The organism is Methanococcus maripaludis, assembly GCF_002945325.1.
Lineage (GTDB): Archaea > AGJL01 > Methanococci > Methanococcales > Methanococcaceae > Methanococcus > Methanococcus maripaludis.
In genome coordinates, this window is sequence record NZ_CP026606.1 from 115,343 (window position 1) to 173,013 (window position 57,671).

A 57,671-nucleotide genomic window follows, 5' to 3' on the forward strand; every position below is an offset into this window, starting at 1 on the left:
TTGTATTGTTTTCTGCACCGAGTGCTTTTAAAATTCCAATATCCTTTCTCCGTTCTAAAATACTCATGTGCATTGTGTTTGAAATTCCAACAGCCCCAACAAGAAGAGAAATTCCTGCAACACCGACTAAAAATATTGTTAAAACTTCAAATATGCTGTTAATGGATTCTGCAAGCTGTTCTGCAGTTAAAACCGAGAAATTTTCATCCCCTCTTGAATCTTCAAGTTCGTCTTCAATATCTTCTGAAACTTTGTTTACATCTTCGCCAGATCGGACTGAAACAATCATCATGTTGTATTCGTCATTGATTTCAAAAAGTTCTTCACCAACGTCTTTTGATAGAATAACTGAATCTTCAGTTCTCGGATTTCCCGTTTCTTCGAGTATCCCGATAACTTTGTATTTTTTATCATTTATGGTTATTTTATCCCCAATATCAATTTCACGATCAAATGAATTAGTTGCAAGTGCATATCCAATCATACACGAGTACTTATCATTATCCTCAATCCATCGACCTTTGTAGGGTTCGTAACCCCATGTTTTTGAGTATACGTGAGTAAATTTTGAAGGCTCGATTACTAAAACATTGCCGTAATGAGTTTGATCTCGATATTCAAGCCCATAACTTCCAAACCATGCGGCAACAACTTCTTCAACGCCCCTAACATTTCTTACAGCGCTAACGTCGTTGTCATTAAAATTTTTAGAAACAGCAGGGCCTCCAAAATTTTGTGAAGGCAGAATTGAGATAACGTTTGCACCTATCGTTGTAATTTCACCGGTTATGTAATTTTGAACCCCAAACCCGAGAGAAATTAAACTAACTATTGCTAAAATACCAATAACAACACCGATTATAGTTAAAAAACTCTGCGTCTTTTTTTGAGTTATGTTTCTCCCTGCAAAACTTACAACGTCAGTTAGCCTCATAAAAAATCTCCCGACTTAAAAAATTAAACTTAAGGAAATATTATTTATTTACAACATTTATAGGATTTCCATCGATAAAAGACTTCACGTTATTTATCGTTACAGCCATTAGTCTTTTTCTCGCTTCATAGGATGCCCATGCAACGTGCGGTGTTATATATGTATTTTTAGCGTTAAGTAGTGGATTATCTTTTTTTGGAGGTTCTGTTGAAAGAACATCGAGCCCTGCTCCTGCAATTTTTCCCAAATTTAATGCATCTGCAAGATCTTTTTCATTGATAAGCCCGCCTCTTCCAGTATTTATTAAAATTGCAGAATTTTTCATTAAATTTAATGTTTTTTCATTTGCAATTTTATCTGTTTCGTCATTTAATGGACAGTGCAGTGTTAAAAAGTCAGAATTTTTAAAAATTTCTTCTTTGGATACAAAATTAACATCCAGCTTTGTTTTTGAAACATTTCTCGTGTTTACAAGCACATTCATTCCAAAAGCATTTCCAATTTCTGCAACTTTTTTTCCAATTGCTCCAAATCCAATTATTCCAAGATTTTTACCTGCAAGTTCAATAATTGGGAATTTTTGATATGAAAAATCTTTTGAATTTACCCAATCTCCAGATTTTACGCTTTTTGCATATTTAGACACATTCTGGCTGTGTTCAAGGATAAATGAAAATACAAGTTGAGCCACTGAGTCGGTTGAATATGCTGGAACATTTGTTACAATTACCCCGAGTTCTTTGGCCAAATTAGTATCTACGACATTATAGCCTGTTGCAGTAACTCCAACATATTTTATGTTTTTACATTTTTCAAAAACTTCTTTTCCAATTACCACTTTATTCGTAATTACAATTTCTGAATCTGAAATCCTTTCAACTACTTTTGATTCAGGAGTTCTATCATAAATGGAAAGTTCACCGAGTTTTTTTAGATCTTCCCACGATAAATCTCCCGAATTCATGGCGTATCCATCAAGTACAACTATTTTCATAAAATATCACATTTTTTAGGGCTATTTTAAATTATTCTCCAATATCTTCATTCCATAATTTTGGATTATTTCCTATAAATTCTTCCATCATTTTTACGCATCTTTCATCATTTAAAACTTCGACAGCAACCCCATTATTCATTAAAAGATCTTCTGCACCCAAAAAAGTTTTATTTTCCCCAATTACCACTTTCTTAATTTTATAAAGTAAAACTGCACCACTGCACATGATGCATGGAGAAAGGGTTGTGTAAAGTTCGCAATTTTTATAAATGTTTGACGTTAACCTTCCTGCATTTTCAAGCGCATCCATTTCCGCATGCAAAATCGAACTGTTATTTTGAACTCTCCTGTTATGCCCTCGACCGATAATCTTATTTTCATAAACTAAAACTGCGCCGATCGGAATTCCGCCTTCTTTAAGTCCTAAGTTAGCTTCTTTTATTGCTTCATCCATAAAATCAGTCAATTTTCCACCATTAATTCTAGATAATTAAATAAATTCGTTTAAGTTAATTAAATTCTTTTAAAAACTATATATATATAATTTCTGAAAAGAATAAATTTAAAAAAAGAAAAATTATGTTTAAGTAGTTATTCAACTAAGACTGGACCGTTTTCTGTCCCTTCGATCACAATTGGCCCTTCAGGTAATTTATCCAAAGTTTTAAAGTATTCCATTGCAGCAAGCGTTCCTAACCTGTCAGAACCTGCAATATATACAATAGTGTAGCTTTGAATTATGCTTCCAGAATTATCCTGAACTGTCATAACCTGAATAACTCCCCTATTTTCTCCAGGAACATCGTTTGAAATTGGAATTTCAAACTGGTCGTTATATTTTTTAGCGAGTTTGTTTACGGTTGGTCCGCCCACAATTATCATGTTTCCAGAGTATGCATAGTTATCGTTATATGCATGTACTCTTTCCCTCAACTGTTTTGCGTAAGTTTCATCGATATCGTTTCCGTAGATAACTGTTGCGCTTGAAACGAAACTTTTAATTAATCTTGACTGAATGCCATCAGAAACATCTGAATCGTAGCTACTTCCACCGCCTCTTGATGAACTTGATGGGGTGGTTGTTGTCGTTACTGGTGCATCAGTAATTACGTAGTTTTCAAATCTGCTGTCTAATGCAAAAATATCTGCAATTAATGCAGGTATTTGGCCGATTTCTTCATCATATACTTCAGGATACAAAATTTGAAGAACTTCGTAGTTTTCAGGTGTTTCGATTAATGGATAAGGGTCGTATACCCTAAATTCTTCGAATTCACCATATATTTCATAAACTCCAGAGTAAACTCCTTCATCTTCAGTTTCGTCTCCAACATACCCTTCGTAGTAGTTTCCAAGCCGGTATGTGTATTCAGTTCCGTTGTACTTGTAAACTAATTTTGGCGATGTTAATGGGGAATTTGACCTAACATACTGGTTTTCATGAATTGTATTTAAATAAAAATACTGTTCGACTGCATTTGAACCTATAACAAATACGTTATCTTCAAATTCACAATTCATTATTGTTATATTTTTTACAGACCCGCGGGTCAAATCTGCCCCAGCAAACCAGTTTGAAATTACAAAATTTTTAATTGTGATATTTTCAATTATTCCATCACTGGAAACTTGTATTCCACAGTAAAAATCTTCAGAAGAAGTATTTCCAATTAACTGGTGGTTTTGCCCATCTAAAACTACATTGCTTGCATTAATTAATATACCGCTTTGATTAACTAATGCTAAAATGTCTTCTGATAGAACGTACGTTCCGGATTCATTTATTGTCATGTTGGCATCAGGCATATCAATTGCATTTACTGAAACAAGCATGCTCAATGCAATTATTGCTAAAATCAAGAATTTTTTCATTTTTTACCACCCCGTTAAACTTCCCTTCCCCAATAGCTTATTCCATATGGTTTATCAAATATTCCTGCAATTGAAGTTTCGAGATCTTCTTCAGCGTAGTAGTTTCCAAGTCTTCCTTCGTAGACTTTTCCGTTGTATTCATATTTTACAACTGGGGAGTGGAAGTAGTTGCTAAATACTGCTTCAAAATTAACGTTTTCCAGATTACCTTCAAAGTTATTCATATATATCTCGTTGTTTTCACCAAAAATATTTACTGCACGAGTATTTCCTACAAAATTATTTTTTGATAATACATTGTTTGAAGACCCATCTAAGAAAATACCATTATTTCCGTTTTCATTTGCGGTATTGCCTGTTATGGTGTTGTTTGAGGACTCATATGCGTAAATACCACCCATATTTCCAGTTAACGTACTGCTTGTTATGGTGTTGTTTGAGGATTCCTCTAAGTAAATACCTCGCGTATTATTGTTTGCAGTATTGCCCATCAAAACGTTATTTGAAGAATAGCCTATGTATATACCTTTATTCATGTTTTCATTTGCATTATTGCTTGTTATGGTGTTGTTTGAAGACCCATCTAAGTAAATACCTGCCGTATTATTGTTTGCAGTATTGTTTGTAAGCAGGTTATTGTTTGAAGATCCATCTAAGTAAATACCTCGTTTATTATAATTTGCGGTATTGCCTGTTATGGTGTTGTTTGAAGAATAGCCTAAACTAATACCTCGCTTATTATCGTATGCAGTATTGCCTGTTATGGTGTTGTTTGAGGACTCAACTAAGTAAATACCGTATTCGTTGTTTTCATTTGCATTATTGCTTGTTATGGTGTTGTTTGAGGAATAATCTAAGTAAATACCGTATTCGTTGTTTTCATTTGTATTGTTTGTAATGACGTTATTGTTTGAAGAAGTCACTAAACTAATACCAGTTCCCCTTTCAATATATCCATTATTGTTTGCAGTATTGTTTGTAATCGTATTTTTTGAAGACTCTTCTAATGAAATACCTTCATACCCATTTCCTGTTGCATTATTGTTTGTTATGGTGTTGTTTGAGGATTCAACTAAGTAAATACCGTATTCGTTGTTTTCATTTGCGGTATTGCCTGTTATGGTGTTGTTTGAAGAACCCCCTAAGAAAATACCATCATAAAGGTTTCCTGTTGCATTATTGCTTGTTATGGTGTTGTTTGAGGAATAATCTAAAGAAATACCATTATTATTATCGTATGCAGTATTGTTTGTTACGGTGTTGTTTGAGGACTCAATTAAGTAAATACCCTCATTATTTCCTGTTGCATTATTGTTTGTAATGACGTTATTGTTTGAAGAAGTCACTAAACTAATACCATTTCCCCCTTCAATATATCCATTATTGTTTACTGTATTGTATGTAATGACGTTATTGTTTGAAGACTTTTCTAATAAAATACCATCATTCTCATTTCCATTTGCAGTATTGTTTGTTACGGTGTTGTCTGAAGAACTCCATAAATAAATACCCCACATATTTCCATTTGCAGTATTGTTTGTTACGGTGTTGTTTGAGGAATCAGCTAAGTAAATACCTGGAAATTCATTTTCATATGCAGTGTTGTTTTCAATTCTGCTATCTGTAGTATTAATTAAAAAAATACCGCATTCAAAACCCGTTACTGTAACGTTTTCGATTGTGATATTTGTAACTCCTGTAGCATTGATACCGAAATATATACTACCACTTCCATTCAAGACATATCCATTTCCATTAAGTACGACATCGTCACAAGTAATGGTTATAACATCTCCACTGCCGTATGTAATATTATTGTTTAGATAATATGTTCCGGACTCGTTGATTTCATACACGGTCGTTATCGGAGTACCTGTCTGAGCAGATACTGCGGAAATAACTGCCAAAAATACAATTAACGATAAAACAACAGTTTTAAAGTCTAATTTTTTCATAATTTCCCCCGTTTTTTTTGAATATATCATTATAAATAACTTTAAAATGATTATCTACAAGATTTTGGAAAAAGCCCATAAAAAACTAAAAATTGATTTTTGTAGATATTATAAAGAATAAATTTTATTATTTATTAACCTATCTAAAACGTTTTTTTTTAGATGGGATACCCATTCACGTACATTAATTTTCAAAAGAACGCTATTATTCGGAGGATACGAAGAGTTTTCATTTAAAACCCTAGCTATACCAGAACCACTTAGAATACGATAGCAGAAAAAATGAAAAATATTGACATTGAAAATTACTAAAACTTAATTTTAAAAAAGAACAAATTTAAAAAATCATTTTTTATCGGATCAAAATCGATATTTGAATATTAGTTTTAAAGTTACGTTGTTTTTTAGGGGTATCCCATATCCATTTTTAAAAAAACCCTGTAATCGAATATATTTACTAAATTGACAGTTTCCGTGTCTTTTTTGATATTTAATATAAATACTTAACTCAATAAGTATATAAAGTATGGTTTAGAAATTTAAGGTATAAATTATAGGCACTATTAAATTCGAATTTGGAAATATTTTTAAAATTATTCTGCTTTTAAGACTTATTTTTAAAAAAACAGTCTTTTAAAATTCATAATTCATATTTGATAAAGTATTGTCGACTTAAGAGGGATTATATGGATGAACCTATTATCCAAGTAACAGAATTATACAAAATTTTTGGTAAAAAGCCAGAAAAAGCCTATCCTTTAATTAAAGAAGGTTTTTCTAGACAAGAAATAAAAGAAAAAACAAAACAGGTTGTTGGACTTAAAAATATTAATTTCGACGTTAAACGAGGAGAAATCTTTGTAATCATGGGACTTTCTGGAAGTGGAAAATCTACGCTGATAAGGTGTATTAACAGGCTTATCAAACCCACATTTGGAAAAATAGTTCTTGAAACTGGTGCAGATATTTCACAAATGTCTGAAAAAGAACTGCTCGAAATTAGAAGAAAATATTTTGGAATGGTTTTTCAAAAATTTGGACTTTTACCAAACCGTTCAGTTTTAGAAAATGTGGCTCTCGGTCTTGAAATTCAGGGAATGGGCCTTGAAGAAAGAATTGAAAAGTCAGAAAAGGCGCTTTCTCTCGTTGGACTCAAAGGCTGGGAAAAAAGTAAAATTTCAGAATTAAGTGGCGGAATGCAACAGCGTGTTGGGCTTGCAAGAGGTCTTGCAGTAAACCCTGAAATATTATTAATGGATGAACCATTCAGTGCGCTTGATCCTTTAATCAGGCTTGAAATGCAGGAACTTCTTTTAAAAATTCAGAAAAAGATGAAAAAAACAATTATATTCATAACTCACGATCTAAACGAAGCAATCAAACTTGGCGACAGGATTATGATTTTAAATGAAGAAGGAAGTCTTGTTCAGTTGTCACACCCTGAAGAAATTCTTTTAAATCCTCAAAATGATTTTGTCGAGTCTTTTGTAAAAGAAGTGGACAAAACAACAGTAATTCGAGCTGAATCGCTCGTTAAAAAACCGGAATTTACACTGAATAATACTATCGAAAAAGAGAATGCAGTTAAAATTTTAGGCGAGTTAAACCTTGATTTTGCATACGTACTCGACGATTCTGGAAAATACATTGGAGTTGTGAATAACGAGGAACTTCAAAATTCAGAAAAAATTATGGATTGTATTCATAAAATTAAACCTTTAGAAGATGTAAAAACCATTAATCAGGGATTACCTCAATTTATTTCTTCAGATTACCCTGTTCCGATAGTAGATGATGAAAACAACTTTTTAGGATATGTCGAATTTGAAGAAGTAATTAAACTTATAAAAGAATAAGAGCGTGATTTTGTTGGCAGATACGTTTAATCTTGGAATTGGAAAATTTTTAGTAAATTTAATAGACTTTTTAATTGATAACTACTCGGGATTTTTTGATCTCATTTCTTATGTAATTCAAAGCGGTGTTGATTTCTTTCACATCCTGCTTTTTTCAATAAATCCTTATTTGATGATATTGCTGATCGCAGTAATTGTTTGGAAAACAGTTAATCTGAAATCTATGCTGTATTCAGTATTTTTCCTAGTTATTATCGTGATGATGGGCCTTTGGGATACTTCAATGATTACCCTATCACTGATAATCACATCCACATTGATTGCCCTTTTACTTGGAATTCCTTTGGGAATTGTAAAAGCGCGTTCAAAACTAGTAAGTACGCTGCTCGATCCAATGCTCGATGTAATGCAGACACTCCCCTCATTAGCATATTTGATTCCAGCAGTGTTATTCTTTGGAATCGGGGAAGTTCCAGGAGTTATTGCAACAGTAATCTTTGCAATGCCTCCTGCAATAAAACTTACGGCACTTGGCATTGAGCAGGTATCTAACGAACTAATTGAAGTTGGAAGGGCCTTTGGAGGTACTTCTTGGCAGATATTAACAAAAATAGAACTGCCAACAGCAGTTCCTTCAATAATGATGGGCGTAAATCAGGCAATCATGCTATCATTCTCAATGGTAGTTATTGCCGGATTTATCGGCTCGGGCGGGTTAGGTGAGGTTATAATTTCAGGTATCCAGCGATATAGTTTAGCACCTGCTCTCGAAGCAGGTATTGCAGTTACATTTCTTGCGGTAATTTTTGACAGGATTACCCGTAACCTCGTGGGATCTAAAATTTAATAAAAAGGTGAATTTATGAAATATGGAACGTTATTTGCCATTGCCCTTTTGGGTTTGGCAGTCATGTTTTCAGGATGCGTCCAATCTCCCCAAAGTACGGACGACACTGAAAAAGGCACTATAAAATTTGGACTTCCCCCTTGGCCGGGAGTTACAGTTAAATCCAATGTTGTAAAAGTCATTCTTGAAGAGCAAGGATACAATGTTGAACTAAACCAGCTTGATGCAGGAATTACTTACGCAAAACTTGCAGATGGCGACCTTGATGTATCACTTGCAGGATGGCTGCCAACAACTCATGAAGAATACTGGACTCAGTATGGAAACCAGCTTGAAATGGTTCATGTAAATGTTGGAAAAACTGCACTCGGTCTTGCAGTTCCTACCTACACATATGAAGCAGGAATACAGTCAATTACTGACTTAAACGGTAATGAAGAATTATTCGATGGAAAAATTATTGGAATTGAACCCGGTGCTGGAATTATGTCTAACACTGAAAAAGCTATTGATTCATACAGCTTATCAGGTTATGAATTGCAGTCAAGCAGTACCCCTGCAATGATGGCAGAACTTGCACGTGCAATTAATGAAGATGAAAACATTGTAGTTACCGTTTGGGAACCCCACTCAGTTTTCTTTAAATTCGACATAAAAATGTTGGATGACCCTGAAAAAGTATATGGTAATGGTGACAAAGTATACACTATTGCAAGAACTGACTTTAAAGATGATTATCCTGAAGTATACGAATTCTTCCAGAAATTCGAAGTAGATCCAAGCGTTCAGAGCGAATGGATATACAAATACAGTGACGAAGGAATGGATCCAGAAGAAGTTGCAGAAGAATGGGTTGCAAATAACCCTGAACTTGTAGCAAACTGGACTTCACACATGAACTAAATATCATTTATAAAACTTCTTTTTTTTTGAAAATTTTAAAAAAATTATTTTTAAATGTTTTTCAAATTTTTTTTCGAAAAACCTTATATCTGCTAAATTCATATTTTTGAGATAATATTGATAAAAAACTTAAATTGGATTTAAAACAATTTAAAAATCTCTGGTGTTTAAAATGAAATCAGAAAACTATTCAAAAAATGACCTCGAAAAATGGGATAAAGAATATGTTTGGCACCCTTTTACCCAGATGAAGGAGTATAGGGAAGGAAAACCGCTTTTAATTGAAAGTGGAGAAGGAATTTATTTAATTGACGTTGACGGCAAAAAATACATGGATGCGGTTTCATCAGTCTGGTGCAACTTTTTTGGACATTCTGAAAAACGAATAGCTGATGCGATTTCAAAACAAGCACTAAATATCGGACATTCGACACAGCTTGGTTGTGGAAATGTTCCGTCCGCAATTTTGGCAAAAAGATATGTTGATTTTTCACCAGAACAGTTCACAAAAGTATTTTTTTCAGAAGATGGTGCAGAAGCTATTGAAATTGCCGTAAAAATGGCTTTTGAATACTGTAAATTAAAAGGATTTACAAATAAAATAAAATTTGTTTCAGTTAAAGAAGGCTACCATGGGGACACCGTCGGTGCAATGAGTGTTGGAGGAAGCGAACTTTTCCACGGCTGTTTTGAACCTTTGTTATTTGATGGATACCACGCAAGTGCCCCTTACTGCTACAGGTGTAAATACTGCAACTTTAAAGACACTGACGAAAGAAATAAATTAGGATGCGAGATGAAGTGTCTAAAAGAAATGGAAGATTTAATCAGGACTAATAAAGACGAGATATTCTGTGTAATTTTAGAAGCTGGTGTCATGGGCTCAGCAGGTATGATTCCCTATCCTAAAGGATACATCGAAGGAGTTGCAAAGATCTGTAAAGAGCTTGATATTATATTAATACTTGATGAAATTGCAACTTTTGGAAGACTTGGAAGGGCATTTTATTCTGATATGGATGAATTAAAAGAATTGGAAAAACCAGATATTTTATGCCTTGGAAAAGGAATTACTGGCGGATATTTACCCCTTGCACTAACTCTTGCAACCGATGAAATACATGATGCATTTTTGGGAACTTTTGATGAATGTAAACAGCTTTTCCACGGCCACACTTATGCCGGAAACCAGATAATATGTGCATCAGCAATTGAAACCTTAAATATTTTGGAAGAAACAAATATCTGTGAAGAAATAAGACCAAACATTAAATTACTGCATGAAAACCTCGATAAATTAAAAGAATTCCCTTGTGTTGGAGATATTCGAAAATCAGGATACATGATTGGAATTGAACTTGTAAAAGATAAAGAAACAAAAGAACCATACGATTACGGGTACAAAGCAGGGTACAAAGTTGCTGGAAGACTACTCGAAAAAGGAATTTACATCCGTCCGATTGGAAATACGCTGATATTTGTACTTCCATTAATAATTAAACCGGAAGAAATTAAAACGCTTACTGAAAAAATTTATGAATCGATTTCTGAACTTTTAAATGAAAAAGTACTTTAAAAAATAAATTTTATTTTTTTATTTTATTTTTTTAAAATTTTAATGGATTATACTATTCAAAAACTTTTTTTAAGAGCGGTGGCGTTATAACTATCGAAAATGTAACAAATATCAGCGTTGCTGCAATGAATTTTGAGATATTTTCTTCTAAAATTACGCCTGCAGAAACTGCAATCATTAAATTTATCAGCGCTATTTCTGCTCTTGGAACTGATGCTGAAGCAAGTTGTATCGATTTTTTAAGACCCCATTTACCAATTAATTTTGCTCCAAGCCCCCACCCTACAAACTTACTCAAAACCCCTACAATTATTAGAATTGTAGCAAGAATTAAAGCTTCATGGTTTAAAAATGCGGTTAAATTCAGCCGTGCTCCAGTGTAAATAAAAAATAATGGAATTAAAAATGAATTTCCAATTGATTTTATCTCTTTTGCGAGTGATTTACCTTCTGAAGTTTTTGAAAGGATTAATCCTGCCATGAATGCCCCTTCAATTGCAACTTCAAACCAGCTTTCTGATAAAAATGAAAATAAAAACATCAAAGCAAGAGTAAATGAAAGAACGGTTTTTTCGATATGAAACTTTTCTGCAAAAATTAAGTATTTTTTAATCAATTTCCATCCCAAATATCCTGTAATAATAAAAAATACCGTAATTTCTGAAATTAGCCCGAGCAAACTTCCAGATCCGACAGCGAGGATAAGAAGGATAAGTCCTAAAAAATCATCAAGAATACTCGCACTGATTGCAGCGGCCCCCACATCAGTTTTTAAAACTTTTAAATCCATCAAAAGCCTTGCAGTAATTCCAATACTCGTAGCTGTAAGAATTACTCCGCCAACAATAGATTCTTTGGTAGTGTAACCAAAATAAGATAATGAAATATATCCAAAAATTAAAGGAAACACCGCTCCAAGTACCGCTGCAACTATTGAGATATTTTCTGTCTTTTTAAGCCGGTGTATATCTATTTCAAGGCCACTTAAAAAAAGTAAAAACATGATTCCAACGGTGGATAAAAAGTCAAAAATATCGTTTTCGTGGAGTGTTAAGTGAGAGGAATCAACTATTCCAAAAAATAACAGGTTTCCAAATATTATTCCGATTAGTATCTCTCCAAATACACTTGGAAAGCCAAACCGCCACATTATTTCGTTTCCAATTTTTCCAAATATAAGGCATACTCCAACAGTAAACAACACCCATGAAATATCCACGAAAACACCTAAAAGCAGAGATCAAGAAACTTATTTATCAATATCCTGAGGCTAATTTCACCAATTAACCTATTTTCATCATCAACCACAGCTAAAAGTTGCAAATTATAATTTTTCATCTTTTCAAGTGCATCTAAAACAGACTTGTTGTGATTTATTTTAATCGCACTTTTTTCCATTACTTCGCTTGCAATTTCTGCCCCGCCCTGTATTGACATTAAAACCGTTCTAGTTGTTCCAATAAATGTCGAATGCTTTTCAGGAGGCATTATAAAATTAATAACGTCTAAGTAACGAATTACCCCGATAAGTTTTCCATCTTCTTTGCAGTTTATTACCCAGACGTGGTGTCTTGTTCTAAGTATCTCCAAAACATCCATGACTGAAGAATCAGTACATAAAACCGGCAAGCTATCAATTGGTGGAAGAATATCCTTCAATTTCATTGCATGGTACTTGGCAATTGCCGTTTCAAGTTCTTTCATAAAATCCCCCAAAATAACTCTAGTATAATTTATGTTTTTTTAAAATAATTAAACTTTTCATTTTAATTTTGAGAATAAAGATATAATTATCAAAACAGAAAAAATTAAAGTTGATTTAAAAATTAAAAAAATTAACGTGTTGGGATGTTATTCTACGAGTTTGTACCAAAAGTTCATGTCTTCAAATTTACCGCAGATATTTGTATTATTAACTGCTGTTCCACTGTAAATATAGCCCATTTTTTTAAAAGTAATATTCATCCCATACGAGATACTTCTTGCAATCGTGTAAAAAACCCTGTATCCATTGTCTTTCATTATTTTTTCCATTATATATAGTAGATATTTAGAAAGCCCTAATTTTTGATATTCTTCAAGAACTGCAAAATCGGTCATTTCAACGCATTTATTCGTAATATCCATTTCACAAGACGATGCTGCAACGATTTTACCATTATCTTCAATTATAAAGTATTTTACGTTTGTCTGCATTGTCTTTAATATATAATTTGGATCGTCTATTGGAAAAGGATACGTTTTAAAAACTTTTGAATAGTGTTTTGATAGTTTTTCTGCATCGGTTTCATTTGCAATTTTTAAGTGAAAATTTTCATCAAATTTTACGGATGAATCTATATCAACAGTTTTCACATAATTTAAAACATCTTCTGCTTCTTTTGAAAATTTTGATATTTTTCGAGATTCTTCAAAAAATTTAGACATAAAATATGCATCATCATTTGAATAGTAATTTTCAAGTTTTCCTTCACAAATATAACCGTTTTTTTCAAAAAGTTCCTTTTGATTTCCTGAAACTTTTGCAAAAACTTTTGAAAGCTTTTTTTCATTGCATACACTGTCAACATGCGTAATTAATTCGCCCACGTCTTTTCCAAGCTTCATTATGTATATTCTATCATTTAAGTCACTTATTTGAATAATTGAATCATTTATTTCGATTATTGTTTCCATTTAGTCATCCCTCCTGGCAACTCGCTCGTTGTTTTCAGGGATTAATGAAATTGAATTGTCTACATCGGTTATTAATTTTTCAATTCCCGTTTGATTAATTTCAAAGTCCCCAATACACATTCTGTCACACGTATCGCAATTTTTACTGCATCCACCGTAATCTGACGGTTCAACGTATGATGTGATAATTCCTTCATAATTTCTTAAAATTACTCGGTCAGAACCCCATGAAACCACGTAATTTGGCATCACAGGAATTTTTCCACCGCCTCCCGGTGCATCTACAACGTATCTGGGAACTGCAAATCCGGTTGTATGCCCGATTAAACTTTCAATAATTTCCAATCCTTTACTAACTGAAGTTCTAAAATGAGAAATTCCTTTTGATAAATCGCACTGGTAAAGATAGTATGGCCTTACTCTTGACGAAACGAGTTTTTGATTCAATTTTCTCATGACATATGGACAGTCGTTAACTCCTGCTAAAAGTACCGTCTGATTTCCAAGGGGAATTCCAGAATCTGAAAGTTTATCGAGTGCTTTTTTAGATTCTTTAGTAATCTCCACGGGATGGTTGTAGTGGGTATTTATCCAGATTGGATGGTATTTTTTCAAAACATTGACTAAATTATCAGTAATTCTTTGAGGAAGAACCACGGGAACTCTTGATCCGATTCTTATGAGTTCAACGTGTTTTATGCTACTTATTTCTGACAGTATCCAGTCTAAAAATTCATCGGAAAGTAAAAGAGGGTCTCCTCCTGAAAGTAAAACATCTCTTATTTTATCGTTATTTTTAATATAATCGATTGCTTTTTGAATCTCTTCTTTTGAAGGATTACTGCTTTTTTCAGAAACTTTTCTTTTTCTCGTGCAGTGCCTGCAGTACATTGCGCAGTTTGGGTTTATATAAAATAAAACTCTGTCAGGATACCGGTGGGTTATTCCAATAACCGGGGAGTCTTCATCTTCAGATAATGGATCTTCCATTTCAAAATTTTCAAGTATGAGTTCTTTTGAAGATGCCACGCTTTGTTTATAAATTGGATCTTTGTCTAAATTTTTTGTATCAATTAAACTTGCATAGTATGGAGTAATTGACATTGGAAATACATCTATCGCTTTTTGGATTTCTGTTTTCTCTTTTTCATCAAAAGTTATTCCTAAAAAATTTTCTAACGTATCAACATCTTTAATTGAATTTGAAAGCTGCCACTTGTAATCGTTCCAATTATCAATTGTGGCATTTTCTGAAATTTTTTTTGTATATTTTAATATACTTTCGTCACTTAATTCGTTCAAAACTATCACCTAAAAACATAATCGATATATCTAAATTTTTCGAAATTTAACATGGATATATCAACAGAGGGGGTATCCCAAATAGCAAATCGAAAAACCGAAAATATGAGGTTTCAAAATTTAAAAAGGCTTATACATCCTTTTTTTAAAAGATAGTATAAATAATTAATGGGTAACACTATTATAGCATAAGCTAAAATCAAAAAAACTTGAAAAAGTTTGTTGATATATTTTAATTAATTGAAGGTTGTGGGCTCACATAATTATATTAATTAACAATAACAACGATAATATGAAGGTTTAAGATAATTAAACCTCCAGTAAATTCTTTAAAAATAATATCGGTGTGAAGTGGGGATATGAGGGATAATTTCACAAATACACACCAAACTTTTACTTTTTTAACTCTTTTTGGCCTAATAAAAAGAATTCCAAAATAATAATTTTAAAGTGTGCTTTTAGCGAAATTAATAATAAAACCCCAGAATCACCATCCATAATGGATTATTAAGTTCTTAAGTTGGTTAATTGTTTAAAAATCGCATAATAACTAAAATGTGATAATTAATAAATAATTTAGGCGGTTAAAAACTCTTTTAAAGCGTCTTTTAATGTATTTTCTGTCATAACTACTTTCATGCCTTTTCCTTCGAGTACAGATTTAGGATGGTCCCCCATTCTGCTACAAAAGATTGCACCACAGTCTTTTAAAAGTTCGAGTGCATAGTTCCACCTGTCAGTGTGGTCTTTTATATGTTTTGTTGGGTTTTCCCTAAATTCTAAAAATTCTGCTACATTATCTTTTATTTCAAAAATAAGAAAATGTGTGGCAGCTCCGAAGTGCATGTTGACATTTACACCATCAGTTGATGCAATTGCTACTTTCAAACTCTCCATGGTCTACCTCTGTATTTTCGTCTAATGCCCATCCAAACTCGTCAAAGTATCTGTCGAGTATTGTATTGGTTATAGTATCTACAAGTCTAATTCCTGCAGTATAGCCTAAAGAAGTTATTCTTTGAGCGCCAACTCTATCATAGATTGGGAAACCCATCCTAATTAAAGGAATATTTTCGGCACCTGCAATTCTTGAACCGTATGAATTTCCAATTAAAAGATCCACTTTTGATTTTTTAATTTCTTGGTGGAGATCGTAAAGATCCCCTGGAGCTAAGATTACTGGTTTATGTTTGCTATCTTTAGTTACTGCTTTGATGTCTTCAACGAAGGTTTTACTTTCGCTTCCGGTACAGACGATTGAAGGAATCATTCCAAGTTCCAAAACAAATCTCGTAAATCCAACTACGACATCTGGATCGCCGTAGATTGCAACTTTTCTTCCAAAATTATGTTGGTGGGCGTCGATCATGGCATCGATTAATTTTCCACGTTCTCTAGTTATCTGTTCAGGTATCTCTTTATTCGTAAGTTTACAAAGTTCATTCATAAATTCATCAGTACTCTGCAGTCCTATTGGTAGATATGGTGACACGGATTTTATTCCGTAAGCTTCATGGAGGAATTTGGCGGCGGAATTTGCATGCTTACAGAGTGAAATCGTTGCAAATGAATTTGCAGTGTCTTTAAGTTCTTCCACAGTAGTTCCTGCAGATGACACGAATGAAACTTCTCCATCGAAAGGGGCGTCCATAGATTCCGAAGTATCGGTTAGAATTATTGATTCTATACCCATTTCACGTAAAATCCTTTTGGTTTCTGCAATGTCACCTGGAGAAACCATTCCGGTAATCACGTTTAACTTGGAATTTGGCTTTGATGGAGTTGCTAAATTTTCAACCAATGCCTTAACTGTTGAATCGTATCCTTCTACATGTGTATGTTTATAACTTGGGGTTGATATCGGGACTATTTCGGGCAAATCATCATTTTGTGTCTTGAATAACCGGATGATTCCTTCAACGTCGTCACCAATAGTTTCACTAAGACAGCTTGTAGTTACACCTATTATTTCAGGACCATAAATTCTGCTCACGTTTCTGATCGCATGTTTTAAATTTTCTTCACCACCGAGTACGGCATTTGCCTCACTCATTGATGAAGATGCCACGTTTACAGCTTCTTTAAAATGACGTCCAAGTTGGAATCTCATGTAGGTGCTGCATCCGTGCGATCCGTGTATTAACGGCATTGAATTCTTTACACCCATTAATGCAAATATTGCACCCATTGGCTGGCATATTTTACATGGATTAATTACAGCAAATTTTTTTTCAGTCATAATATTCCTCTAATCGTCATTTTCTAGAAAGTCTCCAAATTGGCGTCATAACTGCGGTATGTACAACTCTTGCAAAATTTATGAAGCCCTGATAGCCTGAAAAGGCAGTTATCCTGTCGTGATTGAAATCACAGTGAGGAATTCCACTTTTCAGTGATAAATATTTTTCTTTAGCTCCAGAAATTAATATGTCAGGTTTGTATTCTTTGAGAAGCTGTACAAGTTCCATTGAACTTGCATCGTCCACAATTAATGTACCTTCGCAGACGTGATCTCTAATTTGTTGGTAATCTTCGGGTTTTCCGTTTTGGGTACCACTCATGATAATTTCCATATCGAGTTCACCAAATGCGCTTACCAGTGCCCAAGATTTATGGGCTCCGGAATATATCGCTACGGTTCTACCGGATAGATCTTTTTTGTATTCAGAAATTTCATCTCTAAGATTTTTAATTTCTGATTTTATGAGTTCTTCAGTTCTTTTAATCATTTCTTCATCGCCGAAAAATTCTGCAACAGCCCTTAAAGACTTTGTAGTTTCGTCGAGTCCAAAGAAATTTACTTTAATGCTCGGTATTCCGTATTTCTTTTCCATTTGGCTTGCTAAATAATTGGATGATTTTTGGCATTGAACTATATTTAATTTAGATCGGTGCGCACTTGCAACTTTAGCGACTGTTGAGTCTCCAGTAATTGCAGTGTGTACTTTCACACCCATTTTTTCATATAATGGAATAATTCCCCAGAGATCTCCTGCAACATTGAATTCTCCAATTATATTAATACTGTAGGGGTGCTCTTCTTCTGGCTCTTCTGTGCCAATTACGTAATCAAGCATTGCGTCACATGCGAGTTTGTGACCTGCAGTTTTATTAAAACTTTTGAACCCTTCTGACTGTACCGGAATAACTCTGCAGCCCGTTGCTTCTTGTGCCTGTCTACAAACTGCTTTAAGATCATCTCCAATCAAACCTACTACGCAAGTTGAGTAAACAAATATTGCACCAGGGTGATAAAGCTTATTTACTTCCAAAATGGATTCATAGAGCTTTTTTTCTCCACCAAATACAATATCTTTCTCTTGCAAATCAGTTGAGAATCCGTTTTTGTAAAGTTTATCTCCTGTAGATTTACTTCCACGAATATCCCAAGTGCATGCTGCGCAGCCTATTGGCCCGTGTACGAGATGTACTGCATCAGTTATTGGCATTAGAACAACTCTTGCTCCCCCGTATACGCAGGATCTCTGGGTAATCATTCCAGGGGTTGAGTTTTTGTCACATGTAGGAATTGAATCGTCTTTTCCAGAAACACACATTTGTGATTCTCTGGCTTTTAACGCTTCAATAGATTTTAATTTTTCAAAAATGGAATTTGGGATTTTGACTTCTAAGTCAAAATCATCATCGTTATTTCCATCTTGCATTTTCCGGTTTTCTGTATCAAGGTTCAAAACCATAGTATTCCTCTTTATTTTGGGCTTACTGTTGGAGTTTCCAGTCTTGAGTTTCGTAGTATTTATCGAGGATTGTGTTTGTAATTCCATCGACAAGGTTCAAAGCACCATTGTATCCAATAATTGGTCTTCTTTGGTATCCTACTCTATCGTATACTGGGTATCCTACTCTGTAGAGTGGTATTCCGAGGTCTTTTGCCATCAATCTACCATCTGAGCTACCAATCATTAAATCGACTGGGTTTTCTTTTAAGTAAACATCTAATGCTCTTAAGTCTTGTCCGAAGAGTGCATCAATGTCTTCATCTGATTCTTTAGCTACTTTTTTCAAGTCATTAACGAAGTATTCGTTTTTAACTCCAGTACATACCACTTTAGGAATCATTCCAAGTTCTGCTACAAATCTTGCCATTCCTACAGTTATTGATGGGTCACCGTAGATTGCTACTTTTCTTCCGAATAAGTATCTTGATGCAACATCAGCCATTGCGTCAATCACAATACCTCTTTCGTCAAGTATCTCATCAGTAACATCGTTTCCAGTGAATTTTTTAACAGTTCTTATGAAACTGTCAGTATTTTGAATACCGATTGGTGCTTCACTCACTTTTGAAGGCATGTTGTATTTTTTCTCAAGTGATGCAGGAGCACTGCTTGCATAGTTAGCAAGTGAAATTGTACCAAGTGAGTTTGCACAGTCCTGAATATCTGCAAGAGGTGTTCCACCTTTTTGATAGTATGGATTTTTATCTGCTTTTGAAGGCCTGAGTGGTGAATCAAATGGATCAGAGGTATCTGTAAGTAAAATACCTTCAACCCCCATGAGTGAAAGCATATGTTTGATTTCCCTGATGTCTCCAGGGTTTACAATTCCTGGAATGATATTTAATTTTCCATTTTCTTCGTCTTTTGGTTCAGCTAATGTATCTACAATTGCTTTTATTGCATTATCGTATCCTTTGAACTGGTGCTCAACGAAACTTGGAGTATTAATCTGAACAATTTTTATTTTTGAAGCAGCTTCTTCACCCATTTTCTTTGCAATTTCTACTTTAGCTGTTTTAATGAAACCAGCAACGTCATCTCCGATGATTTCACTGGAACATGTTGTTACAACACCCATTACATCAGGTTTAAACCTTGCAGCTAAGTTTCCGAGACCTGAAATCAGGTTTTTTCTTCCACCGAATACTGCTGCATCCTCGTGAAGTGAGGTTACTGCAATATCTGCAGGTTCTCTAAAGTGTCTTGCAAATCCATATCTTACGAATGTTGAACATCCTTGTGATCCGTGAACTAAAGGCATTCCTCTTTCAATTCCAGATACTGCGTACATTGCACCTAAAGGTTGGCATGTTACGATTGGGTTAATTACCGCGGTTCTTTCTTTTTTGATTACGTTTAACTCACTCATTTGAATCACCTGGTTCTTCGTCTTCAAATTCCATTAATTTCCAGGCTGGGTTGTATATTGCTGTGTATATATCTCTTGCCATGTTTACGAATCCTTCAAATCCAATGTATGGACCGTTTTCGTAAGAGTGTATCATTACTGAAGGTACTCCTAATTTGTGGAAGAAATATTTCTCTTTGATACCACCAAGAACTATTTCTGGTTGGTATTTTTCAACAACTTCTTCCATTTCAAGGGTATTCGGGTCGTCAATGATAATTGTACCATCTTTTGCCCTTTCTTGCATTTTTTCGTATCCATCTTCGTGCTCGAAGAGACCTGAAAGTGCTACTACATCCATTCCTAAGTATTGTTCTATTGGTTTGGATAAGTGCCAGCTTTTTGGACCTCCTGCTGAAATCCAGATTTTTTTACCTTGTAATTTTGATTTGTAGAAATCAAGTTCAGGTTGGATTTTTTCCATTTCTTTTTTGATAACTGCTTCAGCTTCAATTTCTTTTCCGAAGTATTTACCTACTGCTCTTAAGTTTTCAGCACAGTATTCTGGACCGAAGAAATCTACTTTCAGGTACGGAACACCGTATTTTTCTTCGATTAATTTTGCTACATAAGTTGCAGATCTTTGGCATCTTACAAGGCTTAATTTTGCTTTGTGCATCCAGCAGAGTTCACCGTGGGTTGCATCCCCGGTAAATTTACTCAGAACGTTAATGCCCATATCATCGAAGTATTTTTCGAGAACCCAGTAGTCACCATCGATGTTATATTCTCCAATAAGGTTGATGTCGTAATCGGTTGTTTTAGGAGGTTCTTTTGTTCCAACTAATTTTTCAAATATCGTGTAGTTTCCTACGTGGTGTCCTTTTGATTGTGTTGGTCCTGCAAATCCTGGAGCGTTGAATGCTACAACATCTTTTCCAAGTTCTGCTTGCATTTCTTTACATACTGCATCTAAGTCGTCTCCAATAAGACCTGTTGTACATGTTGCGTAAACGTAGATTGCATTTACGAATGGGTACTCTTTTGCAGCTTCCCTAATTGTTGTTTTAAGTTTTTTCATTCCACCAAACACAACATCGGATTCAGTTAAATCTGTTCCAACGATGTGTTTTAAGTTGAAGTTTTCAACCGGGAATACGCTTCCATCGGGCATTTCGGGTCTTGTTGGGTATCTTTTTGTTGTACCGTTTCCATATGAGGTACATCCTACTGGCGAGTGTACTACGTGCAATACATCTTTTATTGCACCAGTAATAACACCTTTTACTCCTGCAAAAGCACATCCTCTTTCAGTCATACTTCCAGGGATTGTGTTTGTATTACATCTTTGTTTGCAGTGTCCTTTTGGTTCTTTTGAGTCTTTGATGTAAATGTGTTGTTCTCTTTCAGGGATATCTTTATCTACATCCAATAAACAGAATGGCATGTTTGCCCTCCTAAAAAATTTTTAAAGGGTAATTTTGGGGTCTATTTGCTTAAATTGCAGCTTCTCCTCTTTCAGAGGTTCTTACTGTGATTATATCTTCAATTGGACATACGAAGATTTTTCCGTCACCGTATTGGCCAGATTTATTTACTTTCATAATTGCTTCAACTACAAGGCTTGCATCCTCATCAGGAACAATTAATGTTAGCATTGTTTTTGGGATGTATCTCATGTCCCCCGGTTGGTTTAACAATTCTTTGTTGTCAACTTCAAATCCGAGTTCTCCAACAATTGCTTTTTGTTTTCCCCTTCCAAGAACCCTGTTCGCAGTCATTGCTGGAAATCCAAGGCCTTCGAGGACAGTTTTTGTTTGTGCCATTTTGCTTGGCCGAATTATTGCGATTATCTCTTTCATATAATCACCTTATAATCCGCATGATCTTGTTCTAACTGTGTATGCTTCATCTACAGGACTTACGAATATCTTACCGTCACCAAAGCTTCCTGTGTATGCAGTTTTTGTAATTAATTCAATTACATTTTCTGCTGCATCGTCTTCAACTACGAGCATGAGCATTGTTTTTGGAAGTTCATCGTAGTAAATCTGGTCAATCTTAATTCCTTTCTGTTTTCCTCTTCCAATGACGTCCATTTTTGTTAAAGCTACGCATCCGGATTCAGCGAGTGCATCTACAACTTCTTCTGCTTTACTTGGTCTGACTACTGCTCTAATCATTTTCATTTTTTGCCCTCTTGAAAATTTAAGGTAAGTAATTTAATTTATTTAATCTAAGAAACCGTATTTTGAAGTTAATTCTTCTAATTCATCCATTGTCATTGGGGTTGGAATTACGAGGTTTTCGTTTTCAATGATTTTTCTTGCGAGTTCTTTGTATTCCAGTGCTTGGTTGCATGTATCGTCGTAGTCAACAACAGCTTTTTTCTGGAATTCTGCTTTTTGAACGATGTTGTCTCTTGGAACGAAGTGGATTAATTGTGTTCCAATTTTGTCACAGAATTCTTGTAATAAGTCAAGTTCACCATCTACGTTTCTACTGTTACAGATGATTCCTCCAAGTCTTACACCGCTTTGTTCTGCGTATTTAACCATTCCTTTACAGATGTTGTTTGCAGCGTAAAGAGCCATCATTTCTCCAGATGCTACAACGTAGATTTCGTCTGCTTTACCGTCTCTTACAGGCATTGCGAATCCACCACATACAACGTCCCCTAAAACATCGAAGAATACGAAGTCAAGGTCGTCTTCGTAAACACCGTGTTGTTCCATGAGTGTAATTGCAGTGATAACACCCCTACCTGCACAGCCTACTCCTGGCTCAGGTCCTCCTGATTCTACACATTTTACGCCACCGAAACCAACTTCGATAACTTTGTCAGGGGTACATTCGTCTTCTCCTTTTTCTCTTAATGTATCCATCATTGTTACTTGCTGTTTACCGTGCAAGATTAACCTTGTACTGTCTGCTTTTGGGTCACATCCGTGAATGAATACTTTTTTGTCGTGAAAGTGAGCCATTGCAGCTACTGTGTTTTGTGTGGTGGTTGATTTTCCAATTCCACCTTTTCCGTAAATTGCGATTTTTCTTACCATTTTTTAGGCCTCTATATATTGTTGTCTTTCGGAAATTTATTTCCGATCTTTTAGTTATTATACGGAAGCTTCTTTCCGGTGAACTATGCTATAGGTTATTTACTATATAAAGTTTTCGCCCCTATCAAAAAAACAACGATAATGCCTCCATAAAAACTAAAAAAACGCCCTGTAATCATTTTAAATTAACTTTTAAGAAAAAATGTAATTACTATAGATTATAATTAAAAAAATCAGGGAAATTTACATTACATTGGATTATCATACTAAGCGTATTAAGTAAAATATATCAATCTTAAAAATCAAATAATATCATATTAAATTTTGTTTGAGGGGATTTAAAAATGGTTTTCAAAATTCCAAAGATGAATCGTGAAGAATACGACCTACTTGTAAAAGATAACCATATTTCAAGAATTGCGTTTTTAGGATCAAAATATCCCTACATCGCGCCATTTCTATATGTATTTAACGAAAATAATCTCTACTTTCTTTCGACAAAATACGGTCGTAAAATTGATCTTTTAAAAAATAATCCTTATGTATCTGTTGAAATTGAAAAATTTTCTGAAGATATGTCTTGTTACAAATTTATAACACTCCAGGGAAAAATTGTTCCAGAATATCACTTGGAAAAAAAGAAAGAAATTAGGCAGAGTTTTGTAGATTTAATTATTTCAAAAAATTTATCAACTGTGGTTTTAGAAGCACTCGGGCAAAACTCCGATGAACCTGTTGAAAATATAGTTACTGCTGATAACACTTACGTCTGGAAATTAACAGATGTTGAAGATATAGTTGCGCTAAAAAATAGCAATGAATAAAAATAAATTAATTATCTGGTGAATTTAATGTATTACTGTGCACTCTGTAATTTAAAGGCTTGTAAATTGGGTGAACTTGAAAAAATGCCTAAAAAATGTCCAAATTCTGCCAAAATTATTGAAAAAAGTAAAGAATTATATTTAGAAGAAGAAAATGAAAAAATTGCATATAATTCTGCGCTTGTGGAGTCAGAAGGCTACTGTAAACTTACCCGAATTGAAGAAACTATTTTGTTTGCGAAAAAAATGAATTATAAAAAATTAGGAATTGCATTTTGCACAGGACTTTCAAACGAAGCTAAAATTTTACAAGACATATTTTTGAATCATGATTTTGATGTTGAATCCGTTGTTTGTAAGTGCGGAAGTATCCCAAAAGAATTCATAAAAATAACGGAAAATGAAAAAGTTCATAAAGGTGAATATGAAGCAATGTGTAACCCTATCGGCCAAGCATTATTTTTAAACGAAACAAAAACAGATTTAAATATTATACTGGGCTTGTGTGTGGGCCATGATTCTTTATTTATAAAATATTCAAAAGCGCCTGTTACAGTAATCAGTGTTAAAGATCGGGTTTTGGGCCATAACCCATTAGCTGCGATTTATACATCAAATAGCTATTATAAAGAAAAATTATTCAAAAATAAAGAATAGAAAAATAAAAAAATAAATCCGCTATTTTTTAATTTATAAATTATTTTATGCCATAATTATTATTTTTCAAAGTATACACAACAGTTCCAAAAAGCATTGCTAAAATGATTAATATTACCATTTTTGAAGAAAATAAAAACATTAACAGGAACGAAACCAATAAAAATACTGCAAATCCTTTTTCCATTACGTTTTCAAAAACTTTTATCGATGCTACCGCCGCCATTATTATATTCGTAATTAAAAATGCGTTTACTGCCGCAATTATTTCGTTAAATGAAATTAAATTAAAATAAACTGCGAATAGTGTTAAAAAGTTTGCAAAAACCATCAGCAATACTGCTGAAAGCGGAGCATTTGTATTTGAGCGGTATTTAAAAATTTTTGGAAATACGCCATCTTTAGCTTGTGCATAAACTAATCTTGATGCTCCACCGATTAACATCAGGAAACTACATAAACAAAGTCCTGTTATAGTAAGTGATAATATAATACTGGAGTACTGCCCAAATAATGGATATAATATTAATGAAATTCCAGAAATTGGATCTATCAATCCAAGTTTTTTAATATCCAACACCTGCAGAGCCCCAGATACTATCAAGTAAACTATGGACATTGCAATTACACTTACTAAAGCTGCTTTCGGGATTGTTTTTTCAGGATTTTCAACTTCAAGGCTGTAATTTCCAAGTATTTCCCAACCGATAATTGACCAGAACATTATCAAAAACGAGTAGCCTACATCAATTGTACTTATTCCTGTTCCCGTAAACAGCGCATCCTTTCTATAAAATAAAATTGTAAAAAGCCCGCCAACTACAAGTATTGTAGAAATTACTGTTGAAATAAGCATTGAAATTTTACCAACGGATGAAATATTTCTTGAAAGGATTATTCCGCCAATTAGCATCAATACTGCTGAATAAAATTCTGCCCCAAATGAATAATTTGAAAATAATACTGAAAGATACTCTCCGGCAACCATTATCACAACTAACGGAGCCATTGCCATTGCAATTAGAAGATAGTATGCATTTAAATTTTTATACGATTTTCCAAAAGAATGGCCTACAACTTCCGTTAAACCAGAATCTCCTGGAAATTTTAAACATAATTTGCTTGCAAAATACGCAAAAACCCCGCCAATAGTCATCATGATTACCCATGCAAAAATAGAGTAATCTTTTAAAATATCGTAAACTATCGGTGGTATTATTACTATTCCTGATCCGAGTATTGGCCCCACGATAAGTCCGCTTAATGTATAGGGCCCCAATTTTTTAGAACTCATAGATATTCCCATATATTCCTTTAATTACTTACGTTTTTCATTTTTAACTTAATTTAAATTTATTATTTACTCGAAAGTGCCAGCTGAATCCCAATTGCACCAAATATTCCTGCTTTAGCCAGATTGATATATTTTCCACATTTTTGGCTGTTTAATATTTTTTCTCCAAAAATGCTTGAGAATACTGCAACCGCTGAAAAAATTAAGATTGCCTGAATCATGAAAATAACGCCCAATAGTATCATCTGAATCGGAACGCTTCCAGAATTTGGATTTACAAACTGGGGAAGAAATGCGAGGAAAAATAACGAAACTTTCGGGTTTAATAAATTCATAAATATTCCTTTTTTATAAAGTGCAGTGTTTTCTGATTTAACTACTGATTCAGTTATTACTACATTTTTATCAAATAATGCGAGAACTGCAAGGTAAAGCAAATACAAAGCTCCAAGATATTTTACAATCGTAAATGCAAACGCAGAATTGTAGATTATCGCAGAAATTCCAAGTGCTGCTGCAGTAGTGTGAACTATAAGTCCCGTACAAAGTCCAAGTGCTGTTGAAATCCCTGCCCATTTTCCCTGAGAAATACTTTGAATGGTTACAAATATTATGTCAGGCCCTGGAAGAATGGTAAGTGCAGCCGATGCAATCACAAAATAAAAAACTTGTGTAGATTCAATCATTGTGACACCATAATTTTTTAGGTATTCAGTTATGTATTCATGATATTTAACCCCTGTGGGCAATTTTAACGTATTTCGATTAATCAATCTTTTAAAAATAGATTTACAATTCAAATAAACATTTATATGGCTAAATATATAATTTAATACACAAAATCTTCTTAAATATAAAATAACTGAATAAACGGGGAATAAATGGACATTAAATAACTTAAATTTTTAAGCAATAATATATTTTTAAAAGGTGGGGGCTTTGAAAAATATTAAAACAATTGTTTTTGGCATGGGCTGTTTTTGGGGAGCAGAAGAAGTATTTAGAAAGGTTAATGGCGTAGTTTCAACAGAAGTTGGATTCATGGGGGGAATTATCAAAAATCCGACATACGGGCAGGTATGCAGGGGAAAATCAGGACATATCGAGGTAGTTAAAATAGATTATGAGCCTGAAATAATATCTTATGATGAATTATTAGATCTATTTTGGAATAATCACAACCCGACTACGCCAAACAAACAGGGCTGGGATGTTGGGGAACAGTATTCTTCATATATTTTTTATTTTGACGATGAACAGAAGTTAATTGCTGAAAAATCTCTTGAAAAAATGCAAGAACATACGGATTCAAAAATAGTAACGAATATCAAAAAAGCAGGGAACTTTTACCCTGCCGAAGAATACCACCAGAAATATTTCATGAAAAAGAATAATTCTATTTTAAATTTTTAAATTTCGATTAATTTATCATTAAATTTAAATTCGAAATCTAATTAATATTAAATTTAAAATTTTGGAAGATAATATGCTTTTTAAGAAAATTGAAGCTGTTTTAGTTATAATAATGATGTTTACTGGATTTTCAGTATATTATTCTGAAAAAATTTCAGAACAGATTTCATCTTCCAAACCGGCGATATTTGAAATTCAGGGCGATAAAGCCGTGATGGTTGGAATAATAAATGAAAACATAGTATTAGAAGTAGAAAATCTTGTAAACAGCCACCCAAACGTTAAAACTATTGTAATGTTGAATGTTCCAGGATCCATTAACAGCCATGCTAATTTAAAAGCTGCACGAATCGTTCGAAAAAACAACATAAGTACGATTGTTCCAAAAAATGGTTACATCGCATCAGGAGGTACTGTTTTTTTCTGCGCTGGTGTGAATAGGTCGATTGAAGAAGGTGCGAAAGTAGGGGTTCATTCTTGGAAAAATGATATTATAAAAGATGCTTCAAAAATACCTAAAGAAAGTTCAGTTCATAAGCCATACGTTGATTATTTTAATGAAATGGGAATATCTGATGAATTTTACTGGTTTATGATTGGTTCATCCCCTTCTTTTGGAATGCACTATATGAATGATTATGAAATAAAAAAATACGGACTCATTACTAATTAATTTAAAAATAATCCAAAATATGTTAAAATTTAAAAAAGATAATCTATTTTAAAAATTTTTAAGTTTCGATGTTTTTATTTCTGCGATTTTTAAAAAACCAATTAATGCAATCGCTGAAATGGCCCCGAATTTAGAAATATCTATTAATACATCATTTCCAAAATATGTTAAAAATACACCAGCAAATAAAGCGCTGTATTTGGCAAAAATATCTGGAGTGAGTATCTTAAAAATAAAATAAAGCGTTGTAACGATAAGTAGTGGAGCAGTTACAATCAAAGCAACGTACCCCCTGATTTTGGGACCCGTGTAGTTCATAAAACCACCCTCAGTAGTACGTTTTAATATTTAATTATAGCAATATATATAATTTGCCCATTTTTAGGCCTAAAATCTGACTTTATCAGTTCAAATATTCAGAGGAATATTGAATGAAATGAATGTTCAAATTAGCTAGATTTTATTTTAATTTTTAAAAAATTAAAAAAATCTAAATCAAAAAATTAATATTGTAGTCCACCAAATTAATTTTAAACATTTTTAAAAAGGGATTTTATGAATTTTAAACAAAATCTACAAGATATATCTCGATTTTTAATTTATGCAAATAATGCAGTATTTATCGTTGTTTCGTACATTATCTTCAAGATTTATACACTAATAATCAAAGATGAATACAAAATAGGAAAAATAGAAAATATTTTGTGGCTTATCTGGTTTTTAAGCTCGTTTTTGATAACCTTTTTCTTCATATATATCGAAATATTGAATAATATTGGCAGTGTCCACGATTTATCAAAATTGTTTGATTTAAAGTTCTTTTTAAACGCCGTTATCCCAATTTTAACGCTTTTACTCGGGAATATTAAAAATGGACTGCTTGAAAAATGGAATAGGCTTTCGGACAGCTAAAAAAATATGAAAAATATAGATAATATTATTTAAATTAATCTCTGCTTCTCAATTTTGAAAGTAATTTCAAAATTTCAAGATATAACCAGATTAATGTCACCATTAATCCAAATGCGCCATACCATTCCATATATTTAGGAGCACCGTATTTTTCACCCTGTTCAATAAAATCAAAATCTAAAACAAGATTTAAAGCGGCAATTATTACTACAAAAATACTAAATAATATCCCAACTGGCCCGCTTCCAAATATCAGCGGAATAGATATTCCAAAAAATCCCAAGATTATTGAAACAAGGTATACAAGTGCAATACCACCTGTTGCAGCAACTACTCCCAATTTAAAGTTTTCAGTTGCACGGATTAATTTTGATTTGTAAGCGAGTAAAAGGCTCAGTAAAACGCCAAAAGTAGCTACAACTGCTTGAAAAACAATTCCTGGATACATAAGTTCAAAAAACCCGGAAATAAGTCCTAAAAATAGTCCTTCGAGTATACAATATACTGGAACGGTAGCGGGAGACCATTCTTTTTTAAATATGGTCGCAAGTGCCACTAAAAAACCAAGAATTGGTGCTGCTATCAAAAATATAGTTGAATAGGGGCTAAAAAATAACACATCCCATGAAAAATATGCCGAGATAGAAACTATTCCAAGTGAAATTATTGTTTTGTTTACAGTTCCGTTTACAGTCATCTGCTGGTTTTGTTCATAATTGTTAAATCCAGTAAATGTATCACTTGAAAGGGCAGGATTACTTGTTCTCATATTTACCAACCAAAATTTTTTATTTTATTTAAAAAAAGATAAATTATAAAGACCAGTAATTTTAGTTTCGATTAAGACTCTTTAAAACTTTTCTTCCTTCATCCGATAAATTAAATACTACAATATTTTCATTAGTCCTGATTTCGATAAATCCCATATCAATCAATTTTGCAAGATCTTCAGAACTTATTTTCATATTTTCTTTTGTTGAAATTACTTCGGAAAAAACATTATCATTAATATATTTGAGAGTTTCTAAAATTCCGTCTTTTAACAAAATATCTTCCAAGTATACCACCGTTGATAAGCAAAATTAGTTATATTCAATACAATGGCTACTTTGATTTAAACCTTTTGATAACGATTTTTAAACATTCAATACTAATCTCAATTTAAATTTAAATCTTTTTTTAACGATTCATAGAGTTTTTTCATTGAAATGTAATTTCCAATAAGTATAATTGGTTTATAGCCGGTAACGTATATTTTAATCTGGGTTGAAAACAGTGCGGCAATGAATATTAAAACCGTCATTATCATATGATATGCCCTTAAATCAAGAATTGCATAATATAACGAATAACTTATCTCTTTTGAAACCGTCAAGAGTATATTTGAAGAGATATACCACAAAACTCCGATTAAAAGCATTATGTAGTTTCCACGAGTATCTAATTCAATAGCAGATACATCGTCTATTTTAGCAGAAATATTTTGGAAAAATGTTTTTACCATAAATATAGTTTCATGGATACTGATTTTTGTAAAACCCATATTGTAATTCATTTTAACCACTTTTAAAATTATACTTAAAAATATATTAAAAAAAGAATTTAAGATTTTGTTTATAATTCGTGATTAAACTCTTCTATTTTTTTGAGATTTTTAGAAACGAAGTAATTAGTGTATGCCCTGTATGAATAAAATGATACATAAACTGCAACTATTGAAAATACAATAAATGCAAAGAGGGCTACAACTAAGAGTAACGGACTTGCAATAAAAAGCATTTTAGGGCCCGTATACATGTTCATTCCAAAAAATCCAATTAATGGAAAAATTACCAAAATCATCGGGATTATCATGAGCAGTATTGAGATTATCGAAACTACAATAAACATACCCAAATATTCAAAGGACATCATTTTAAAAATTTTGGGGATATCAAAAAATGCACCAAAATTGTCCTCATGTGCAAAATTTACTACAGAAAGCGGAATATATAATGAAATAATTAGCTGGATAATCATTGAAAGTACAATTGATGCAATGCCATCATTTCCAAAATATGTCATAATATTCTGAAGAATTGTTCCAAAAACTGCAATTACGGCAATTCCCAGCGTAAATACAACTCCATTCTTAAGCAGATCCCAATAATTGGCCCATTCTGGAAGTTCTAATGATTTTTCAAGGGATAATTTAATCATTTTTAATATGTAGCCATTTAAAACAATGAGAAGACCTAAACCCAGTAACGAAGCAAAAAGAGCAACTACTGCAAATACTAAAGAATTTGTTGCAGTGCCAAATATGTGTAAATTCGCACTTGCGTACGGATACACTGCCAAAAATATTCCTAAAATAAGTAAAAAAATACTTACAGCATAAATTATTCCGCCTTTTAACAATTTTGATAAATCTGAAAGACTATATTTTAATGGACCAAAGACGTAATTTTCAAAAAACATAAACCCACCATTTTTTAATGTATAATTAATTATTTTCAAAAAGAATATAAAAAAATAAATATTCAAGGCACTATTTTAATATGAGTTTTGAGAGTTTTCAAACATGAGCACACAATGAAGAATTCTTGAAAAAATCAAGACAGTTTATCAATTTGGGCTTTTTATTATATAATACTAAATAAAACGTTCGGAAAATGTAAAATAAAGTTTACAATTCTTTTGAAAAAGAAATAAATTTACATAATAATTTAAAAAATAAAAAAATAGATGCGGTTTAAAGAAATAGTTTTTTCGCGTTTTTCCACACACGAATATCCCCTTACCTCTGGAATTTGTAATTTCCGAGTTAATATATAGTTTAAAAATTCCCATATTTTAAATTTACGTCAGGTGTAAATTATATATTATATTTCAAAAATAAAAACAGATTTTTGTTAAAAAGATAATCGATCGACAATTAGATCTAATATTTTAAGTTAGATCTAAATTATGATCAATATGATCAAAAAATGCACGGTGTGGTCACCATCCCGTTCCCAGCATAACTAGATCGAACACTGATATATAGTTTTCCATAAATGATCCTATTTTGACAACAAAATATACATAAATAAAATTTGGTATAATAATATTATAAAAAATCCAAAATGGGGTATAAAATATGGATACGCGGGATCAGATAATTAAAAACTCAAGAGATATATTTTTTAAAAAGGGTTATAATGAAACATCTCTTTTAGAAATTGCAAAAAAATGCAATATTTCAAAAGGAGGTCTTTACCATTATTTTAATAAAAAAGAAGACTTATTCCTCGAAGTTATTGTCTCAATGATAAAAGAAAACGAAAAAATTATACTACGTTGCATTGAACAAGACATAGGATTTGAAGAGGCATTTTTTGAATTTATAGATAAAATGATTATGATACGAAGTAGATATTTTAATGAATATATCCAAAAAGATGATACTCCAACATATTCAGGACCTCTTTCCGATGCGATAAAACGATTTCCCGAAATATGGGAAGTAAATAATAATATATATGAAAACATCATAAATGGATTAGTAAACAGGATTATAATAGGGCAAGAAAAAGGGGAAATCAAAGAAAATTTAGACCCTCATGCAATTGCACTTCATTTTTGTTCAATATATGAAGGATTACCTTTAGTTTCGTATTATACGAATAAAAAATTCGATGAAACAGCAAGAACACTGTTTAACTCATTTTGGGATATTATAAAAAATTAATTTTACGCGGACAAGAACCGACCGGGTGGCCGGTAAATAATAGGAACATATGGGTGGTGAAACTTTATGGAGAATATATTTGAATTTGGATTTTCAGTATTTACAGGCAATGCATATACCTCATTACTTAGATACCTTTCAAAGTACGAAAAAGCTGAAAAGAAAGGTTTTGAAAATATTACTCCCCGAGATGCTATGGAAATCGGATTTGAAACAATGTTTATGGCCCAGATATTTGGAAAAGAACTTTCAAAAATGGAAGTTGAGGGTCCTGAAAAACTCGCGTTAAATATTGTTATGAAATATAAACACAGGGAACTTGTTGAACCTCTCGAAAAAAACTATTTGATGTTTTCAATATGGCGAAATAAGGAAGGTTTTTTAAAATATACCTTAGAAGAAATCAGAAAAGAAAATTCAACATTGGAAAATGGTTTTGAAAAGGTAGATTGCTATCTTGTACCTTCACTAAAAGTTTTACCATATTTAAAACAGATATTTTTAAAAATCGCGCATGAAAATAATATACACCAATAAAATAAAAGATTTTAATGTCTTTCGTTTAATTTAAGCTTTTTAACTTTCCATTCAGGCATTAATTCGGTTAAATAATTATAAAAATCCTTACTGTGGTTTGGATATCTTAAATGGGCCAGTTCATGAAACACGACATATTCAATACAGTCTTTTGATTTTTCGATTAATCTTTCATTTAGTATAATTTTATTTTTATGAAAACTGCAAGATCCCCATCTTTTTTTCATTTTCCTAACTGCAAAATCAGGCATTTTTTCTGTAACTATCTTATAATTATCCTTAAAAATTTCAAAAAGTTCAAGTTCTGCACTTTTTCGGTAAAATTTTTCAATTATTTTTTTCTTTTTTTCAAAATCATCAGGTTCTAAAATATGAAGATTAAAAAAATTATCTGAAATTTCTAAATACTCCTTTTTTGAAGAATATACTTTTAAAATATATTCATTTCCTAAATATTTGAATAATTCTCCATCAATATACTTTTTTGCAACTGATTTTGAATTTAGCGATTCAAAATTCTCCAGATGCTTTTTTATCCAACTTTCTTTTTTCTTTATAAACGAATTAATGTATTCATCAGAAACGTGAACTGGCGCTTTTACTACAACCGAACAGTCGGGATTTACAACCAGATACATGTTTTTGATTTTTTTACGGATGATTTTAACGTTTTCTACCATGATATTGCCATTCGAGTTAAAAAATAAGTTATTTCTTGGATTTTTTAAGTTTTATTTGAAGTATAATTCCGATTACTAAAAATACAATTCCCAAATCTTTTAAAATGGTATAAATTATGCTTAACTCGCCAGTCTCGGATTTTAAGAATATTCCAAACAATATTGCGGATAAAAAGAATATAAATGCGGTTAAATATGATTTAAATGGAGTGATTTTCAAAATATCGCCTCATTTTACGAATAATATATTTTAATCTGGAATTTATAAAAATCTTTTGAAATTATAACGTATTGGGAAAATTATTTTTAATTCAAATATATAATGTGTTTAAAATAAATCTGCGTGAAAAAAATGTCTAAAATATATGCTGTTCGAAAAGGGCGGAAAACTGGATTATTTGATACCTGGGCCGAATGTGAAAATCAAGTTAAAGGATTTTCTGGAGCCGAATTTAAAAGTTTTACATCTAAAATAGATGCAGAAGCTTATTTAAATTTAAAATCAGAGCAAAGGCAAAATAATATAAAATCAGACGAATTTAAAAAAGATGTAATGCATGCATGGGTTGATGGAAGTTTTAATTTAAAAAATAAAGAATACGGAGCAGGCGCTTTAATAATATTTAATGGAATTAAAAAAGAAATTAAAGCTAAGGGAAATGATACGGAATTATCAAAAATGAGAAACGTTGCAGGCGAAATTTTAGCATCAGAACTTGCAATGGAATACGCAGTTTCTAAAAACGTGAAAAACTTGGTAATATATCACGATTATCTTGGAATTGAAAAGTGGTGTACTGGGGAATGGAAAACAAATAAATCTGGAACGATTGAATATAAAGAAAAATGTAAAAATTACTTAAAAAAATTAAATATTGAATTTGTAAAAGTTAAGGCGCATTCGGGAGATAAAAATAACGAAATTGCAGATAAGTTGGCAAAAGAATCACTTTTGTAAAAAAATAAAATAATTTAAATCATTTCAACAAAGGCTTCAAGTCTCGTTTTTATCTGTTCTTTATCACTTTCTGAATAGTCTGTTTCTATTCTAATTATTGGAATTCCTAAATTTTTGAGTTCTTTTTCAATTAATGCACCTTCAACATTAAATGTGTGGCAGTATTGTAATGTATAATAAACAACACCATCTGCATTTTGTTCCTTTACAAGTTCTTTAATTCTTTCAATTCTGCTATCATTTTTAAATGCAGATGCACAGTTGATTTTAAAGTATCTTTCTGCAAGGTCATCAATTGTGTATCCTTTAACCAAATTATCAAATTTTCTGGTTCCAGTACATGTTTCTTCACCGACTACAAGTCCGCCGACTTCTTCGATAATGTCCACAATTTTGGTATTTCCTGCAACCATCGGGCATCCTGCAACCAGAATTCTTTTTCCAGCGTATCCTTCACCGTTTTTAACCCGTTCTTCGAGTTCAGATATTACTTCTTTCAAAATTGCGAGTCTATCTTTTATATCGAGTAAAAATGACCTTTGAAATATTTTTAATGCATCAGTTCCAGTTATTGGCGTTGGGATTTTGGATCTTAATTCATAAAGCTTGTGGGATAATATTCTTTCTTCATTTTCTTCATCAATTGCTTCTTTTAATTTTTCTTCAGTAATCTTGTTTCCAGTAAATTTTTCCACGTAATCTTTGAAGTCGTAAACTTCTTTGAGCCATAATTTATATGACCTTTCATCTTTAAAGTGTGGAAGATGCATAACATACATTTCTGACAGTTTTGCCATGTGTTCAAACATCTTTTTCTTTCCATCGCACGTTGTTTCTCCAACAATAACATCTGAAGCTTCAAAGTAAGGGCAGGCTTTATCTTTTTTAAATCCGTATGAAGATTTAATCAGCGGACAGATACTTCTTGGCAGATCTTCTTCTGCTGATGGAATGGTTGACTCTTTTCCACCACAAAGTCCGACAGGAATTGCATCAGCAGCACATATAATTTCAGTAGGCACGAATACACAAAATCTACCAAATACTTTTTTTCCTTCGTCTTTTTCTCGATATAATTCCTCTTTTCTTTTTGAAAAAATTTCATCGAGTTTTTTGATACTTTTTAATTCGTCCAAAGTTTCACCGATTTTATAGTTTAAACTATCTTCTAAGATATTATTTAAATTATTTTTCATTATTTGTTGTGTTTGATATCCATTAGAATATCTATTAAATATATAATAACTACTAAAATCTAATACCATTATCAATATATATCGGTAATTAAATAATCCAATGAAGGTCTTAAGTTTTAAGATACCTGAAATTAAACAATAACTATTTTTGAGGTCATACATGTTATCAAAGGACAACATCGGCAAAATGATGAAATACCGGTGGGTAATCTTTGCAGTTCTTGCGTTAGTTTACTTCTTCGTGTACTTTCACAGGGTATCTCCTGCAGTTATGGCTGGAGATCTTATGACAACGTTTGGAGTAGGGGCAACTTCAATGGGTCTACTCGGATCAGTTTATTTTTATGCATATGCATTAATGCAGATTCCTTCAGGGATAATGTCTGATAAATTCGGACCTAGAAGGGTCGTTGCTGTTTTTACACTTGTTGCAGCAGCAGGTGCAATTCTTACAGGTATTGCAACTGATTTTAACATGGTTATATTAGGAAGGCTTTTAATCGGTGTTGGTGTAGCTGCAGTATACATCCCGATAATGAAAATGCTTTCAATCTGGTTTAGAAAAAACGAATTTGCTACTCAAAGTGGCGTTATGCTTGCAGTAGGAAACATTGGGGCATTATCCGCAGCAGCACCACTTGCTTACCTTAATACATCATTAGGTTGGCAGACTGTATTCATGGGACTTGGTGTAGCATCAGTCGCTCTTGCAATTCTTTCATATATTGTTATTAGGGATAAGCCATCAGAAATGGGATTCCCAAATATTGAAGATATTGAAGCTCAGGAAAATGGCGAAACTGTTTCAGCAGAAGCAAAACCTGCAGAAAACATATCTATTATGGATTCTATTAAAATGGTACTCGGTAAAAAATCATTCTGGCCCTTGGCAATATGGTTTTTCTTTTACTATGGATCATTAATGGCATACCAAGGACTTTGGGCAGGCCCATACTTTAAAGATATTTTAGGTTGGGACAAAGCAACATATGCAAGCCTTTTAACGTTTATCGGAATTGGTTTGATCTTAGGATGTCCTGTTTCAGGATATCTCGCAGATAAAGTTTTAAAATCAAGAAAAAAGACATTAATTATCGGTACAGTAATGTACACATTATTATGGTTTGCAGTCTGGTACTTTAACGGAATGGACAATCCATTATTCTATAAAATATTATACTTATTATTCGGATTCTTCGCAGGATTCTTCGTTGTATGCTACGGACAGGTGAAATCATTATTTCCTATCTCAATAACAGGAACTTCCACGTCAATCCTCAATTTCTTCCCATTCTTTGGTGGTGCACTGCTCCAGCAAGTTTGCGGGTTGTTAATCGCAAGCTACGGGCTTAATGCATTAGGGGGATACACAAGTGCAGGATACCAGATGGCATGGTTATTACTTGCTGTTGGAATGGTTATTGCAACAATTTGCGTTTATTTCTCTGAAGAAAAAGGACTTTAAGTCCATTAAATTTTTTTCTTTTTTCATTTTTTAAAAATTTAAAAATAATTTAAACATGGTGGAATTTATGAAAAAAACATTTTCATGTGTCAGTGACAAGTTAGAAAACATTCCAAAAGAATTAACTGAATCTAAAAATTTAAAATTTCCAAATGTACACGAAAATCTTATCGATATGGTGGAATTTTCAAAAATAATGAAAGAATATAGGAAAGACTTATTTTGTAGAGTTCCATTCTGTATGACCGTTGAAGCAGAATCATTGGGTGCTAAAATTAACATGGGCGATGAAAAATACGGCCCAAGAGCTAAAGAATACGCTTTTAAAAATTTAGATGAATTAGAATCCATAACACCAATTGATCTAACCTCAGGTAGGATTAAAACAGTTCTTGGTGCTATTCGTGAATTAAAAGAATCTGGTGAAATTCCAATTCTTGCAGTTGAGGGGCCATTTACTATATTTTCATCTTTGATAGATTCGACAGCATTTTATAAAGAACTTAGAAAAAATCCGGACCAAGCAAACGAATTTTTGAATTTTTTAGAGGATGAAATCGTAAAGTATATTCTTTCAGGAATTGAAAACGGGGCTAAAATTATTTCTTTTGGAGATCCTGCAGGAAGTATCGACATAGTGGGTCCAAAAGTATTTAGGGAATACAGCGGAAAAATTGCCAAAAATATTATAGAAAAAGTTAGATTAAAAGAAAAAAACTGTATTATTCATCTTTGTGGATTAACATCTGTTGCACTTGAAAATGAAGGAATGTGCAAATTTAATCCATTAAATTGCGATTCTGAAACATATGGGAAAGCAATTTATGAACTAATTCATGAAAATACAAAAACAAAAATTATTGGTCACAACTGTATAAAAAAATCAATCTATAAAATTCCAAAAAATACTGTCTGGGAAATAAAAGAATAATTATTTTATAAATTATTAAATAATTCACTTATTGCTTCTTTTTCAAGCTCTTTTCCAATTATGCAAATTTTTTGGTCTTTTTTTGTGTTTAAAAGCTCCAACTTGCAATCATTTCCAACATAATTAAACTCCATTGTTTTATCATCGATGTTTAAAAAACCCTTTCCACGCATTATCTGTCCATATTTACCACTTTTAAGTTCTAAAATTATATTTTCAATATCTTTTTCTTTAAAAGAATCAGTAAATTCAAGTCCAATACTTGATACGCCTTTCATTGCAGCTTCAACGTTTCCACGATATATTTTACCAGAATTTTCAGAACTGTTGTCAAGAATTTTCAAAAATTCTTCTGGAGCCATAAATTCCCAGTTTTGAGTTACAATTAATGAATTAGGATTTAAATCCCTTAATGATAAAATAATTTTATCAATTTCTTGGTAATTCATAAACTGAGCTTTACTGATAATTAGTCTGTCTGCATTTTTTATTTGATCTTTAAAAAATTCGCCAAATCCTTCAACTTCTTCGAGATAATTTTCAGCATCAACTACGGTTGTGAGCGAGTTTATTTCAGAAATTTGTTTGATTTTTGGAAGACTCAATATCCCGATTATCTCACTTAAGAGCCCCATTCCTGTTGGTTCAACAATAATCCTGTCAGGTTCAAATTCATCTACGATTTTGCTTAACGCTTCGATAAAGTTGGACCTGATGCTACAGCAAATGCATCCTTGTTGAAGTTCGTATACTTCAAATCCTTCATTTTTGATAAGATCTCCGTCAATTGCAATTTCGCCAAATTCATTTTCAATAACAATTACTTTTTCGTTCCCACAGGCGTTTAAAAGATGTTTTATAAATGTCGTCTTTCCAGAACCCAAGTAGCCTGATACAACGTCGATTTTAACCACAATATCACCAAATATAATAAATTTTAATATTATTATTTCAAATACTAATTTTTAAAAATTTAAAGAATCAATGAACAATTTTTCATAGTTTTCTTTTGTCGAAAGTTCATAATATGTTATATCTTTAGAGACTGACTCCATTTCCGCTCGTGATTCTTTTGAAAGCAGACAAATTAAAGCACCGGTTTTAGAGGAATTTCCAATATATCTTATTTTTTTGCCAAGTTTTTCAGGTATGATTCCACTTCCAACGAGGCTTTCAACAGTTAAGTGTTTTCCAAACTGCCCTGCAATTATTACTTCATCAATTTCTTCCATTGTTAAATTATTTTCATCCAAAAGTGCTAAAAATCCCGAAACTATAGCTGCTTTTGCCAGTTGAACCTGCCTTATGTCTTTTTGTGAAACTAATATTTCGGGATTTTTTGAGATCTGAACAAACTTTTTTGAATTTTTTTCTATTATCAAATTTTTATATTCATTATCTGAACCGTTTGAATTAATTAACCTGCCAGTTTTACCCACAAGGCCTGTTCTAACAATTTCAGATATTGAATCAAGTATTCCACTACCGCAAATTCCAACAGGATTCACATTTCCAATGACTTTTAATTCGATATTGTTTTCATTGAATTTAACACATTCAATTGCGCCGTCTGCCGCCCTCATTCCGTAGCTTATATTCATTCCTTCAAGCGCAGGGCCTGCAGCACAGGAACATGATGAAAGAATACCTGCTTTTGAAAGCATTATTTCCCCATTTGTACCAATATCAATAAAGAGAACATTTTTTTCAGTTTTCAAAAGTTCAGAAACTATAACTCCTGCAACAATATCTGCTCCAATATACCCTGAAACTCCAGGTAAACAGTAAATTCTACCAAACGGAGAAATATTTATTCCAATATCGTTTGATAAGATGTTTTTCCCAGACAAAAATACTGGTAAATATGGAGATTTCCCAATCGATTCTGCGCTGATGTTCAATAAAAAGTGCATCATTGTAGTGTTTGCTGCAATTGAAACTTCGTAGATGTTTTCAACAGCAATTTTGTTCTGCGTTGCTAAATCAAAGATAAGTTTGTTTATTCCGGTAATTATTGCTTTATTTAATAATTCAAGCCCGTTTTCATTTTTATTTGCAAAATCGATTCGTGAAAGCACGTCTGAACCGTATTCTTTTTGAGGATTTATCATGGTTTCAGATGCAATTTCTTCCCCCTCTAAAATATCAATTAAAGATGCTACAACGGTAGTAGTTCCAATATCGATTGCAATTCCATATATTTTTTCATTGATTTTGGGTTCAATTCCAATTAATTTATCATTTAAAAAAATTGAAGTAAGATTTCCTGTTTTAAACGATTTCTGCAAAGCTTTTAAACATTCAATATCAGATATTTCATCCACATTTAATTTAGTTTTAACAATTTCTTCGTAATTATTTTTGTTTGATTCACATTCTGATAGATTGATGATTTTTTTTGTGATAGGCGGATTAATTTTTAAGTTTGGCATGTATCCGTCAGTTAAAATCTTGTGATTTTCATCCGTATTTAATAATTCAATTTTCACATTTCCAAACGCCTTTGTAAGGCAACTTAGGCGAACTCCCTGATCAATTTCATCTTTTGAAAGATATTCAAGCTCTTCAGAAGATAGTGGACTGATTTCTCCACCAACAACTTTTACCTTACATTTTCCGCAGGTTCCAACTCCACCGCAAGGAACTTCTATTTTAATTCCATTTTTTTGAAGAATTTTAAAAATAAATTCCCCTTCTTTAAACTCAAATTTATTGTTATCATTAGTTATTTCTAGTATTGCCATTTATTCTCCTCTTTTGGAGTTTTTACATGCCTGAACCATTGCTTGAATATTTTCTAACTTTGTTCTAACCCCAATTCCGCATGCAGGAGACAAAATATCGACCCCAAATTTAATACATGCTCGACTCATTTTATCAATAGAATCAGGAGTTCCATTTTCAAGCGCAAATGTGCTGACGTTTCCCATGATTGCTTTTCCAGACACGTTTTCAACTACCTGTCCAACATCAGTAATTGAATCAAAGCTTATTGCGTCACTTTTTAATGAATTTATTTCTTCATAAACACTTTTCAATCTACCGCAAATATGGATTATTGTTCCAGTTTCAGCCAAATCACTTGTTTCTTCAATTATTTTATTAATATAAGGAACTGCAAATTCTTTAAACATTTTTGGGCCCAATATCTCGCCAGTACCGCTTGGATCAGATATTGCCAAAACGTCTGCTCCTGCTTTTAGCTGTGCTTTTCCAAATTCGATTAAGTTTTCAGTTACAAAATCCATGAATTCTTTTGCAGCGTCGGGTTTTCTTCTAAGTTCTTTATAGTACGTTACAGGTTCCATTAAAGACGATGCAGTACTAACTGGACCTGTGAGATTTGCAATAATGGGAACTTCTGAGTTTTTTTCGTTTAAAAGTTCTATTGATTCAAGAACGGTTTTTCCACGTCCCTCATCAATATTGATATGATTTAATTTTTCATATTCAGTAACAGAATCTATTGGATAGTTTGTAACTCTTGGTTCAGTAATATCTGTACCCATTTTAACTCCTGCACCAAAAGCTTCGGCTTCTACAGTCATGCAGAATGGAACACCATAGTTTTCAAACCCGCCATTTTCATACATTCCAATTGTAAGTTCAGCCATTTTTTCAGCATCGGTGTGTGCTTCTGGCCAATATATTCCAGTAATGTCCATGATATCTTTTGTAATCATATTCATCATGCCGCCCGGACATATGCACGGGATTCTATCAACTTCTTCTCCTTTGAGGGTTTTTGAGAGTCTTTCTTTTGGTGTTATCATTAAATCACTCTTTTTATTTAAATTTTCAAATATAATGCGCCATTAAACTAAATTCTAAAAAAATCAAACTAAAAATTTAAAAATTATAAAATCTGGGTGAATAACTTGATAATTTAGGTACTTAGTCTTTGTATTTATCAAAACTAAGTAAATAGTCTAATTTTTCTTCAGTAACCGGCCATCCCATTTCCCTTGCAGTATCCATCATTGCATCAATGTTTTCAATAGGTACTTCTACTGGAAGGCTGCATCCTGACATGATCATGAATCCTTTTTTAGCTTTCAATCCCTGTTTTGCACATTTAATTGTAGCTTTTCTAACGTCTTCTCTTGATCCTGCATACATAATTGCTGAAGGGTCAACATTTCCTGCAATAACCATTTTATCTCCAACGGTTTCTGCACATTTTTCCATATCTGCAACGTTATCAATGCTTAAAACATCTACGCCCATTTCTACAAGATCATCCCAAATTGGATCCGTTATTCCACAAATGTGTATAACCAATTTTCCAGTTCTTGCTTTTATGTGGTCGATAAGTCTTTTTAAGTACGGTGCTGAAAATTCCCTAAAGTGTTTTGGACTTACAACAGTACATGATGAAAGAGGTTCTGAAATAGTAACTCCAACGCCTTTTTCCAAAACTGCATCGGTTAGTGCAATGCAACTTTGTAGTGAAATTTCACAGAGTTTATGAACTGATTCAGGATCTTTTAAAAGCATTTTTGTCATTTTTTCTACGCCAATTAAAAAGAAAGCGTTTGTAAATGGGCCTACAACTGAAGCAGTAACTCCAACTTCGCTTGCAATTTCATCCCTTACGATTTCAATTGCCCTTAAATGAACTGGAATTCTACCTTGTGTGTATGGATCAATTACTTTTAATTTATCAAATTCTGACATGTCATTTATTGCAGGTTCTTCTAAATCTGCGGTATTATCTTCTGGTTTTCTAACTTTTGCGCCCATTGCTTCTGAAACTAAAAATAAATCTGTGAAGATTCTTGCACCATCTGCCCCAAATCTTCTGTATGTTTTAATAATTGCATTAGCAAGCGCTTCTGGGTCGTCATTAAACTGTGAAATTTTGTAGCCTGCAATTCTTGCCATCCCATTTCCAATGTTTGGGTTGCATGCAACCCGGTCAGCGGGTTCGCCCTTAGCTTTAGCAGCAGCTCTTTGAGCAGGTGTCATTTTGTCGGGGTAATCCATAATAATCTCTCCATACTGTTTAAATTAACCTTTTAATTTTGTAACCAATTCTTTTGCAATTCTTGCAGATTTTGAAGCTTCTGGTGCATAGCCATCTGCACCAATTTTATCAGCAAAGCTTTGTGAGATTGGGCCGCCTCCAACCATCACCATTGTAGTTTCTTTCATTCCTTCTTCTTTTAACATGCCAATAACAACTTTCATATTGTCCATTGTAGTCGTCATCAGCGTTGAAAGACCAATGACATCTGCGCTTACTTCTTTAGCTTTTTTTATGAATTCTACAGGTGGAACATCCCTACCAAGATCATAAACTTCAAAGCCTTGTGTTTCGAGCATGATTTTAAATAAGTTTTTCCCAATATCATGGGTATCCCCTTCAACAACGCCAACAACTGCTTTAAATTTATTATCTGAATCTTCATACTTTAAATGAGGTTTTAAAATATCCAAGCCCACATACATTGCATCAGAACAGACTAATAATTCAGGAATAAAATATTCTCCTTCTTCGTAAAGTACCCCTGCCCTGTTCATTCCTTCTGCTAGCCCTTTTGTGATCCCATCAAAAGCATCAAATCCATTTTCGAGATATTTTTTAGATAATTCTTCTGTTTTTTCTTCATCCATATCAACAACGGAATCAGAAAGCTCTTGTAGTAGCTGTTCTTTCAATTCACTCATTTTTGACCTCTAAAATTTAAATTTAAAAAAGGGTAATTAATCAATAAAACTACGTAAATAATATCTTTTATAGTTTTCATGAAGAAACCTAATAATTAATAATTACATTAAAAAAACTAATATCTAATAATATTATGGTACGATATACATTAGAAAAATATATAAAAAAATTACCCGAATTAAACCTTAAAAACTGTTAGCGAGTGCATAGTAATATATTATATCAAAATATATCCGTTTCTAATGTATTGTAATTAAGGTGTTATTTTGAGTAGTAAATTTGAAGAGCTTTTTAAAAAATTTGAAAAACCAGGATATATGGACTTTGAAAAAACAGTTGTTGAATTAAGTTGCGAAAACTTCTGTGAAGGAAATAAATCAAAAAGTTCAAAATATTTTATAATAGATAAATATTCTGGCGAAAAATATCCTTTAAAATGTTTCTGGATCGTTGCTTTTGGAATTGCAAATCAATTAGATTTTGAAGAAATTTACAAAACGATTGGAAAATCGATTTCTGGCCCAATTTTGATAAATGAATTTGAATTTTTTGGAATAATGCTTGAAAAATCTAAAAAAGAAGATATTAGATTTAAGATAATAATCGAATAAAATAAAAAAGAAAATTATTTCATTTCATTTTCTGAAAGACCTTCAATATGTTTCATTAAAGGGTCAATTTTCTCCCATATTTTTGAACAGGGAACTAAAAATGATTTATCTGTTACAATTACGTAAAGTTTAGAGCTTCCTTGATCCCAGGTGGCTTGAAGCTTGATACCATACTGTTTTGGATCTATCGTCCAGGGATTATTTCCACTAACTGATATGCCATGTTCATTTAGTTCTTTAATCATCAAATCAACTTTCTGTTGATTAATATTTGAATATTCGTGCTTACCGCACTTACCGTCTCCCATATTATCCCTCATTTAACTAAAAAAACTCATTTACAAAATATATGTTAATTAATAGTTTTTTACCGATAAGTATACTTTAACTTAATTTTTAAATTATAAATATGTTGCCAATTAAATTACTAATTAATATTGAAAACAAGTTAAAAAGCCAGATTATTACATAATATATCAAAGACCTTGCAAATACGTAATTTATATATATGTTGATGTAATAAGTATTAATTAACTTTAGAATAAATATGTAATTATAATTAATTACATATCTTAAAAAGGGGATTTTTGTGGATGAAGTTATAATTAGACAGAATATTTTAAGATACCTATTTGAAAAAGAGACCTTTGTAAAAGGTAAGGAACTTACAACTATTTCAGGACTTGAAAAAGACGATTTAAAATACATTATTCATTTTCTTGAAGTTAAAGGCTATTTAATAGTGAAAAGTTCGTCTTATGGTATGAGCTACTATACAAAAATAACTAAGAAAGGAATAGAAATAATAAATGATATTTTGGTTAAAAAGGAAGAAGTACCATATATTTTAAAGTAAGCTTTATTTCAAATACAGAAAACTTAAATAATATAACCCTCACAGTTAATGTATCTCAGGATAACATCTGAGATTTTGTAATATATCTATCCATTGCCGTAAATATTAGATAACAGGATTAAATAGCAAATATATCGAATATTAAAGATTTATAGCCACAAATCTTTAACATTTTTGACCTCACCTATTTTTTTTATATTTTAGGATAAAAAAATTTTGAATCTGAAAAGTTATAAAAAAAATTTAAAAAAATAAAATTTCTGACTTTAGTTATAGTAGTTCTTCAACTTTTTTAGATATTCTTTTTAATATTTCCCGATCTGCAAGCGTACTTTCAGGCGGATCAATTACTTTTTTAAGTTCCAATGGAACTCCATCCATCCTGTAGGCGGTTCCAGTATCCTCAACACCTGCAATCGTTGGCGGGAGAATTATATTTGCAAGAACTGAAGTTGGTGTTTCGTGAGGGTCTATGCAGATTAATGGAATTTTTGACATTCTTTTAACTGCATTCTGCGGAAAATGTGCTCCGGGGTCTGACGCGATATTTAGCATTGCATCTGCATCTTCTCTAAGTAAACTATCAGTTACACTCGTGTCTCCAGGGTTAAATTCTGGAAATCCTCTTGAATAGTCCACACATAACGGAAATCCACTGATCCAAGTACACACCTGATTGAAACCATTTACATTGTAGTGGCCCCTCATTGGAATCAGCGTAAATTTAGTTTGTGAATTTAAATCGATTACAAGTTCGATTGCAGTATCGATATTTCTATGCTTTCCAGCAGTATGCGTAACACCCATTGCAAAGAAAAGTTCCCCATACTGTGCTTTTTTCAATATTTCAACAGTTTCATATATCATTTCTCTAGGGATCCCTGCTATTATTTCAGATTGAAGTTCAAAACCTTTTAAAGCAGACCTTATCGCACTTATAAGCTCATAATCCTTATGCGGTTCAACTTTTAAGTGAATGTCTGCTAATTTTGCAGTGTCACTTTCTCTTGGATCAACTACAATTAAAATTCGATCTTTTCTTCCGCGACCCCTAAAAAAGCCCCTTGGAAAAACTCCGTATCGGCTCATGTGTCTTGGGTGTGCGTGCATCGGGTTTGAACCCCAATAAATTACAACATCTGCCCTGTTTTTAACTTCTCCAAGCGTACATATGGGGTACCCAACATCCTGAAGTGCCCATACACTCGGGCCATGGCATACTTCGGCAGTGTTGCTTACAATTCCCCTTATTTTTTCAGCCAACTTCATACCTTCAATATGTGCGTGGCATTCTGTTGCAGAAAATCCATAAATAAGAGGTTTTTTCGCATTTACTAAAATTTCAGCAGTTTTTTCTATTGCAGTATCAAAGTCGATTTTTTTAAAATCATCTTTTTTGTTTTCCCGATAAAGCGGTTCAGTATGTCTTACTGCACCTTTTCGGTGAGTAAACTTGCTGTGACCGATTCTACATGCATTTCTTGTCTTTACAATATGTCCTGATTCCACAAAACATTCAATGTCATCACAAAGAGTTCCGCAGAATGGGCATACTACATTTTTTATAACATCCATTATTTCACCCTAAAAAATCACCCAATTTAAAAAAATAAAAAAGAAATTAGTAGGAATCTTTAAACGCGCCTTCAATTTGTCCGTATATCTGGCTTGTTTTAAAGTGGGACTGTTCAAGTGCGCCACTTGGACATCCTGCTGCACAGGTTCCACAACCTTTACATAATGCTGAAAGAACTTCTGCTACAACTTTACCGTCTTTTTCAACGAATCTTGGAGCACCATATGGGCACTGCTGTACACAAATACCGCATGCACCACAGACATTTTCATCGATTGTTACAACGATAGGTTCAACCTGAACTTCCCCTTTTGCAAGAGGTATTGCAGCTCTTGATGCAGCCGCTGAACCTTGCGCAACAGATGAAGGAATATCTTTTGGACCCTGACATGCACCTGCTAAGTAGATACCGTCTGTTGCAGTATCAACAGGTTTTAATTTAGGGTGTGCTTCCATGAAGAACCTGTCAGCAGACCTTGAAACACCGAGCAGTTTTTGTACTTCGTCAGCAGTTGATGTTGGAACCATACCTACTGAAAGAACAACTAAATCGTATTCATTTTCAAAGATTTCACCTAAAAGGGTATCTTCTGACCTGATTATTGGATTGTCTCCATCAGGATTATCCAATACTTGTGCAGGTCTTCCACGGATAAATTTAATTCCATACTGTTTTGAACTTCTTTCGTAGAATTCTTCGTATCCCTTACCAAATGCCCTGATATCCATGTAGTAAATATCAATATCTGTTTCAGGAGCTTTTTCTTTAATTAACTGCGAATTTTTCATTGCATACATACAGCATACATTTGAACAGTATTTTTTACCGATTTTCGCATCTCTTGAACCAACACACTGAATAAATGCAATTCTTTTTGGTTTTTGACCATCACTTGGCCGGATTACCTTACCCATCGTTGGACCAGAAGCATTAATCATTCTTTCAAGTTCCATTGAGGTTATGACATTTGGAATTTTTCCGTATCCGTATTCTTCTTTTTCGGTTGGGTCATATGGATCGTATCCTATTGCAGAAATGATTGTACCAACTTCTGCTTCAATGATTTCTGGTTTTTGACCGTAATCAATCGCTTGAGGTCCGCACACTTTTGCACACAATCCACAATCAATACAGCTTTCTTTGTCAATTGTGTACTTTGCAGGAACTGCTTGTGGGAACGGCTTATAAATTGCTTTTCTAAGCCCAATTCCCATATCAAATTCGTTTGGAACAGATATAGGACATACTTCCTCACATGAACCGCATCCAGTACATTTTTCTTCAGATAAATATCTTGGTTTTTTCTCGATTTTTACCTTGAAGTTTCCAATGTATCCTTTTACATCTTTTACTTCTGAGTAGGAATAAAGCTTGATATTTGGGTGTTTTGCAACGTCAACCATTTTTGGAGCTAAAATACAGATCGAACAGTCGTTTGTTGGAAATACCTTATCTAACTGGGCCATTCTACCCCCAACTGATGGTGTTTTTTCAACAACAATTGTTTCGTATCCTGCATCCCCTAAATCAAGTGCGGCCTGAATACCTGCAACCCCTGCTCCGATAACCATGGCTCTTTTGGTAACTGGAACGTTTAGATAATCTAAAGGTTCGAGCTGCCTTGCTTTTGCAACAGCCATCCTTACAAGGTCGTTTGCTTTTTCGGTAGCTTTTTCTTTTTCTTTCATGTGTACCCATGAACAGTGTTCACGAATGTTTGCAAATTCAAACAAAAATGGGTTTAAACCTGCTTCTTCTACACACCTTCTAAATGTAGGTTCGTGAAGTCTTGGGGAACATGCTGCAACAATTACCCTGTTTAATCCAAGTTCCTTGATGTCTTTTTTGATGAGTTCTTGCCCGGGATCTGCACACATGTACTTGTAATCTCTTGCAATCACGACGTTTTCGAGTCCTTCTGCAGTTCTTGCTACATTTTCGCAATCAACTACACCGCCAATGTTTACACCACAGTGGCAGACGTAAACTCCTATTTTTGGTTCTTCCATAATTATCACCAATATCTGGCTTGAACTGTTAGTCCAAATATATATTTTAATACCATTATTACATTTTCTAATAGCTACATCTATTAAAAATTATTTCAAAGATAATGCGCTCTTTTTAGCCTTATCACAGGCTTCAATACATTTCAAACACATTACACAGAACCCTTCGAGAGGTTTTTCTGGTTTTCCTGTTAAGTTAAGCATGTCATAAGGACACGTTTCAATACATTTTCCACAGGAATCACATAAATTAGGACTAAATTCGATTCTTTCGTATTCTTTACCATCGTGGATGATTTTACCAATCCTAAGTGCATCGTTTGGACAGCTTTGAACACATGCGCCACATCGAATACACATTTTGAACTCGTTTGCTTTTTCAGTTTTTTTCCTGCTTGGCATTTCAAGTCCTTTTGGATTTACCACATTTATTGCATTGTTTGGACATTTTATGGCACAAGGTCCGCAGTATGCACATTTTTCTTCATCCCAAACGATACCTTCATCAGTTATCGGTTTTGGAGATCCATATTCAACCACTAATTCAATTGCATCAACAGGACATGCTGCCATACATAATCCGCATGCAGGACATCCTTTTGGCGGAACTGCAACCATTTCATTTAAAACAATTAAATCCCTTGGACATTTGTCAGTACAGTCGCCACATCCAATACATAAATCGCTGTCCACACTAAATTTGACAATATTTTTATCTCTTTTTGGTGATTTTTTGCCTGCGACGAAGATCGCGTTCCATGGACATGTTTGTGCACAGATACTACAGTATATACAGGAATTTTTGTCAACAACTGCTTTTTCGCCCTCTATTGAAAGTGCACCAACAGGGCATTCAGAAATACATACCCCACAGCCGACACAATCCTCGGTAACTGCAATAGGTTCTTTTGGTAATGTAATGTTTCTTTTAGCGGGTTCAACTACGCCTTCCATTCCAACATAGTCGTCGGGACATGCTTCAACACATTTCATACAGCCTACGCAGAAACCTTTTAATTTATCATTTTCTATTTTGAGGTTATTTGGACAGACTTTAACACATTCACCACACAAATCGCACTTTGTAGGGAAATATTCGATCTGTTTAATAGTTTTACCATTTAATTCAATTTCTCTTAAGTTTAATGCATCGTTTGGACATGCATTGACACAATTTCCACAAAGTTGGCATACTTTAAAGGGATTTAATTTTAAAGCTTCTGTAGGGCAGCTATTTTCACAAGCTTTACACATATAACAGTCTTCAGTGTTTATCTTGATCATGATATCCCCTATAATGTTTTAATTAATTTTCCGCCCTTGTAGACATCCATTGAAAGCATTCTTTCTTTTCCGTCAATTGTGTGCGTTGCACATGAAAGGCATGGATCGTATGCCCGAATTACCATTTCCATGTGGTTTAAAACATGTGGTTTTGCATCTTCGGGTGTTTTTATGTATTTTTCAGCAACTTTTTGAACGCCAATATCCATTGCAGGGTTATTTTGAACAGTTGCAACAACTAAATTTGCATCGGTGATAATTCCTTTATCATCGGTTTTGAAGTGGTGCACTAAAGTTCCTCTTGGAGCTTCGAGGCATCCAACACCTTCTCCAACAAGATCGGTTGGTTCTACCCTTATGTCAGTTCCAACAATTGCATCGTCTTCTAAGAATTTTCTTATGAGTTCTGCACTTGAAATAAGCTCGATTAATCTTGCATAGTGGAAAAGCATCGGGTGGTGTGCAGGTTTTCCAAAAGTTTTTACAAATTCTTCGTAGTATTTTTGAGCAATAGGTGTAGGCATTTTATCGCATACATTTAACCTTGAAAGAGTATTTACTCTGTAAACTCCATCAACAGGACCTTTTTCAGTTAAATATGGGAATTTAAGGTATGAATATGGCCTTACTCCTTCTGACATGTAGTTTAAGTATTCTGAAGGTTCATATTCATATTCGATTTTTCCTTCAGGATTTATGACCCTGATTTTTCCTTCATAAATATCCTGTGCACCGTTATTTACCATACCCATGTGGTATGATTCAAAGTAGCCAAGTTCAAGGAGATTTTGTTCTTTTAATCCATCCAATAATTGTTTTCCAACTACCAATGTTCTTTCAGCAGTATCTACAAGATTTTCTGACATTTTTAAAAGTTCGTCCCTTTCTTCTTCCGTTAATGGTTTTGACTGTCCTCCAACAACTGCAGTTACTGGGTGAATAGCTCTTCCACCAACTTTTTGAATTATTGTCTGACCAATTTTTCTCATTGAAATTGCATCTTTTACAACATCCATGTTTTCAGCGGCGACACCCAAAACGTTCCTTTTAAGTGCATCATCAGTCATCGGGAACATTAAATCAGGGGATGCAAGCATTCCAAAGTGGAGCGCGTGGCTGTGAACATTTGAAGCTTGTTGCATTAAATTTCTGAGCATGTCGGCAGTTTTTGGAATTTTTACTCCAAATACGTTATCAACTGCTCTTGCGCTTGCCAAATTGTGTGAAACCTGGCAAATTCCACAAATTCTTGGTGTAAATACCGGAGCATCTTCGATATATCTTCCTTCCAAGAATTTTTCAAAACCTCTAACTTCAACAACGTGGAAATTAACTTTATCTAGCTTTCCACTGTCGTCAAAGGAAAGTGTAACCTTACCGTGTCCTTCAACTCTGGTAACAGGTTCTATCGACAGTTTTGTCATTATATCACCGTATTTAGTATCTTACCTTTTGTTATTTATCGGAATTAATGCACTTGGGAGCGTAAATTTGTAAAAACTACCCACTTTATCCAGTATCTGTTTAGGAAGTTCGTTTGGATCCATTGTTCTGTCTTCATCAATTTTATAATCAGATGCAAGCGCAGAAACCATTTTAGCACCCTGATCCACCACTTTATCTGTAGGCCCATAACATCCGGTACATGGAACGCCTGCTGTTGGGCATATTGCACCACATGAAGCTCTTGTTGCAATTCCCATGCAGAGATATCCTTGTTCAAGCAGGCATTTTTTAGGATCCGGTGTTCCTTCGTAATTTCTTTTAATTGAATCTATTGAAACTCCTTCTTTGCTTTTTTCTCTAGGGCATACTTCACACATGTTTTTAGTTGTCAACTCTGGAGTTTTACCTTCTAAAAGTGAAGTAAGTACTCCTGCAATCAATTCTGGTTTTGGAGGACATCCTGGAAGAATATAATCCACATCAATTACATCAGAAAGTGGTTTTACTCTTGAAGTTAATTCTGGAACGTCTTCACTTGGAATAATTCCTTCTTCGTTTTTTGTAGAGAATGTAGTTTTGTAAGCTTTTTCCAAAAGAGCTTCGTTCGAGTATAAATTACCCATTCCTGGAATACCGCCGTAAACTGCACATGTTCCAAATGCAATTACAATTTTCGCTTTTTTTCTCATTTCCTGTGCAATATGAAGGTTTTCTTCATTTCTAATACCGCCTTCAATTAATGCAACATCAATATCATCCGGAATTTCTTTAACATCCATTAAAACAGGGCTGTGAACTAATTCCACCTGTTCAAGAACTTTCAATAAATCTTCATGTAAATCTACAAGACTTATGTGACATCCGGAACAGCATGCAAGCCATGTTGTAGCTATTTTTACCATAAAACCACCTTAATAGTTATTTAAGATTTTCATTCAAGGTGCACGGACCTAAAGCTTTTATTCTGTCGTAAATTTCGTTCATTTTAGTCTGGAATTTTTCACCTTCAGAAGCTGAAATCCATTCGTGGAGAACTCTTTCCCTGCCAATTCCAAGTTCGTCAAGCATGTCGTAGAGCATCATGACTCTTCTTTGCCATTTGTAGTTTCCTGCATCGTAGTGGCAATCTCCAAGGTGGCATCCACCTATAAAAACACCGTCTGCACCTTCTTTAAAAGCTTTTAATATAAATGATGGTTCAATCCTTCCTGAACACATCACCCGTATTATTCTTATGCTTGGAGGGTACTGCATTCTACCAACTCCTGCTGTATCTGCACCACCATAGGTACACCAGTTGCAACAAAAGCCGACTATCTTTGGCTCCCATTCTTCAGACAAAATTTCACCTCATTGTTATTAGATATTTGGTAAACTAATACCTACAATAGTTTATCTAATTGATGTGAGTATAACAATTATTAATATATAAATTAGACAATCTGATGCCAAATAAAAAACTATATATGTTAATAAAAATTTCTAATTTATACTTGTTAAATAATATAAAAATAGTATTTAATAATATTTTATAAGATATTTTATAAAAAAGTAGTAATAATTATTTAAAAAGTCGCTTTTTGTTTTAACATATAACTCTTTTTATTTAATACGATTAACAATTACTTTTAATATCTATCATATTATATAATGTAGGTAATGAATTATCAAATACCTAATATTAAAGATAGGTGATCTGATGGGTAAGACGGTAGAGATAAATCCTACAACAAGACACGAAGGGCATACCAAACTTGTCTTGAAAGTGGATGATGACGGAATTGTTGAAAAAGGTAACTATTTAAGCGTTACCCCAGTTAGAGGCTTTGAAAAATTTTTAGTTGGAAAAGTGGCAGAATTTGCACCGATTGCAGTTTCAAGATTTTGTGGAATCTGTCCAATTGCACACGCTACTTCATCAGTAGAGGCTATTGAAGATGCATGTGGGATTACACCTCCAAAAGACGGATTATTATTAAGAGAATTAACTGGACTTGGAAATAAAATGCACTCCCACCCATTACACGAGTTTTTAATTGCTCCAGACTTTATACCTGAAGCAGATAGGGTTGAATACATAAAAAGAATTCAGGAAATGAGAAAAACTGGCCAATACATTGTTGATACAATAGGTGGAGAAGCAATTCACGCACCAAATATCAAAGTTGGCGGTATGTTAAAAAATATTACTGAAAACGCAGCTTCAAAAATATATTACAAATGTAGGGAATACGAAAAATTAGCAAAAGAGCATGTTGAATATTTAATTCCTATTTTTGAAAGTAATATGCTTGCAGATGGAACAGAAATTCCTGAAAAATTAGGTTACCACGATTTTGGATACATTGCAACTGATGCCACATACGGAAACAGGGAAAACATCGACCAGAGCAAAGTTGTTGAATATACTCCATACGATGTTTATGAAAAAGACGTTGCAGTACAAGCTTGTACTACCATCCCAAGATACAACGGCAGATTAATGGAAGTTGGACCTAGAGCAAGATTTGCAAAATTCCACGACTTTAAAAACAAAGGTGCTATGGCAATACACATTGCAAGAGCTTATGAAAACGTAGTACACGTAAAAAGAGCAATGGAAATCATTGATGAATTAGACGTTAATGGAAAAACAAGATCAAATGAACCAATCCTCGGGGACGGTGAAAAAATAGGTCTTGGTGTTCATGAAGCTGCGAGAGGCCACAACACCCACCAGGCTGCAATTGACGCAAAAGGAAGAATTACTTATTATAATGCAATTGTTGCTACCACTTGGAATATCCCGTTAATTGGGAAAGCTACAGAAGGAACACACTACAAATTTGCAGAACACGTTGTAAGAGCATACGATCCATGCGTTTCATGCGCAACTCACGTAATTGCAATGGACTACGATAACAAAATCGTTGACAAAAAAATAATACAATAAATACTGGTGAATCATGCCCGAATATTTAGAAAAAGAAGTTTTAGTCCTCGGATGCGGAAATATCTTGTTTGGGGATGATGGATTTGGATATGCTGTAGTAAATAAATTAAATGAACTAAAAAAAGAACATCATATACTTGAATCCAATAAAATACAGATTATTGATGCAGGTACGGGAGCTTCTCACTTTATACTTTCATTAATTGATGAAAAAACTCCATTAAAGAAAATAATAATTGCAGATGTTATCGATTATGGATTGACGCCAGGAGAATTGAAAAAATTATATTCAAAAGACCTTCCAGATATCGATAAATATCACATTGATGCCCACGACATGCCGCTTGCAGGGATGTTAAAGGATATTGAAGATAATTACGGCGTAAAAATCGTTGTTATTGGATGCCAGCAAAAAAATGTGCCTGCACCAGACATTCTTCTCGAACTTTCAGATGAAGTAAATGCTGCTGTAGATGGCGCTGTTTCATTAATAATAGATGAATTAAACGAATAATGGTGATATAGTGGTAAGAGTTGCCCATATACACATGAGTGGTTGTACAGGATGTTTAATTTCCCTTACAGACACTTATGAAAAACTTTTAGATATATTGGGAGCTGTTGAGCTAGTTTATGCATTAACACTCGCAGATGAAAAGACAGAAATTACTGAAACTGACGATAAAATATTAATTGAAAGAAAAATTCCTGAAAACATTGATATTGCACTCGTTGAAGGAAGTGTCTGTTTAGATGACCACCACTCAGTTGAAGACATCTTAACGACAAGAAAAAATTCAAAAATTGTTGTAGCACTCGGTGCCTGTGCAGCATCAGGTGGAGTTACTAGATTTGGAAGAGGGGGCCAGATGTCACAGCCATCACATTCCTCATTCGTTCCAATTGGCGATGTAATTAAAGTAGATTTAGCACTTCCGGGATGCCCGCCATCAACAGAATCAATTGTAAACTTAATTATGGCTGCACTAAACGGCGACATGGATTATTTAGAACCATTTGCTGAAATTGCAAAATACGGAAAAGATGCATGCGGATGCGATGTAATCAAAAACGTTATAGACCAGTCACTTTGCATGGGTTGCGGAACTTGCGCTGCAGCATGTCAGGTAAAGGCAATCGAAATGATTGAAGGAAAACCAAACATAATGACTGAATTTTGTATAAAATGCGGTATTTGTGGAGCTCAGTGCCCAAGAGTTAGATTTCCAGAATTAGTTCAAAAAATCGAATAATTAAGTTTAGAGGTGTTAATTATGGATCCTTTTGGAACATATAAAACAGCTATATCTGCAAGAGCCACAGATAAAGCAATACTTAAAAAATCACAGGATGGAGGAATAATCTCTGCGTCCTACATCTATGGTTTAGAAAATGGCCTTTTAGATGGTGTAATCGTTGCAAACACTGAAGACGGATTTAAAACCGCTCCAAAAATTGCTACAACTCCCGAAGAAGTACTTTCAGCTGCAGGAACTAAATATACAGTTTCACCAAACGTATCTGTGTTAAAAGATGCAGTAAGGGAATACGCACTTGAAAAAGTTGGAATTGTTGGAACCCCTTGTCAGGTCCGAGCAATTAGAAAATTAATGAAATACCCAATGGGTTTTAGACATACTGATTCAAAAATTGCACTTGTTATGGGAATATTCTGTATGGAAAACTTCCCTTACGAAGGTATGAAAGCAATTGTAGAACAGTACGCAGGAATTAGAATGAACGATGTTTTAAAAACAGATATCGGAAAAGGTAAATTCTGGGTCTACTCAAAATCTGGCGATGTAAAAGCAGTTCCCCTAAAAGATACGCACATGTACGAACAAAAATCATGCCACGTATGTATGGACTACACTGCAGAACTTGCAGATATCTCAACAGGTTCAGTTGGAAGCCCTGACGGATGGAGCACAATCTTTGTTAGAACTGCAAAAGGAGAAGAGTACTTAAACAAAATGATTGATGCAGGCGCTCTTGAAACAAAACCAATTGAAGACGTAAAACCCGGGCTTGACCTAGTTCAAAAACTTGCCCTCCAGAAAAAAGAGAAAAACGATAAAGAAATCGTTCACAGAAAAGAAATGGGACTTCCTGTTCCATATTAATCCATTCCTTAATTTTTTGATATTGAGATTTACAGGTACATATTAAATTTTTTATCCCTATTTTTTCAAATAAATTTTACAAAAATATCCAAACTTATTTTAAAAATGTTTATTAAATCTTTTTTAATTAAGTATCAAACGAGGTTTTACAAATGGCAGAAATTACTTTTGAAATAGTTGAACATATCGGAGTACTTTATGAATACCCAAATGGCTGGAAAAAAGAGCTAAATCTTGTAAGTTGGAACGAAAATGAACCAAAATACGATATAAGGGACTGGAATCCAGAACATGAAAGAATGAGAAAAGGAATCACCTTAAATCCTGAAGAATTAAAAGCTTTGAAAGAAATTTTAAAAGAAATTGAACTTTAATAACGTATTTTTTTATTTTAAAACCTTTAAACTGTAGTTATTTAAAAAAAATTTCATAAAAATAACAATATTATTTTAAATTTCAGAAATCGGTTAAAAAAATTATATTTTAGACCAAAATTATATGAATCCCCTAAAAACGTCTGTTTTATTTTGAAAAATTAAATTGATAATATTAACCCGTTTAAAAAGGAAAATAGTATAAATAATTAGCAATATATTGTTTATCTTAAATATATGGCTAAATGGAGGGATCATTATAACAACCCTAAAAAAACTCGTAATGGTAACAATACTACTTTCATGTATTGGGTTTGTTTCGGCAGTGGAACCAGATCCAATAGATTACAATCACATGAATAATTCTAATTATGATACAGTAAGGAACATAACAAGTCCTGGAATGTATTATTTAACTGAAAATATCTCAAGTACAAATGGAATTATAATTAGTTCTGATAACGTAACGTT

At 33.2% G+C, this 57,671-nt stretch carries 61 protein-coding genes (2 of these 61 running past the window's edge); 22 read left to right on the plus strand and 39 right to left on the minus strand.

Annotated features, from left to right (window positions below; genetic code table 11):
- The 5 genes from MMJJ_RS00605 to MMJJ_RS00625 all read right to left on the minus strand — a co-directional run.
- On the minus strand, positions 1-934 hold the 5' portion of the coding sequence (locus MMJJ_RS00605) for an ABC transporter permease (RefSeq protein ID WP_104837219.1). The gene continues 260 nt to the left of window position 1, outside the view; only the first 934 of its 1,194 coding nucleotides appear in the window; the start codon lies at positions 932-934; its stop codon lies off the left edge, out of view.
- A 40-nt stretch (positions 935-974) separates the two neighbouring features.
- Complete coding sequence (locus tag MMJJ_RS00610; RefSeq protein ID WP_104837220.1) at positions 975-1,928, minus strand: D-2-hydroxyacid dehydrogenase; 954 nt, start codon at positions 1,926-1,928, stop codon at positions 975-977.
- 31 nt (positions 1,929-1,959) lie between these two features.
- The gene (locus tag MMJJ_RS00615; RefSeq protein ID WP_104837221.1) at positions 1,960-2,397 is read right to left on the minus strand and encodes a nucleoside deaminase; all 438 of its coding nucleotides are present in this window, start codon (positions 2,395-2,397) and stop codon (positions 1,960-1,962) included.
- Between the two features lie 125 nt (positions 2,398-2,522).
- Complete coding sequence (locus tag MMJJ_RS00620) at positions 2,523-3,803, minus strand: hypothetical protein (protein ID WP_104837222.1); 1,281 nt, start codon at positions 3,801-3,803, stop codon at positions 2,523-2,525.
- A gap of 14 nt (positions 3,804-3,817) precedes the next feature.
- Entirely contained in the window at positions 3,818-5,758 is a 1,941-nt protein-coding gene (locus tag MMJJ_RS00625; protein ID WP_158658946.1) for a right-handed parallel beta-helix repeat-containing protein, read from the minus strand.
- Between the two features lie 686 nt (positions 5,759-6,444).
- On the opposite strand from MMJJ_RS00625, the gene MMJJ_RS00630 reads away from it, so the two are divergent.
- The 4 genes from MMJJ_RS00630 (at position 6,445) to bioA (ending at position 10,940) form a co-directional block, all read left to right on the plus strand.
- Entirely contained in the window at positions 6,445-7,614 is a 1,170-nt protein-coding gene (locus MMJJ_RS00630) for a quaternary amine ABC transporter ATP-binding protein (protein ID WP_104837224.1), read from the plus strand.
- 4 nt (positions 7,615-7,618) lie between these two features.
- A complete protein-coding gene (locus tag MMJJ_RS00635) occupies positions 7,619-8,461 on the plus strand; it encodes an ABC transporter permease (protein ID WP_244901534.1) in 843 nt (280 codons plus the stop codon).
- A gap of 15 nt (positions 8,462-8,476) precedes the next feature.
- Complete coding sequence (locus MMJJ_RS00640; RefSeq protein ID WP_013999320.1) at positions 8,477-9,364, plus strand: glycine betaine ABC transporter substrate-binding protein; 888 nt, start codon at positions 8,477-8,479, stop codon at positions 9,362-9,364.
- Between the two features lie 172 nt (positions 9,365-9,536).
- The gene (gene bioA / locus MMJJ_RS00645; RefSeq protein ID WP_104837226.1) at positions 9,537-10,940 is read left to right on the plus strand and encodes an adenosylmethionine--8-amino-7-oxononanoate transaminase; all 1,404 of its coding nucleotides are present in this window, start codon (positions 9,537-9,539) and stop codon (positions 10,938-10,940) included.
- A 52-nt stretch (positions 10,941-10,992) separates the two neighbouring features.
- On the opposite strand, the gene MMJJ_RS00650 is transcribed toward bioA, so the two are convergent.
- From MMJJ_RS00650 to nifH, 12 genes are all read right to left on the minus strand, one after another.
- Positions 10,993-12,159, minus strand: coding sequence for a cation:proton antiporter (locus MMJJ_RS00650; protein ID WP_104837227.1), 1,167 nt, complete (start codon positions 12,157-12,159; stop codon positions 10,993-10,995).
- 8 nt (positions 12,160-12,167) lie between these two features.
- Entirely contained in the window at positions 12,168-12,644 is a 477-nt protein-coding gene (locus MMJJ_RS00655) for a CBS domain-containing protein (protein ID WP_104837228.1), read from the minus strand.
- A gap of 147 nt (positions 12,645-12,791) precedes the next feature.
- Entirely contained in the window at positions 12,792-13,616 is an 825-nt protein-coding gene (ablB, locus tag MMJJ_RS00660; protein WP_104837229.1) for a putative beta-lysine N-acetyltransferase, read from the minus strand.
- A complete protein-coding gene (gene kamA, locus MMJJ_RS00665) occupies positions 13,617-14,918 on the minus strand; it encodes a lysine 2,3-aminomutase (RefSeq protein ID WP_104837230.1) in 1,302 nt (433 codons plus the stop codon).
- Positions 14,919-15,494: 576 nt separating this feature from the next.
- Positions 15,495-15,815: a NifB/NifX family molybdenum-iron cluster-binding protein gene (locus MMJJ_RS00670; protein WP_011170804.1), complete on the minus strand. Its 321-nt coding sequence runs from the start codon at positions 15,813-15,815 to the stop codon at positions 15,495-15,497.
- On the minus strand, positions 15,781-17,157 hold the full coding sequence (locus MMJJ_RS00675) for a nitrogenase component 1 (protein WP_104837231.1): 1,377 nt from the start codon (positions 17,155-17,157) through the stop codon (positions 15,781-15,783). Before MMJJ_RS00675 ends, MMJJ_RS00670 begins: the two co-directional genes overlap by 35 nt.
- A 16-nt stretch (positions 17,158-17,173) precedes the next feature.
- Positions 17,174-18,616: a nitrogenase iron-molybdenum cofactor biosynthesis protein NifE gene (nifE, locus tag MMJJ_RS00680; RefSeq protein ID WP_104837232.1), complete on the minus strand. Its 1,443-nt coding sequence runs from the start codon at positions 18,614-18,616 to the stop codon at positions 17,174-17,176.
- 22 nt (positions 18,617-18,638) lie between these two features.
- A complete protein-coding gene (locus MMJJ_RS00685; protein WP_104837233.1) occupies positions 18,639-20,027 on the minus strand; it encodes a nitrogenase component 1 in 1,389 nt (462 codons plus the stop codon).
- Positions 20,020-21,453, minus strand: coding sequence for a nitrogenase subunit alpha (locus MMJJ_RS00690; protein WP_104837234.1), 1,434 nt, complete (start codon positions 21,451-21,453; stop codon positions 20,020-20,022). Before MMJJ_RS00690 ends, MMJJ_RS00685 begins: the two co-directional genes overlap by 8 nt.
- 49 nt (positions 21,454-21,502) lie before the next feature.
- Positions 21,503-21,868, minus strand: a complete 366-nt coding sequence (locus MMJJ_RS00695; protein WP_011170799.1) for a P-II family nitrogen regulator — start codon at positions 21,866-21,868, stop codon at positions 21,503-21,505.
- A gap of 9 nt (positions 21,869-21,877) precedes the next feature.
- A complete protein-coding gene (locus MMJJ_RS00700; protein WP_011170798.1) occupies positions 21,878-22,195 on the minus strand; it encodes a P-II family nitrogen regulator in 318 nt (105 codons plus the stop codon).
- A 42-nt stretch (positions 22,196-22,237) separates the two neighbouring features.
- The gene (gene nifH, locus MMJJ_RS00705; RefSeq protein ID WP_011170797.1) at positions 22,238-23,065 is read right to left on the minus strand and encodes a nitrogenase iron protein; all 828 of its coding nucleotides are present in this window, start codon (positions 23,063-23,065) and stop codon (positions 22,238-22,240) included.
- Between the two features lie 344 nt (positions 23,066-23,409).
- Between nifH and MMJJ_RS00710 the strand changes: the two genes are divergently transcribed.
- A complete protein-coding gene (locus MMJJ_RS00710) occupies positions 23,410-23,889 on the plus strand; it encodes a pyridoxamine 5'-phosphate oxidase family protein (protein ID WP_104837235.1) in 480 nt (159 codons plus the stop codon).
- 27 nt (positions 23,890-23,916) lie between these two features.
- Positions 23,917-24,546 carry a DUF1847 domain-containing protein gene (locus MMJJ_RS00715; RefSeq protein WP_104837236.1) on the plus strand — a complete coding sequence of 210 codons (630 nt, stop codon included), beginning with the start codon at positions 23,917-23,919 and terminating at the stop codon, positions 24,544-24,546.
- A 40-nt stretch (positions 24,547-24,586) separates the two neighbouring features.
- Here the strand turns inward: MMJJ_RS00715 and MMJJ_RS00720 are convergent, their stop codons facing one another.
- Complete coding sequence (locus MMJJ_RS00720) at positions 24,587-25,840, minus strand: APC family permease (RefSeq protein WP_104837237.1); 1,254 nt, start codon at positions 25,838-25,840, stop codon at positions 24,587-24,589.
- Between the two features lie 62 nt (positions 25,841-25,902).
- A complete protein-coding gene (locus MMJJ_RS00725) occupies positions 25,903-26,526 on the minus strand; it encodes a LysE family translocator (RefSeq protein ID WP_104837238.1) in 624 nt (207 codons plus the stop codon).
- Positions 26,527-26,779: 253 nt separating this feature from the next.
- Here MMJJ_RS00725 and msrA point away from each other — a divergent pair, with 253 nt between their 5' ends.
- A complete protein-coding gene (gene msrA, locus MMJJ_RS00730) occupies positions 26,780-27,253 on the plus strand; it encodes a peptide-methionine (S)-S-oxide reductase MsrA (protein WP_104837239.1) in 474 nt (157 codons plus the stop codon).
- 73 nt (positions 27,254-27,326) lie between these two features.
- On the plus strand, positions 27,327-27,926 hold the full coding sequence (locus MMJJ_RS00735; RefSeq protein ID WP_104837240.1) for a COG3904 family protein: 600 nt from the start codon (positions 27,327-27,329) through the stop codon (positions 27,924-27,926).
- 48 nt (positions 27,927-27,974) lie between these two features.
- Here MMJJ_RS00735 and MMJJ_RS00740 read toward each other — a convergent pair whose 3' ends face one another.
- On the minus strand, positions 27,975-28,244 hold the full coding sequence (locus tag MMJJ_RS00740; RefSeq protein ID WP_104837241.1) for a hypothetical protein: 270 nt from the start codon (positions 28,242-28,244) through the stop codon (positions 27,975-27,977).
- A 237-nt stretch (positions 28,245-28,481) separates the two neighbouring features.
- Between MMJJ_RS00740 and MMJJ_RS00745 the strand changes: the two genes are divergently transcribed.
- Positions 28,482-28,838, plus strand: coding sequence for a hypothetical protein (locus MMJJ_RS00745; RefSeq protein ID WP_104837242.1), 357 nt, complete (start codon positions 28,482-28,484; stop codon positions 28,836-28,838).
- A gap of 34 nt (positions 28,839-28,872) precedes the next feature.
- Here the strand turns inward: MMJJ_RS00745 and MMJJ_RS00750 are convergent, their stop codons facing one another.
- From MMJJ_RS00750 to MMJJ_RS00765, 4 genes are all read right to left on the minus strand, one after another.
- Positions 28,873-29,607, minus strand: coding sequence for a Bax inhibitor-1/YccA family protein (locus MMJJ_RS00750; protein ID WP_104837243.1), 735 nt, complete (start codon positions 29,605-29,607; stop codon positions 28,873-28,875).
- A 61-nt stretch (positions 29,608-29,668) separates the two neighbouring features.
- Positions 29,669-29,896 carry a helix-turn-helix domain-containing protein gene (locus MMJJ_RS00755; protein ID WP_104837244.1) on the minus strand — a complete coding sequence of 76 codons (228 nt, stop codon included), beginning with the start codon at positions 29,894-29,896 and terminating at the stop codon, positions 29,669-29,671.
- A 98-nt stretch (positions 29,897-29,994) separates the two neighbouring features.
- The gene (locus MMJJ_RS00760) at positions 29,995-30,393 is read right to left on the minus strand and encodes a hypothetical protein (protein WP_104837245.1); all 399 of its coding nucleotides are present in this window, start codon (positions 30,391-30,393) and stop codon (positions 29,995-29,997) included.
- Positions 30,394-30,452: 59 nt separating this feature from the next.
- Positions 30,453-31,298, minus strand: a complete 846-nt coding sequence (locus tag MMJJ_RS00765; protein ID WP_104837246.1) for a DUF4013 domain-containing protein — start codon at positions 31,296-31,298, stop codon at positions 30,453-30,455.
- Positions 31,299-31,959: 661 nt separating this feature from the next.
- Between MMJJ_RS00765 and MMJJ_RS00770 the strand changes: the two genes are divergently transcribed.
- Both MMJJ_RS00770 and MMJJ_RS00775 read left to right on the plus strand, forming a co-directional pair.
- Positions 31,960-32,550, plus strand: a complete 591-nt coding sequence (locus MMJJ_RS00770; RefSeq protein ID WP_104837247.1) for a TetR/AcrR family transcriptional regulator — start codon at positions 31,960-31,962, stop codon at positions 32,548-32,550.
- Positions 32,551-32,616: 66 nt separating this feature from the next.
- Positions 32,617-33,087 carry a hypothetical protein gene (locus tag MMJJ_RS00775; protein ID WP_104837248.1) on the plus strand — a complete coding sequence of 157 codons (471 nt, stop codon included), beginning with the start codon at positions 32,617-32,619 and terminating at the stop codon, positions 33,085-33,087.
- 11 nt (positions 33,088-33,098) lie between these two features.
- Here the strand turns inward: MMJJ_RS00775 and MMJJ_RS00780 are convergent, their stop codons facing one another.
- Entirely contained in the window at positions 33,099-33,767 is a 669-nt protein-coding gene (locus MMJJ_RS00780; RefSeq protein WP_104837249.1) for a YgjP family zinc-dependent metalloprotease, read from the minus strand.
- 28 nt (positions 33,768-33,795) lie between these two features.
- Complete coding sequence (locus MMJJ_RS00785) at positions 33,796-33,987, minus strand: hypothetical protein (RefSeq protein WP_048064079.1); 192 nt, start codon at positions 33,985-33,987, stop codon at positions 33,796-33,798.
- 132 nt (positions 33,988-34,119) lie between these two features.
- Between MMJJ_RS00785 and MMJJ_RS00790 the strand changes: the two genes are divergently transcribed.
- Positions 34,120-34,725, plus strand: coding sequence for a ribonuclease H1 domain-containing protein (locus MMJJ_RS00790; protein ID WP_104837250.1), 606 nt, complete (start codon positions 34,120-34,122; stop codon positions 34,723-34,725).
- Positions 34,726-34,739: 14 nt separating this feature from the next.
- Here the strand turns inward: MMJJ_RS00790 and MMJJ_RS00795 are convergent, their stop codons facing one another.
- Positions 34,740-35,861 (minus strand): double-cubane-cluster-containing anaerobic reductase, encoded by a 1,122-nt coding sequence (locus MMJJ_RS00795; protein WP_104837251.1) that lies wholly within the window; start codon positions 35,859-35,861, stop codon positions 34,740-34,742.
- Positions 35,862-36,081: 220 nt separating this feature from the next.
- Between MMJJ_RS00795 and MMJJ_RS00800 the strand changes: the two genes are divergently transcribed.
- Positions 36,082-37,386 (plus strand): MFS transporter, encoded by a 1,305-nt coding sequence (locus tag MMJJ_RS00800; RefSeq protein ID WP_104837252.1) that lies wholly within the window; start codon positions 36,082-36,084, stop codon positions 37,384-37,386.
- 67 nt (positions 37,387-37,453) lie between these two features.
- Positions 37,454-38,317, plus strand: a complete 864-nt coding sequence (locus MMJJ_RS00805) for a uroporphyrinogen decarboxylase family protein (RefSeq protein ID WP_104837253.1) — start codon at positions 37,454-37,456, stop codon at positions 38,315-38,317.
- 5 nt (positions 38,318-38,322) lie between these two features.
- Here the strand turns inward: MMJJ_RS00805 and MMJJ_RS00810 are convergent, their stop codons facing one another.
- From MMJJ_RS00810 to MMJJ_RS00830, 5 genes are all read right to left on the minus strand, one after another.
- Entirely contained in the window at positions 38,323-39,231 is a 909-nt protein-coding gene (locus MMJJ_RS00810) for a CobW family GTP-binding protein (RefSeq protein ID WP_104837254.1), read from the minus strand.
- 51 nt (positions 39,232-39,282) lie between these two features.
- A complete protein-coding gene (locus MMJJ_RS00815; protein WP_104837255.1) occupies positions 39,283-41,061 on the minus strand; it encodes an ASKHA domain-containing protein in 1,779 nt (592 codons plus the stop codon).
- A complete protein-coding gene (locus tag MMJJ_RS00820; protein ID WP_104837256.1) occupies positions 41,062-42,090 on the minus strand; it encodes a methylcobamide:CoM methyltransferase MtbA in 1,029 nt (342 codons plus the stop codon).
- Positions 42,091-42,211: 121 nt separating this feature from the next.
- Positions 42,212-43,303 carry a uroporphyrinogen decarboxylase family protein gene (locus tag MMJJ_RS00825; protein ID WP_104837257.1) on the minus strand — a complete coding sequence of 364 codons (1,092 nt, stop codon included), beginning with the start codon at positions 43,301-43,303 and terminating at the stop codon, positions 42,212-42,214.
- Between the two features lie 24 nt (positions 43,304-43,327).
- Positions 43,328-43,987: a corrinoid protein gene (locus tag MMJJ_RS00830; RefSeq protein WP_104837258.1), complete on the minus strand. Its 660-nt coding sequence runs from the start codon at positions 43,985-43,987 to the stop codon at positions 43,328-43,330.
- Between the two features lie 267 nt (positions 43,988-44,254).
- On the opposite strand from MMJJ_RS00830, the gene MMJJ_RS00835 reads away from it, so the two are divergent.
- Positions 44,255-44,599: a hypothetical protein gene (locus MMJJ_RS00835; protein ID WP_104837259.1), complete on the plus strand. Its 345-nt coding sequence runs from the start codon at positions 44,255-44,257 to the stop codon at positions 44,597-44,599.
- 14 nt (positions 44,600-44,613) lie between these two features.
- Here MMJJ_RS00835 and MMJJ_RS00840 read toward each other — a convergent pair whose 3' ends face one another.
- Positions 44,614-44,907, minus strand: coding sequence for a hypothetical protein (locus MMJJ_RS00840; protein ID WP_104837260.1), 294 nt, complete (start codon positions 44,905-44,907; stop codon positions 44,614-44,616).
- Between the two features lie 281 nt (positions 44,908-45,188).
- On the opposite strand from MMJJ_RS00840, the gene MMJJ_RS00845 reads away from it, so the two are divergent.
- Positions 45,189-45,455, plus strand: a complete 267-nt coding sequence (locus MMJJ_RS00845; RefSeq protein ID WP_104837261.1) for a hypothetical protein — start codon at positions 45,189-45,191, stop codon at positions 45,453-45,455.
- 270 nt (positions 45,456-45,725) lie between these two features.
- Here MMJJ_RS00845 and MMJJ_RS00850 read toward each other — a convergent pair whose 3' ends face one another.
- The 6 genes from MMJJ_RS00850 to MMJJ_RS00875 all read right to left on the minus strand — a co-directional run bounded on the left by MMJJ_RS00850 (position 45,726) and on the right by MMJJ_RS00875 (position 53,112).
- The gene (locus MMJJ_RS00850; RefSeq protein WP_244901574.1) at positions 45,726-47,033 is read right to left on the minus strand and encodes a formylmethanofuran dehydrogenase subunit B; all 1,308 of its coding nucleotides are present in this window, start codon (positions 47,031-47,033) and stop codon (positions 45,726-45,728) included.
- Positions 47,034-47,076: 43 nt separating this feature from the next.
- Positions 47,077-49,041 carry a CoB--CoM heterodisulfide reductase iron-sulfur subunit A family protein gene (locus MMJJ_RS00855; protein ID WP_011170769.1) on the minus strand — a complete coding sequence of 655 codons (1,965 nt, stop codon included), beginning with the start codon at positions 49,039-49,041 and terminating at the stop codon, positions 47,077-47,079.
- A 90-nt stretch (positions 49,042-49,131) separates the two neighbouring features.
- Complete coding sequence (locus tag MMJJ_RS00860; protein ID WP_104837263.1) at positions 49,132-50,325, minus strand: 4Fe-4S binding protein; 1,194 nt, start codon at positions 50,323-50,325, stop codon at positions 49,132-49,134.
- A gap of 8 nt (positions 50,326-50,333) precedes the next feature.
- On the minus strand, positions 50,334-51,749 hold the full coding sequence (locus MMJJ_RS00865; RefSeq protein ID WP_104837264.1) for a Ni/Fe hydrogenase subunit alpha: 1,416 nt from the start codon (positions 51,747-51,749) through the stop codon (positions 50,334-50,336).
- 21 nt (positions 51,750-51,770) lie between these two features.
- Entirely contained in the window at positions 51,771-52,673 is a 903-nt protein-coding gene (locus MMJJ_RS00870; RefSeq protein ID WP_104837265.1) for an NADH-quinone oxidoreductase subunit B family protein, read from the minus strand.
- Between the two features lie 16 nt (positions 52,674-52,689).
- Positions 52,690-53,112, minus strand: coding sequence for a hydrogenase iron-sulfur subunit (locus MMJJ_RS00875; RefSeq protein WP_011170765.1), 423 nt, complete (start codon positions 53,110-53,112; stop codon positions 52,690-52,692).
- Positions 53,113-53,470: 358 nt separating this feature from the next.
- Here MMJJ_RS00875 and frhA point away from each other — a divergent pair, with 358 nt between their 5' ends.
- The 6 genes from frhA to MMJJ_RS00905 all read left to right on the plus strand — a co-directional run.
- On the plus strand, positions 53,471-54,703 hold the full coding sequence (frhA, locus tag MMJJ_RS00880) for a coenzyme F420 hydrogenase subunit alpha (protein ID WP_104837266.1): 1,233 nt from the start codon (positions 53,471-53,473) through the stop codon (positions 54,701-54,703).
- A 13-nt stretch (positions 54,704-54,716) separates the two neighbouring features.
- Entirely contained in the window at positions 54,717-55,217 is a 501-nt protein-coding gene (frhD, locus tag MMJJ_RS00885; RefSeq protein WP_104837267.1) for a coenzyme F420-reducing hydrogenase, FrhD protein, read from the plus strand.
- Between the two features lie 10 nt (positions 55,218-55,227).
- Complete coding sequence (frhG, locus tag MMJJ_RS00890) at positions 55,228-55,956, plus strand: coenzyme F420 hydrogenase subunit gamma (protein WP_104837268.1); 729 nt, start codon at positions 55,228-55,230, stop codon at positions 55,954-55,956.
- A 21-nt stretch (positions 55,957-55,977) separates the two neighbouring features.
- A complete protein-coding gene (gene frhB, locus MMJJ_RS00895) occupies positions 55,978-56,826 on the plus strand; it encodes a coenzyme F420 hydrogenase subunit beta (RefSeq protein ID WP_104837269.1) in 849 nt (282 codons plus the stop codon).
- A 152-nt stretch (positions 56,827-56,978) separates the two neighbouring features.
- Positions 56,979-57,200, plus strand: a complete 222-nt coding sequence (locus MMJJ_RS00900) for a YdbC family protein (RefSeq protein WP_104837270.1) — start codon at positions 56,979-56,981, stop codon at positions 57,198-57,200.
- Between the two features lie 283 nt (positions 57,201-57,483).
- On the plus strand, positions 57,484-57,671 hold the start of the coding sequence (locus tag MMJJ_RS00905; RefSeq protein ID WP_104837271.1) for a NosD domain-containing protein. 1,747 nt of this gene lie beyond the right edge of the window; 188 of the gene's 1,935 nt are visible here — the first part of the coding sequence; its start codon is at positions 57,484-57,486; the stop codon falls past the right edge of the window.

Coding starts and splice junctions, on each gene's coding strand:
- MMJJ_RS00820 (WP_104837256.1), bottom strand. CDS start 42,090: ATGATAACACCAAAAGAAAGACTCTCAAAAACCCTCAAAGGAGAAGAA.
- MMJJ_RS00840 (WP_104837260.1), bottom strand. CDS start 44,907: ATGGGAGACGGTAAGTGCGGTAAGCACGAATATTCAAATATTAATCAA.
- MMJJ_RS00740 (WP_104837241.1), bottom strand. CDS start 28,244: ATGAACTACACGGGTCCCAAAATCAGGGGGTACGTTGCTTTGATTGTA.
- MMJJ_RS00870 (WP_104837265.1), bottom strand. CDS start 52,673: ATGGTAAAAATAGCTACAACATGGCTTGCATGCTGTTCCGGATGTCAC.
- frhB (WP_104837269.1), top strand. CDS start 55,978: ATGGATCCTTTTGGAACATATAAAACAGCTATATCTGCAAGAGCCACA.
- MMJJ_RS00760 (WP_104837245.1), bottom strand. CDS start 30,393: ATGAATTACAATATGGGTTTTACAAAAATCAGTATCCATGAAACTATA.
- MMJJ_RS00655 (WP_104837228.1), bottom strand. CDS start 12,644: ATGAAAGAACTTGAAACGGCAATTGCCAAGTACCATGCAATGAAATTG.
- MMJJ_RS00750 (WP_104837243.1), bottom strand. CDS start 29,607: ATGAGAACAAGTAATCCTGCCCTTTCAAGTGATACATTTACTGGATTT.
- MMJJ_RS00700 (WP_011170798.1), bottom strand. CDS start 22,195: ATGAAAATGATTAGAGCAGTAGTCAGACCAAGTAAAGCAGAAGAAGTT.
- frhA (WP_104837266.1), top strand. CDS start 53,471: ATGGGTAAGACGGTAGAGATAAATCCTACAACAAGACACGAAGGGCAT.
- nifE (WP_104837232.1), bottom strand. CDS start 18,616: ATGGTTTTGAACCTTGATACAGAAAACCGGAAAATGCAAGATGGAAAT.
- MMJJ_RS00625 (WP_158658946.1), bottom strand. CDS start 5,758: ATGAAAAAATTAGACTTTAAAACTGTTGTTTTATCGTTAATTGTATTT.
- nifH (WP_011170797.1), bottom strand. CDS start 23,065: ATGGTAAGAAAAATCGCAATTTACGGAAAAGGTGGAATTGGAAAATCA.
- MMJJ_RS00715 (WP_104837236.1), top strand. CDS start 23,917: ATGTATTACTGTGCACTCTGTAATTTAAAGGCTTGTAAATTGGGTGAA.
- MMJJ_RS00640 (WP_013999320.1), top strand. CDS start 8,477: ATGAAATATGGAACGTTATTTGCCATTGCCCTTTTGGGTTTGGCAGTC.
- MMJJ_RS00610 (WP_104837220.1), bottom strand. CDS start 1,928: ATGAAAATAGTTGTACTTGATGGATACGCCATGAATTCGGGAGATTTA.
- MMJJ_RS00675 (WP_104837231.1), bottom strand. CDS start 17,157: ATGACTGAAAAAAAATTTGCTGTAATTAATCCATGTAAAATATGCCAG.
- MMJJ_RS00815 (WP_104837255.1), bottom strand. CDS start 41,061: ATGGCAATACTAGAAATAACTAATGATAACAATAAATTTGAGTTTAAA.
- MMJJ_RS00765 (WP_104837246.1), bottom strand. CDS start 31,298: ATGTTTTTTGAAAATTACGTCTTTGGTCCATTAAAATATAGTCTTTCA.
- MMJJ_RS00630 (WP_104837224.1), top strand. CDS start 6,445: ATGGATGAACCTATTATCCAAGTAACAGAATTATACAAAATTTTTGGT.
- MMJJ_RS00775 (WP_104837248.1), top strand. CDS start 32,617: ATGGAGAATATATTTGAATTTGGATTTTCAGTATTTACAGGCAATGCA.
- MMJJ_RS00685 (WP_104837233.1), bottom strand. CDS start 20,027: ATGAGTGAGTTAAACGTAATCAAAAAAGAAAGAACCGCGGTAATTAAC.
- MMJJ_RS00900 (WP_104837270.1), top strand. CDS start 56,979: ATGGCAGAAATTACTTTTGAAATAGTTGAACATATCGGAGTACTTTAT.
- MMJJ_RS00780 (WP_104837249.1), bottom strand. CDS start 33,767: ATGGTAGAAAACGTTAAAATCATCCGTAAAAAAATCAAAAACATGTAT.
- MMJJ_RS00620 (WP_104837222.1), bottom strand. CDS start 3,803: ATGAAAAAATTCTTGATTTTAGCAATAATTGCATTGAGCATGCTTGTT.
- MMJJ_RS00720 (WP_104837237.1), bottom strand. CDS start 25,840: ATGAGTTCTAAAAAATTGGGGCCCTATACATTAAGCGGACTTATCGTG.
- ablB (WP_104837229.1), bottom strand. CDS start 13,616: ATGGAAACAATAATCGAAATAAATGATTCAATTATTCAAATAAGTGAC.
- MMJJ_RS00745 (WP_104837242.1), top strand. CDS start 28,482: ATGAATTTTAAACAAAATCTACAAGATATATCTCGATTTTTAATTTAT.
- MMJJ_RS00865 (WP_104837264.1), bottom strand. CDS start 51,749: ATGACAAAACTGTCGATAGAACCTGTTACCAGAGTTGAAGGACACGGT.
- MMJJ_RS00825 (WP_104837257.1), bottom strand. CDS start 43,303: ATGGATTACCCCGACAAAATGACACCTGCTCAAAGAGCTGCTGCTAAA.
- MMJJ_RS00790 (WP_104837250.1), top strand. CDS start 34,120: ATGTCTAAAATATATGCTGTTCGAAAAGGGCGGAAAACTGGATTATTT.
- frhD (WP_104837267.1), top strand. CDS start 54,717: ATGCCCGAATATTTAGAAAAAGAAGTTTTAGTCCTCGGATGCGGAAAT.
- MMJJ_RS00670 (WP_011170804.1), bottom strand. CDS start 15,815: ATGGAGAGTTTGAAAGTAGCAATTGCATCAACTGATGGTGTAAATGTC.
- MMJJ_RS00735 (WP_104837240.1), top strand. CDS start 27,327: ATGCTTTTTAAGAAAATTGAAGCTGTTTTAGTTATAATAATGATGTTT.
- MMJJ_RS00725 (WP_104837238.1), bottom strand. CDS start 26,526: ATGATTGAATCTACACAAGTTTTTTATTTTGTGATTGCATCGGCTGCA.
- MMJJ_RS00690 (WP_104837234.1), bottom strand. CDS start 21,453: ATGCCATTCTGTTTATTGGATGTAGATAAAGATATCCCTGAAAGAGAA.
- MMJJ_RS00830 (WP_104837258.1), bottom strand. CDS start 43,987: ATGAGTGAATTGAAAGAACAGCTACTACAAGAGCTTTCTGATTCCGTT.
- MMJJ_RS00855 (WP_011170769.1), bottom strand. CDS start 49,041: ATGGAAGAACCAAAAATAGGAGTTTACGTCTGCCACTGTGGTGTAAAC.
- MMJJ_RS00805 (WP_104837253.1), top strand. CDS start 37,454: ATGAAAAAAACATTTTCATGTGTCAGTGACAAGTTAGAAAACATTCCA.
- MMJJ_RS00710 (WP_104837235.1), top strand. CDS start 23,410: ATGGTTTTCAAAATTCCAAAGATGAATCGTGAAGAATACGACCTACTT.
- MMJJ_RS00695 (WP_011170799.1), bottom strand. CDS start 21,868: ATGAAAGAGATAATCGCAATAATTCGGCCAAGCAAAATGGCACAAACA.
- bioA (WP_104837226.1), top strand. CDS start 9,537: ATGAAATCAGAAAACTATTCAAAAAATGACCTCGAAAAATGGGATAAA.
- MMJJ_RS00800 (WP_104837252.1), top strand. CDS start 36,082: ATGTTATCAAAGGACAACATCGGCAAAATGATGAAATACCGGTGGGTA.
- MMJJ_RS00860 (WP_104837263.1), bottom strand. CDS start 50,325: ATGATCAAGATAAACACTGAAGACTGTTATATGTGTAAAGCTTGTGAA.
- MMJJ_RS00770 (WP_104837247.1), top strand. CDS start 31,960: ATGGATACGCGGGATCAGATAATTAAAAACTCAAGAGATATATTTTTT.